This window comes from Actinocatenispora comari (genome assembly GCF_017312725.1).
GTDB classification, from domain to species: Bacteria; Actinomycetota; Actinomycetes; order Mycobacteriales; family Micromonosporaceae; genus Actinocatenispora; species Actinocatenispora comari.
This window is the reverse complement of the sequence record NZ_BOPO01000090.1, coordinates 1-57,259: the sequence shown is the minus strand read 5'-3', so window position 1 is coordinate 57,259 and position 57,259 is coordinate 1. Positions and strand designations below refer to the sequence as shown.

Below are 57,259 nucleotides of genomic sequence, written 5' to 3'. Positions count from 1 at the left end.
TCGGCGCGGTGCGTGGTGACGGCGTGTTCGAGACCATGCACGTACGGTCCGGTCGCCCCTGGCTCTTCGACGAACACCTGGACCGGCTGGCCCGTTCGGCCGCCCGGCTCGATCTCGACCTCCCGCCCCGCGCCGACCTGGTCGGCCTCGCCGAGACCCTCTGCGCGCAGTGGCCGGCCGACACCGAGGGCGCGCTGAAGCTGATCTGCACCCGCGGCCCCGAGGACGGCGACGGCCTCACCTGCTACGGCACCCTGACCGCGGTGCCGGACAGCACCCGCGCGGTGCGCCGCGACGGGCTGCGGCTCGGCACCCTCAACCTCGGTTTCGCGGCCGACGCCCGGTCCGCGGCGCCGTGGCTGCTCGGCGGCGCGAAGACCCTGTCGTACGCGATGAACATGGCCTGCCAGCGCTGGGCCACGGCGGCCGGGCTGGACGACGTGCTGTGGGTGTCGTCCGACGGCTACCTGCTGGAGGCGCCGACCTCGACGCTGGTCTGGCTGGAGCACCGCACGCTCTACACCGTGCCGCAGGCGACCGGCATCCTGTCCGGCACCACCGCACGCTGGCTGCTCGACCACGTCGACGCGCTCGGCTGGCACGCCGGCGAGCGGATGGTCCGGCAGGACGAGCTGGAGCGCGCCACCGGCGTCTGGCTGACCTCCAGCGTCCGCGGCATCGTCGCGGTCCGCGAGCTCGACGGCGTCAAGCTCGCCGACCCCGCGCACACCGACACCCTCCGCGACCTGCTGGGGTTCGAAGCCTGAGGATCAGCCCGCCACGCGTTCCAGCCGGGCGGACAGGTGCGGGCTGGACTCCTGGCCCATCGCCGTCATGTCGTACGCGTAGAGCAGGGCACCCTCGACGATCCCGTACAGCCGGTGGCCGGCCGAGACGTCCTTGGCCGAGCCGGAGCGCAGCACCGCGTCGGTGCCCAGCTCGACCTGGGTGCCGGTCATCCGGCCCAGGTAGAGCTCCATGATGCCGGTCGGGTGGGCCAGTTCGACCTCGATCTCGTCGCCGTCCCGGGCGCCGTTCGGGCCGACCTGCGGTCGCCACCAGCCGACCTCGCGGGCCGCCGGCCGGATCGGCTGGCGCGCAGCGTCCACCAGCCAGGACCGCGACTCGTAGTAGAGGAACGGCCGGCCGTCGTGGCTGAACCGGATCTCCTGGGCGAAGTCGAAGTCCTCGATCGTCGGGTAGCCGCCCTTGCCCCAGCCGCGCCACACCCCGACGTACGGCAGCAGCCCGAGCAACGAGGGATGCAGGTCCGGGCCGACCCGCAGGTCGTGCGTCTCCTCGTACGGGTAGGCCGGCGCGGTCTGGCTCGGGAAGCCCGGCGGCAGCCCCGGCTTGGCGCCGGCCCCGTCACCCTGCGCCGCACCGCCCCGCCCGGCGTCAGCCGGCCCGGCGGCGGCCTGGTCCGCGTTGCCGTCCTCGCTCACCGCGTCCTCCCGATCCGTACCGCGAGATATCCGAACGTGCCGGCGAGCACGCCGAACAGCACCACCAACAGGCTGACGAATCCCAGCTCGACCACGGTGCGTGAGTCTACGGGGCGAGGCAGTCGCCCGCTCGGCCGTGTCGGGTCCGGCCGCCGGCCGCGTCCGCGGGCCGGGCGGCGGGCAGGGTCAGCGGCACGGTGTGGTGGCCGTGACCGTGAGCCGGTCGCCGTCCGCGGTCACCACCAGGCCGCGGCCGTGGTCGAGGTACACGTACCGCGCGTCGTCGTGCGTGATCAGCCGGCCGGGCTGCGGATGGGCGTCCAGGACGCGGCCGGGCGAGGGAAGCGGCGACGATGCGGTGCCGGTCGCCGTGACGGTGCCGGCACCGCAGCCGAGCTCGGTGCGCTGCCAGCTCTTCGGCGTCGCGTCGAACAGCCCGAACACCCGCTTCGCCGGGCCCCGTTCCGGGTCGGACGCGGTGGCCAGGAAGGCCGGGTACGGGTTGCCGGTGGTGGGCCGGCAACCGGTGTCGACGGTGGCGATCAGGTGGCCCGGGTCCTTCTCGGCGGCGCGCACGGTCAGCTTCAGGAACGGCGAAGGGTGCGCGACGGTCATCCGGCCGCCACCGGTGAACGACAGCTCCGACTTCGCCTGGTACCGGGCCGGCAGCCGGTCGGTGAGCCCGGCGAGCCGGGCGGTCGGGCCGTACACGTCGACGACCTGCGACCACTCGACGCCGCGCCGCGCCGCGGTCAGCGAACACGTGCCGACCTGCCGGTACGGGCCGACCGCGGTCACCGTGTCCGGCCCGGCGGCGGACAGCACCGCGGCCAGCGCCGCCTGCACCGACGGGCGGGCCGCGGCCGGGCTCTGCTGCTGCTTGACGGTGGGCCGGCTGGCCGCCACGAACGCGAGTGCGACCAGCACCACGGCCCACACCGCGACCGTCGCCCACAGCCATCGCGCCCGCCTCGTCACGCGACCATGGTGGCAGCCGCCCGCTCGGGCCCGTCGGGCGGGGAACCGCCGGCGATCCGCCCGGGACGGCCGGCCGGAGCCGTTAGGGTCGCTGGCATGACGGGGGACACGACGCCGGCCGGCGGGACTGCGCTGCCCGGCCCGGTGGCCACCCCGGGCGGGGGCGGGCGATGAGCCAGCTCGCGGTCGTGTTCCTGCTGGCCATCGCGACGATCCTGATCACGCCGCTGGCCGAGCGGCTGAAGCTGCCGTACCCGGTGCTGATCACCGTGTTCGGCCTGATCCTCGCGGTCATCCCGAACTCGATCGTGCCGGCGCTGAAGCTCGAACCGGATCTGATCCTGCCGCTGGTGCTGCCGCCGCTGCTGTACGCGGCGACCCAGCGCAGCTCGTGGCGCAGCTTCGTGGCGAACGCGCGGCCGATCCTGCTGCTCGCGGTGGCCCTGGTCTTCGTCAGTACCGCCGCGGTCGCCGCGGTCGCGTCGGCGCTGATGCCCGGACTGCCGCTGGCCGGCGCGATCGCGTTGGGGGCGATCGTCGCGGCGCCGGATGCGGCGGCCGCGACCTCGGTGGCGAACCGGCTCAACCTGCCCCGCCGGCTGGTCGCGCTGATCGAGGGCGAGGGGCTGTTCAACGACGTCACCGCGCTCACCCTGTACCAGGTGGCGGTGGCGGGGGTCGTCACCGGCTCGTTCTCCGCGCTGCGGGTCGGCGGCCTGTTCGTCTACTCCGCGGTCGCCGCCACGGTGATCGGGCTGCTCGTCGGCGTGCTCAGCCGGTACCTGCTGCGGTGGTTGCCGACCGGGACGTTGCAGAGCGGGCTGTCGCTGCTGGTGCCGTTCGTGTCGTACGTGGCGGCCGACCGGCTGGAGGCGTCCGGGGTGCTGGCGGTGCTCGCCACCGGCTTCTACCTGGGGCACTTCGCGGCCGATCCGGACGACGCCGAGGGGCGGCTGCAGAGCCGGTCGTTCTGGGAGGTCGTGGAGCTGCTGGTGACCGGGTTCGCGTTCGGGGTGGTGGGCCTGGAGCTGACCCAGGTGCTGCCGCAGCTGCGGCACCACCTGCTGCATCCGCTGATCGACGCCGGGATCGTGTGCGTGGTCGTGATCGGGGTACGGATCGGCTGGATGCTGTTCGCCGGCCTGCTGTCGCACACCCGGCGGCGGATCCGGACCTACGCCGGCGCCGAGCCGAGCGGGGTGCGCAGCTGGCGGGAGAGTGCCGTACTGGCCTGGGCCGGGATGCGCGGCGTGGTCACCGTGGCGACCGCGCTGGCGTTGCCGCTGGACTTCCCGCAGCGGGCGAACATCCTGCTGATCGCGTTCGCGGTGATCCTGGTGACGCTGGTGCTGCAGGGCTTGACGCTGCCCACGCTGGTCCGGGTGCTGGGCGTGCAGGCCAGCAGCGAGAAGCAGCGCAAGGCGGAGCTGGCGATCACCGGCGCCGCGGCCAAGGCGGCGCTGACCCGGCTGCAGGAACTGACCGACTCCGGCGACGTGCCGCCGGAGCTGTACGACCGGCTGCAGTCCTGGTACCAGGCGGTGTTGAACCGGATGCGCAGCGGCGAGGACCGGGACGACGACCCGGAGCTGGCCCGCCGGCTGGCGATGCGGCACGAGCTGGTCGGGCTGGAGGCGGAGCTGCTGTCCGCGGCCCGCCGCGCGGTGCTGGCGGCCCGCCAGCAGGGCGCCGACCCGGAGGCCGCCGACCACGTTCTGCGCCGCCTCGACCTGCGCGCCATCCAGCGCACCTGACCGCGACGGCCGCCGCGCGCCGGGCCGCCGCGACGACGCACGTGGCCCCGGGGAAGCTGGTTCCCCGGGGCCACGGCCGTGGCTGGAAGGTCAGCGGGTGACGGCGACCTCGACCTCGTTGAGGCCGCGGTCGGCGGTCACCGGCACGTCGCCGTTGCCGGCCCGGGACAGCGCCCGTACGGTCCAGGCGCCGGGCGCGGCGAAGAACCGGAACGCACCGTCGTCGGACGCCACGACCTCCGCGGTGAACTCGCCGGTGCCGTCCAGCAGTCGCACGTACGCGCCGGACACCGTGGCGCCGTCGGCGGTGACGGTGCCGGCGATGACGGTCTCCTTGGTCAGGTCGACGCTCGCCGGCAGCGTTGCCGTCTGGTCGGGTGCACCGCAACTACTGGTCACGGTCACGCCTCCTTGCTGCCCGGCTCGTCGCCGAGGGCGACCGGCACGCCGACGAGCGAGCCGTACTCGGTCCACGAGCCGTCGTAGTTCTTCACGTCGGGCTGGCCGAGCAGCTCGTGCAGCGCGAACCAGGTGTGCGACGAGCGCTCCCCGATCCGGCAGTACGCGATGGTCGGCTTGCTGGTGTCGAGCCCGGCCTCGGTGTAGAGGGCACGCAGCTCGTCGTCGGACTTGAAGGTGCCGTCCTCGTTGGCGGCCTTGCTCCACGGCACGTTCGCCGCGGTCGGTACGTGCCCGGCACGCTGCGACTGCTCCTGCGGCAGGTGCGCGGGCGCGAGCAGCCGGCCGGCGTACTCGTCCGGCGAGCGGACGTCGATCAGGTTCTTGACGCCGATGGAGTCGACGACCTCGTCCCGGAACGCGCGGATCGACAGGTCCTGCGGCTTCGCCCGGTAGTTCGTGGCGGCGCGCTGCGGCAGCTCGGTGGACAGCTGACGGCCGTCCAGCTCCCACTTCTTGCGGCCACCGTCGAGCAGCTTCACGTCACCGTGCCCGTACAGCGCGAAGTACCAGTACGCGTAGGCGGCGAACCAGTTGTTGTTGCCGCCGTACAGCACGACGGTGTCGTCGTTGCCGATGCCCCGGCTGGACAGCAGCTGCTCGAACTGCTGCTGGTTCACGAAGTCGCGGCGTACCGGGTCCTGCAGGTCGGTCTTCCAGTCGAGCTTGATCGCGCCCGGCAGGTGCCCACCGTCGTAGGCGGTGGTGTCCTCGTCGACCTCGACGAAGACGATCCCCGGCTGTCCGAGGTTCTTTTCGGCCCAGTCGGCCGAGACGAGTGCGGTGTCGCGACTCATGATGCGTTCTCCCTAGGTGGTGCGTGCGGCGGTCAGGGTGTCGATGGATGGACACGGGCGGCCAGCGGACGGTGCGTCGCCCGCCGGTACAGCAGGTAGACCTCGCAGCCGAGGCACAACCCGAACGCGGCGTTCAGGAACGCCGCGACCAGCGCCAGGGCGGCGGCGATGACGCCCAGCGCGACGACTCCGGTGCCGAACCCGACGGTGGCGAGCACCCCGAACACCAACCCGACCGCCTGCGCGAACCGCACCGGCGCGACCGGCTCCAGCTCGCTCGGGCGGCCCCGGCGCGGGGCGATCGCGTACCGGTAGACCAGCCCGTACGGCCCGTGCTTCGGCCCGGCGAAGGCACCGATCGCGAACACGACCGTCTGCACGCCGGCCACGATCGCGGCGGCCAGCGGCGAGACGAACGCGAGCACCAGTACGACGACGAACACCACGGTGGTCACCCAGGCGGCGAACCGCGGGCCACGCGGATCGAGCAGTCCGGCGTCCGGGCGTGGCGACGGGGTGGGTGTTGCGGATTCGGAAACGGGTGAAGACGGCACAGCACACCTCCGGCAGACGAGTAAGCGTCTTTGCGGCGACTATGCCGAAATCAGACCCGCGGATCCACTGCGGGTCAACAGATCGGTACCGATGGTTCGCACACCGTGCTCAGGACGGGCGCAACGATCGCCCGGAGGATCTCGGATCGAGCAGCTGCGGGGTGCGCGAAACGGTCGTCGCCGGTCAGGCCGGGCGGCGACAGAGGCAGGTGGCGACGCGGCAGTGGTCGATCGGCCGGCGTCGGGTGAGCAGCATGCTCATGCCGTGACGCTAACACGCCGACCCGTGGTCGCTCACCCTCGAAGTGACCCCGCTCACCGTTCTTCCTCGGTACGGCGCCGATCGGCGGGCAGCGGCAGGACGTACCCGTCCGTACCGGTGACGAGGCTTCCGACCGGTTCGGCCCGGCTCGGTACGCTGCCGGCCATGACCGTCAAACGCACCATCGTGTTCGACGACGAGGCCGACTTCCTGCTCCGCCAGGTGGCCGCCCGGGCCGGCATCTCGGCGTCCGCCTGGCTGTCCGCGGTGACCCGGCGCGAGGCGCTGCGCACCTGCGCCGCACCGCAGCCCGAGGCCGAGCAGCACTGCCGGTACGACGAGCAGGAGTTGCTGGCCGCCGAGGGCGCGGCGTGATGCGCGGCGCCATCTACCGGTACGAGCCGAAGGGGTCACCGCGCCGCCGCGACGTGCTGATCGTGTCCGCCGACGGCATCAACGACTCCACCCGCAGCTGGCTGTACGCGCTGGACGTGCGCGACGGCGACTCCGGCGACCTGCTCACCGTGCGGTTGCCGGACGGCCGCTGGGCGGACGGCTGCTCGCTCACCCGGGTGTACCGGGAGTGGCTGGCCGGGCCGCCGCAGGCACACATCGGCGAGGAGACGCTGCGCGACGTGGAAGCCATGCTCCGCAGCGGCCTGGACCTCTGAGACCGTTGGGGCCGTCGGTCGGGCGAGCCGACCGTGAGGCCCCGAACAGCTCTGCTCAGGAGGACTGGCCGGCGCCGGCGGGCTCGGTGAGCAGCGGGGCGACCGCGGCGATCAGCTGTGGCTTGGTCGGGGCGCCGCTGGCCCGCTGCACGATCTGCCGGCCGGCGCCGATCACGAACAGCGTCGGGGTGCGCAGCACGTTCAGCGCGCGCACCTCGTCGAGGTGGCTCTCCGCGTCGACCTCCAGGTGCACGACGCCGTCGAGCCGCTCGCTCACCTCGGCGCAGATCCGCCGGGTGGCGCGGCACGGCGCGCAGAACGCGGAGGAGAACTGCAGCAGCGTCACCGGCGCGTCGGCCGGCACGCCGAGCCGGGCCAGCACGCCGGCCTCGGCATCCTGTTCCGGCACCGGGCCGCCCCCCTCCACCGCGCGCAACCGACCGTTGCGGCGCTGCCAGAGCAGGCCGACCACCGTCGCGGCGGCCAGCACCACCACCGCGACCACGAGACCCGTCATCCAGCTCGGCACGCTGTCGACCGTATCGCGCGCCGCGCGTACCGGACAGTGCGCCGCCGGCCGGTCGCCGTCTCGCCGGTCACCCGACGAGCGTCGCGTCCCGGCCCGCGGCGGGGCGCCGCTCCCTTCGCGAGCGGGCCCGTTCCGGTGACCCGCTCACTCCACGACCGCCCCGGGCCGCGGCGGCGACCCGGTCACTCCGCGAGCGTGACGTCGTTGGCCGCGGCGGTGACCCGCAGGCCGTCGGACTGCGGGTCGACGTGGGTCAGCTTCAGCCCGTACGGCAGGGTCGGCAGCTTGATCTGCAGGCCGAGCTGCTGGAGCACCCCGTCCAGGACGTTCTTCGCCGCGTCCGGCAGCTTGCTGCCGGTGGTGTGCAGGTCGGCGAAGCTGACCCGCAGGCTCTTGCCGTCGTCGCTGAGCGTCGGCTTGGCGGTACCGGCGAGCTTGAGGTCCTGGCCGAGCACGTTGACGGTCATCCGTACGTCGAGCGTGCCGTTGTCGCCGGACAGCTGCACGTCCTTGACCTGGTCCTGGTCGAGCTGCTCCTTGGCCGCCTGGTTGACGTACCCCCAGCCGACGGTCGCGGTGCCGGAGACGGCGTCGGCGGTGATCGGGCCGTTGCCGTTGAGCACGTCGCTGGTCTTCGCGTGCACGCCGGTGGCGGTGATGTCCAGCTTCGGGATCGCGTAGCTCTGCACCGTCACGTCCCGCATGTGCACCAGGATCTTGTCGTACTTACCCGCCGCGACCTGGGTGAGGAACGGGAAACCGGTGATGTCGGCAGTCGGCGGCACGCCGAGCTTGACGTCCTTGCTCTGCGCCTGGGCGGCGACCTGGTCGGCCAGCTTGTCGTCCGCGACGGAGTGGCCGACGCGGTCGGCGGCGACCAGCAGCAGCACGATCACGATCAGCAGCACGAGCAGGACGATCGGCGCCTTGCGCCGGGTGCGCTTGGGCTTCGCGTACACAACCACGGGCCCAGGTTGCCAGATGACCGCACCACCGCAACGCGCGGCATCCGACAAACCGCGCAGATCGCCTACGAAGTGCCGATAATCTCGTCAGATTTTGCTCTGGCCGGCGGTTCACTCGCCGGCGCTCGACGGCCGGCGGCTCATCCGCCGGCTCTTCACTGCGGTGGCAGCAGCACCAACCAGCCGAGGACGAACGCGACCGGAGCGACGAGCGCCGCGGCCACCGCCGGGCCCAGGACGAACCGGGCCGGCCACCGGTGTGCCGGCTCACCGGACAGCTCCCGGCCGGAGCTGCCGAAGCTGACGCCGACGTCGGCCAGCACCGCGGCCAGCCCCATCAGCAGCCCGGCCACCGCGGCGTGCAGCCCGGGCAGGTCGGCCAGCTGGCCGGCGACGAAACCGACGACGGTACCGGCGACCACCCCGCCGGCGACCACCCCGATCACCCCGCGGGCCACCGGCGCGCTGGCCCGCGGCGCGTGCCAGGCCAGGTCGACCAGCCGGGCCAGGACCACCGCGGCACCGGCGGCGCCCAGCAGCGGTACCACCGCGGACGGCCCCTGGTCGAGCCGCGCCAGCATCACCACCGCCGGCACCGCGACCGTGCAGGTGACCGCGAACATGGTGGACGCCAGCGAGTCGGTGATCCGGGTCCGCCCGCTGCCCCGGGCCAGCTGCCCGGCGGCCGCGGCGAGCAGCCCACCGGCCAGCACGTACCCGAACGGCGCGAGCGAGACGGCCGCGCCGTACTGCGCGAACCAGTCGGCGACGAAGCCGGCGCCGAGCGCGACCACCGCAACCACCACCGGTCCCGGCCGGCGGGTGCCGAACACCCAGCTCAGCACCAGCGCGACCTGCACCAGCGCGCACGCGGCGAGATCCACCGGCGGGCCGAGCCGGCCGGCCGCGATCAATGCCCCGAACACCACCACCGCCAGCACCGCGTTGACCGCCGCGGCGGCCCGGTCCGGCGGTACCGGCTCCGGCGACCCCGGCGCGGCGGCGGCGCCCGCCGGGGTCCGGGCGCCGTACGGGTCGTCGGCCGGTTCCGCTGCCGGCGGCGGGCCGTACGGATCGGCCGCTTGATGTGGGCCGGCTTGGTCCTGGTCGGCTCCGTACCGGTCGGCTCCGTACCGGTCGGCGTCGTACCGGTCGGCGTCGTACGGGTCGGCTCGGTACGGGTCGGTCGGCTGGTACGGATCCGGGCCGGGACGCGGGTCGTACCGGTCCGGCTGCGCACCGGCGCGGTCGGCCGGCACGGCGTACCGGTCGGCGTCGTCAGCGGGCGCGGCAGAGCGGTCGGCCGGATGCGACCCGGCGCCGTACGGCTCGCCCGAGCCGGGCCCGGAGGGCGCCGCGTCGTACCGGTCGGCCGGCGCCTGGTACCGGTCCGGTTCGCCGGACCACCGGTCGTCGTACCGGTCCGCGTCCGGCTCGCCGGCGTAGTGCCCGGGCCCGCCGGCAGCACGGTCCACACCGCCGGCGTAGCGGTCGGATCCGCCGGCGGGGTGGTCGGATCCGCCGGCGTAGCGGTCCGGTCCGGCGGGGTAGCGGTCGGGCTCGTTGGTGTAGCGGGGTGGCGCGGCGCCGGCCGGGTCCGGCTCGTCGCGGTACCGGGGCTGGGCGGCGGTGGCCGGCCCGGCATCGTCGGCGGGTGGGGCGAACCGGTCTCCGCCGGCCGTCGGCCAGCCGTCCCGACCGGACGCCGGCGACTCAGGGTTACCGTCGCGACCCACAGGGTCAGCGTAATGGCCAGGCTGGCGGGGGCCGGGCGGTTCGGGAGCGTACCGGCCGGGCGCCCGCAGGTCGGCGAACGGGTCCGGCTCCGCACCGCGCGGCGAGGCCGGCAGGTCCGGCGGGGTGGCACCGAAGTACGGCACATCCGGGCCGGGCTGGCCGCCGGCGAACCGGCCGGCGCCGGGGTCGGCCGCACCGGGCGCGGCGCCGAACCAGTCGACGGTCGACGTCCCGTCGGCCATCGACGGCGATGGATCCGCCGGCCGGTACCGCGGATCGTCCTCGGCATCCCCGTCGCGAGGGGGGCCGGCGGGCGAGCCGAACCAGTCCGGATCGTACTGGTATCGGCCGGTTCCGTCGCCGGGTGGGCGGGGTGGCGGGTTCGCGGACACGCAGCGATGGTGCCAGAGCACCGCAGCCGGAGGCGAACCTGTGACCGATCACAACCTGCGCCGACCCCGGCCTCCGGTAACCTTTGTCGGCAGAGCAGCCCGTCAGCGCCGTCGGGAGACCCGAGCAGCTCGGCCCACGGGCCGCCGTCCCGGCCAGCGCGCCGGGGCGGACGAGCGGGAGGTGTCCATCCCGTGGAGATCCTCGTCCTGACCGACCCCGCCGATCCGGCCGGCGCGATGCGCGACCGCGCCGACGGCAACCCGGTGCTTCCCGCCCTCGACCTGCTGCCGCACCAGGTGCGCGCCGCCGAGCTCGGGGTGTCCGCGCTGCTGTCCGGCCCGACGCCGGACGCGGTGCTGGTCGACGCCCGGTCCGACCTGGCCGGCGCCCGCGCCACCTGCCGGCTGCTCGCCGCCGCCGGCCAGGGCGTGCCGCTGATCGCCGTCGTCACCGGCGCCGGGCTGATCGCGGTGGCCGCCGACTGGGGCATCGACGACGTGGTGCTGGCCGGCGCCGAGCCGGCCGAGGTGGAGGCGCGGCTGCGGCTCGCCGCCGGCCGGGCCGCGCTCGCCGCGGACGGCGACGCCGAGCTGGTGCGCTCCGGCGACCTGGTGATCGACCCGGCGACGTACTCGGTGCGGCTGCGCGGCGCGCCGCTGGACCTGACGTACAAGGAGTTCGAGCTGCTGAAGTTCCTCGCCCAGCATCCCGGCCGGGTGTTCACCCGCGACCAGCTGCTGCGCGAGGTGTGGGGGTACGACTACTTCGGCGGCACCCGGACGGTCGACGTGCACGTCCGGCGGCTGCGGGCGAAGCTTGGCAGCGAGTACGAGTCGATGATCGGCACGGTGCGGCAGGTGGGCTACAAGTTCATCGCGGCACCGCCACCACGGCAGCTGCCCGACACCGACCCGGCGCCCGCCCCGGTCCGCTGACCCGGCCGACCGGCGACACCGCGCCGGAACGACCGGGCGGCACTCCCGGCACCGGCGGTCCGGCAGGTACGGCCGGCGAGCGCGCCCTACCGTAGGGCCATGAGTATCGGGGCCGCTGACATCGCGGTGACCACGGTCGGTCAGGTGTCCGTCGACGCGCGGGACGAGGTGGCGGAGCTCGCCGACGTCGCCGGGGTCGCCGACGGTGTCGCGCCGCTGGGTGAGTCGGTCCGGCTGCGCCTGGCGCACGGCGGTACCGGCGTGCTGCACCTGCTGGCGCGCGCCGGCACGGTGCTCGTCGGGTACGCGCAGCTCGACGTCGCCGGCGGCGAGGCGGAGCTGGTGGTGCACCCGGCGTACCGGCGGCGCGGGGTCGGCCGGGAGCTGCTGCGGGCGCTGGTCGAGGCGGCCGGCGCCGACGCGCCGCTGTCCATGTGGGCGCACGGCGACCACCCGTCGGCCACCGCGCTGGGCTGGCCGGCCGGCTTCCGGCGGTACCGGGTGCTCTGGCAGCTGCGCCGCGACCTGACCGGGCCGCTGCCGGAGGTGGCGGTACCGGAGGGGATCCGGATCCGCGCGTTCGAGCCCGGCGTGGACGAGGACGCCTGGCTGCACGTCAACGGGCGGGCCTTCGCGGACCACCCGGACCAGGGCCGCTGGACCCGGGAGGACCTGCTGCTGCGGGAGGCGGAGCCGTGGTTCGACCCGGCCGGCTTCCTGCTCGCCGAGGACGCGACCGGCCGGCTCGTCGGGTTCCACTGGACGAAGGTGCACGACGAGGGCGATCACCAGGTCGGCGAGGTGTACGTGCTGGGCATCGACCCGGACGCGCAGGGCGGCGGGCTCGGCGCGGCACTGACCGCGGCCGGGCTGCGCTACCTGCGGGACGCCCGCGGCCTGGCCACCGTGCTGCTCTACGTCGACGAGGACAACCCGCGCGCGGTCGCGCTCTACCGCAAGGCCGGCTTCACCCAGTGGGTCACCGACGTCGCCCTCCACCGCAACGCCGGCGACTGACCGCGACGCCACCGACTCCCAACCTTTCGGGGCGCGGAGCGCGTTCTGGTGGTGGAGGTGGACGTGGGCGACCGGGAGCGGGACCGCGCCGAGTTCAGTGCGTTCGTGCAGCGCCGGCAGCACCGGCTGCTGCGCGCCGCGTACCTGATCGTCGGCGACGAGCGGTTGGCCGAGGATCTGCTGCAGAACGCGCTGATCAAGCTCGCCGACCGCTGGTCGCGGGTGCGGGACGGCAACCCCGAGGCGTACCTGCGGACGATCCTGTACCGCGACGCGGTGTCCTGGTGGCGCCGGCACCGGCGGGAACGGCTGGTCGCCGCGCCGCCGGAGCCGCCGGCAGACGCCGACCCGGCGGACCGGGTCACGCTGCAACTGCTGTTCGCGCGGGCGCTCGCGGCGCTCACCCCCAAGCAACGCGCGGTGCTCGCGTTGCGGTACTTCGAGGACCGTTCCGAACGGGAGGCGGCCGAGATCCTCGGCGTGTCGGTCGGCACCGTGAAGAGCCAGACCAACGCGGCGCTGCGGCGGATCGTCGAGCTCTCCCCCGACCTGGCCGAGGCGGTGGGTCACGCATGACCGCACGAACCCCGGCGGGCTGGCGCCGAAGGAGGACGGCCGATGAGTGAACAGCAGTTGCGGGATCTGTTGCGGGACAAGGCGGAGCCGGTGCAGCCGCCGGCGCTGGCCGAGTCGTCCTGGCGGCTCGCCGCGGTACGCCGACGCCGCCGCCGCGCCACCGCCGGCACCGCCGCCGCGGTCGTCGCCGTCGCCCTCCTCGGCGCCGGCGCGCTCGGCGGCGGCCTGCCCGGCACGACGCGGCACCCGTCCCCGCCGGCGCACCGGTCCACCGGCGACAGCGCGGCGGACGCGCTGCCACTCGCCGCGACCCGGCTGCCGCGCACCATCGACACCGACCCGGCGCACGCCGAACCGCTGTCCACCCATCCGGTCGAGCACGCGCTCGGCCTGTTCGCGGCGTACCCGGCCGGCTGGCCGCAGGTGCTGCCCCGGACCTCGGTCGTGCTGGTACTGGGGGACGACGGCCGGATGCGCCGGATCGACACGGTGCGGGTGCTCGGCAGCCGGGACGGGTACGAGCCGGCGCCGATCGCCCCCGGCGCGCTGAACGCGGCCGGCACCCGGGCGGCGTTCCCGCAGCCGGACGGCACCCTGCTGACCGTCGACCTGACCGGCACCGGACACCGCTCGTACCGGATGGCGACCGGCACGGTGGAGTCACTGTGGTGGAACGGCGATGCCGAGATCGTGGTGAGCACCAGCGAGCTGACCCGGGTACTCGATCTGGCCACCGGGCGCAGCCGGCTGCTGCCGTTCGGGGACGCCCTGATGCCCCGGTACCCGAACCCCGGTACCGGTTTCCTCGCCATGCCGGTGGACCGCCCGGCCGGTGCCCTCGGGCCGTACAACGTCGCGGTCGAGGTGCGCAGCTACGACGAGCGCGGCCACCGAAAGGGGTACGCCGGCTCCTGGAACGGGCTGCACGGCTGGTACGGGCCGGGCGTCACGAACGGCTCGTGGGCGGTCCGGGCATCCAGCGGTACCCGGGTCGATCCGGACGCGCAGAACGACTCCGTGGTCGCGGTGCCGGTGAACGGGAACGCGAGCCCGGACGCGGTGGTGGTCACCTGCCCGGGCGGGAACGGGCCGCACCAGAAGGCGTCCTGCCGGCCGCTCGGCTGGGCCGGGCCCGACCGGCTGCTGGTGGTCGACCACGCGCACAGCCAGCATCAGCTCCTGTCGGTGGACCTGCGTACCGAGAAGGTGTCCGCCGTGGCCCGCCTGACCGGCGACGCCCAGGTCGCCATCCGCCCCGGCGGGTACTGAGGCGGTCGGCGGCGGTAGGACATTTGTCCTGGCGGAGTGGGGACAGGTACGCCTGCCGGTGGGGTCGGCGGATTCGTAGCGTCGTAGCCATGCAGAACACGGATGCGGTGCGGTTTCGCGGAGTGTCCTTCCGCTACGGCCAGGTACGGGCGGTGTCCGGCCTGGACCTGACCATCCCCTGTGGACAGACGGTGGCGCTGCTCGGCCCGAACGGCGCCGGCAAGTCCACCACGATCGCGATGCTGCTCGGCCTGCTCGCGCCGGCCGCCGGCACGGTCGAGCTGTTCGGCGCCGCACCGGCCGCCGCCAGTACGGCCGGGAAGGTGGGCGCGATGCTGCAGGAGACGCAGCTGCTGCCCCGGATCACGGTGGCGGAGCTGCTCGCGTTCATCCGCGGGCTCTACCCGGATCCGCTGCCGACCGACGAGCTGGTCCGGCTGGCCGACCTGGACGAGCTGACCGGCCGGCGGCTGGAGAGGCTGTCCGGTGGTCAGTCGCAGCGGGTCAAGTTCGCCGCCGCGATCGCCGGCCGCCCCGACCTGCTGGTGCTGGACGAGCCGACCGCGGCGATGGACGTCGAGTCCCGGCACGACTTCTGGCGGGCCATGCGGCGCTACGCGCGCGACGGCCACACCGTGCTGTTCTCCACCCACTACGTGGAGGAGGCGGACGAGAGCGCCGACCGGGTGGTGGTGATCGCCGGCGGGCGGCTGATCGCCGACGGCACCCCGGCCGCGATCCGCCGCTCGGTCGGTACCCACACCGTCGGCATCGCCGTACCGGTGGACGGCACCGGCGGGCTGGACCGGCTGCCGGCCGTCACCGCGGTGGAGATCCGCGGCGACCGGGCGTACCTCACCACCGACGACCCGGACGCCACCGTGCTGGCGCTCGCCGGGTCCGGGCTGCTGCACGACCTGGAGGTCCACGGCGCCCGGCTGGAGGACGCGTACCTGGCGCTCACCGCCGCGTCCGACACCGAACCGATTCTCGAAGGAGCAGCCCGATGATCGGGTACCTGAAGCTGGAGATCCGCCGGCTGCTGCGCAGCCCCGGCTACCTGGTCGGCAGCCTGGCGATGCCGCTGGTGATGTACCTGGTGATCAGCAACCTGTACAGCGGGTCCGGCGCGGAACGCGAGCAGACCGCGCTGTACCTGATGGTCAGCATGGCCGGCTTCGGCGCCGTCGGCGCGGCGTTGACGAACGGCATGTCGGTGGTCGCCGACCGGTCCAACGGCTGGCTGCGGCAGCTGCGGATCACCCCGTTGGACGCGCGCCGGGTCGTGGTGGCGCGCGGCCTGACCGGCATGCTCGCCGGGTTGCCCGGCATCCTCGCCGTCTGCGTACTCGGCGGGCTGCTGAACGGCATCCACCTGCCGGTCGGCCGCTGGGTCGCGGTGGTCGGGCTGCTGTGGGTCGGGCTCGCGCCGTTCGCGCTGCTGGGGTTGGCGGTCGGCTACCTGGTGTCGGTCCCGGCGGCGCAGCCGGTCACGATGCTGCTGAACATCTCGATGTCGATCCTCGGCGGGCTCTGGGTGCCGGCGAGCCTGTTCCCGCACACCCTGCGCCGGATCAGCCAGCTCGTCCCGACCTCCGGGTATGCGAACATCTCCCGCCAGATCGCGCTGAACGCGACACCGCACCTGACCGACATCGCGGTCCTGCTGGCCTGGATGGTGGGATTCGCCGGCCTCGCCATCGTCGCGTACCGCCGGGCCGGCCGCCGGATCGCCTGACCAGCGAGGATGGTAGCCATGCACTGGCTGGCAAGGCTGTCGCGGCGGGTCGACGCGATCGAGTCGCGGTCCGTCGAACGGTCCCGGGAGCGGATCCGCAACGGCACCGAGCACACCCCGGACGGCAAGATCGGCCGCGGCGGTATCGCCGTCTGGCTCGCGCTGCTGGTCTTCCCGCTGATCTCGGCGGTGACCAACGGCAAGTGGCTCGGCGCGGTCGGGATCGTCGTGCTCGGCGGGACGATGACCGTCACGATGCGGCTGGCCCCGGTCGGCCTGCGCCAGCTCGCCCGGTACCTGCTGCTGCTCCCGCTGCTGGGGCTGGCGCTGGCGATCGGGCTGGTGGTGCCCAGCTCCAGCGGCCTGCTGGTGGTACTGCCGGCGCAGGCCACGGCGATGGTCCTGCCGATGGTGTTCCCGTCGTTCCTCGGGGTGCTGGTGGTCTCGGTGCTGAGCATCGTGATCCTCGGCGGGCACGGCGGGATGGACTACGCCAGCATCGCGCTGGCCGCCTGGATGTCCGGCCTGGTGATGTTCATGATGCGGCGGTTCTTCACCACGATCGGGCTGCTGCGCGAGGCCCGCGAGGAGCTGGCCCGCGCCGCCGTGGCGGACGAGCGGACCCGGTTCGCCCGGGACCTGCACGACCTGCTCGGCCACACCCTGTCGGTGATCGTGGTCAAGGCGCAGGTGGTGCGGCGGTTGGTCGACCGGGACGCCGCGAAGGCCGCCGAGGCGGCCGCCGACATCGAGACGATCGGCCGGCAGGCACTGGTGGAGGTGCGGGAGGCGGTCACCGGGTACCGGCAGCGCGGTCTCGCCGCCGAGCTCGACGGCGCCCGGGCGGCCCTCGCCGACGCCGGCATCACCGCCACCGTCCGGCGCGCTGCCGGCAACCTGGACGAGGCGGCGGACGCCCTGCTCGGCTGGGCGGTACGGGAGGCCACCACCAACGTGATCCGGCACTCGGCCGCGACGCACTGCACGATCAGCCTGCGCTACGCCGACGACCAGGCGATCCTGCAGGTCGCCGACGACGGCACCGGCGCGGACCCGGCCGGGCTCGCCGGGCTCGGCGGGGGGAACGGGCTGCGCGGGCTGGCCGAACGGTTCGAGGTCGCCGGCGGCACGGTACGCACCGCTGGCGGGCGGCACGGGTTCACGCTGACCGCGACCGTCCCGGCCGCGGTTGGCAGGATGGACGCGTGATCCGGGTACTGCTGGCCGAAGACCAGGGCATGATGCGCGGCGCGCTGGCCACCCTGCTGGAGCTGGAGGACGACATCGACGTGGTCGGGCTGCTCGCCCGCGGCGACGAGGTCGTGGACGCGTGCGTACGGCTGACGCCCGACGTCGCCGTGCTCGACATCGAGATGCCCGGCCGCAGCGGCCTGGACGCGGCCGCCGAACTGGCCACCGCGGTACCGTCCTGCCGGGTGCTGATCGTCACCACCTTCGGCCGCCCCGGCTACCTGCGCCGGGCGATGGACGCCGGCGCGCGTGGCTTCCTGATCAAGGACAGCCCGGTCGAGCAGCTCGCCGACGCGATCCGCCGGGTCGTCGCCGGCGAGACGGTGGTCGACCCGACGCTCGCCGCGGCGGCACTGCGCGCCGGCCCGAACCCGCTGTCGGCCCGGGAATGCGACGTGCTCGCCGCCTCCGCGGACGGCGCCACCATCGCCGACATCGCCGGCTCGCTGCACCTGTCCGAGAGCACCGTGCGCAACTACCTGTCCGCCGCCATCGGCAAGACCAACACCCGCAACCGCATCGAGGCCCTCAACGCCGCCCGCACCAACGGCTGGCTCTGACCCGATGACCGCCAGGGTGTTGGGTACGGCTTCCCGACCCCGACGGCGGCGTGCTGCGGGTGGACGCGGCGCAGTGGTACGCGTTCCTCGCCGCCGTCCGCCACGGCGGCTGACCGGCGGTACGGCCGTGACGTGACCGCCGGCCCGTCCGCGGGCGGGTCAGCGGCCGGGTTCGTGGCGGCGGAGGGCCAGGCGGGTGGCGATCAGCAGCAGGACGGTCTGGCCGACCAGGACACCGGCCGCGACGAGCCACCGGCCGGAGGTGTGGTCCCAGAGCGGGTCGTCCGGCGGGCCGGGCATCACGTTCTTGAGGTCGACGGTGGCCGCGGCCGCCGCGTACGCCCAGCGGGCCGGGGCGAGCCAGGAGAGCTGGCTGACCACCGCCCGGCCGGCCACCGCGAACAGCCCGCCACTGAGCACCAGCTGCGCCATCACCAGGCCGACCAGGACCGGCATGGTCTGCTCCGAGGTCGACACGTACGCGCTGATCAGCAGGCCGAGCACGGTCGAGGCGAGGGTGACCAGCGCGACCGCGGCGATCAGCTCGACGGTCGGTGAGCCGAGCACCAGCGCCGCGGCCGGCCGCTTCGCGCCCCACAGCGCGACCAGCACGAACACCGTCGCCTGCGCCGCGTTCAGCACCGCGAAGACCACCAGCTTGGCGCCCAGGTACGCCCCGGGGGACAGGCCGACCGCGCGTTCTCGCCGGTAGATGGCGCGCTCGGCGACCAGTTCGCGGATGCCGCCGGCGAGACCCATGAACACGCCGCCGATCACCAGGATGGTCAGCAGCTGGCCGGCCTCGGCGGAGCGGTGCAGCGCGTTGGCCGGCTTCGCCAGCCCGTCGTCGCCCGGTACCAGGTGGGCCAGCAGCGCCAGCCCGAGCGGCAGGCCGACCAGCAGCGACGCGTACAGCCGGTCGGCGAGGGTGACCGCGATGGTGCGGCGGGCGACGATCGCCAGCTGCCGCCAGAACCCCTGCCGGGAAGTCGCGGCGCCCGGCCCGTCCGGGTCGTCGACCCGCGGCGGCGGCGCGATCCGGACGGTCGGTTCGACCTGCGGCCGGGGCGTGGCGTGCTGCCGGAACCGGTCGGCCCACGCCTCCGGCTCGGTGGCGACCCGCTCGAACACCTCCGCGTACTCCTGGGCGCCGAAGAAGGCGAGCAGCCGGTCCGGCGGGCCGAAGTAGCAGACCCGGCCGCCGCGGCCGAGCACCAGGATCCGGTCGCACAGGTTGAGGTGCAGCACGCTGTGGGTGACCACGCAGACCGTGCGGCCGCCGTCGGCGAGGTCGCGCAGTGCCAGCATCACGTCCCGGTCCAGCGCCGGGTCGAGGCCGGAGGTCGGCTCGTCCAGGAACAGCAGGGACGGCTCGGTGAGCAGTTCCAGCGCCACCGAGGTGCGCTTGCGCTGGCCGCCGGACAGGGTGCTGATCCGCTGGTCGGCGCGTTCGGTCAGGCCGAGCTTGGCGAGCACCTCGTCGATGCGCTGGTCGCGTTCGCGGGCCGAGACGTCGGCGCCGAACCGCAACGCCGCCGCGTACCGCAGGGCGCGGCGCACGGTCAGCTGCCGGTGCAGGATGTCGTCCTGCGGGACCAGGCCGATCCGGTGCCGCAGGTCGTCGTACTCCGCGTACAGGTCGCGTTCCTGGTAGCGGACGGTGCCGCGGGTGGCCGGCCGGATGCCGGTGAGCGCGCCGAGCAGGGTGGACTTGCCGGCGCCGCTCGGCCCGACCACCGCGAGCAGGCTCGACTCGGGCAGCTCGAACCCGACCTCGGCCAGCAGCGTGTGCGGCCCGGCGGTGACGGTCAGCGACTCGGCCCGCAGCGACACCCGGCCGGTGTCCACGTACTCGTGCAGCATGGCGCCGTCGAACACCAGCTGGTGGTGCCCGGCGCCGACCACGTCGCCCGGCTGCAGCACCGCCCGGCTGATTCGCTGGCCGTTGACGAACGTGCCGTTGCGGGTGCCGAGGTCGACCACCTCGTACCCGTGGCCGAGCCGGCGCAGCTCGGCGTGCCGGCGGGACACCAGCAGGTCGGTGAGCACGATGTCGCTGGCCGCGTCGCGGCCGATCCGCACCACCTCGCCCGCCCGGTACGACCCGGACGGGGTGCGGCCGACCACCGATGCCGGCACCGCCGCCACCGGCAGCGCCGACCCTGCAACCGGCATGGGCACGACGTTCTGCGGTACACCGGCCGGCGGCGCGGCGGGCGGGCCCGGGAGCGGGGTGACGGCGTTCGGGGTACGGGCGGCCGGCGGTGGCATGCCGAGGACGGGGCGCGGCACGGTGGCCGGGGCGGCGGCCGGCTGGCCCGGTATCACGGTCGGCGGGACCACCGACGCGGGCCGTACCTGCACCGGGACACCGGTGGCGGCGTCGCCGAGCAGCAGCGCCACCGGCTGTTCCACCGCGATGCGTTGCACGCGGCGACCGTCCAGGAACGTACCGTTGCTGCTGCCGAGGTCGCGGACCCACCAGCGGCCGTCGGCCCACTCCAGCGCCACGTGTTGCCGCGACACCAGCGGGTCGTCGACGACCACCTGGCAGAGCGGATCCCGGCCCACGATCGCGGCCGGGCCACCGGCGTCGAACCGGCGTTCCGCCCCGCCGACGCCGACGAGCAGCTCGGTCACTTCTCCTCCGGCAGGTACTTCGCCATGGCGGTGGCCAGCTGCTCCGCCTGGACCTGGGCGCCGCCGGACTCGGCGGTGAGCGTCAGCTCGTACACGACCTGGCCGGACCGGACGAGCACCAGCGTCGTCGGGCCGTCCTCGTACTCGCCGAGGTGGCGGGTGTAGCCGACCGACTGCTGGCCGATCTTGCCGATCGCGAAGGTGCTCCAGCCGCAGCGCTGCAGCGACTGCTTCGCGGCGGTGTAGAACTTCTTCGACGCGGTGCCGTAGAAGCCGACCACCGAGGACGACGCGTACCCGGTCTCGTGGCCGTCGTAGTACGAGAAGCCGTTGCTGGTCTGCGAGCCGATCGCGGCACCGTCGACGGTGCCCTCCGCGCACGGTTCGAACTGGTCGAGCCCGCCGAGCAGCCGGTCCTTGTCCTCGCTGGCCTGGATGTCGTCGGACGACGCGCCGGTCGCCTTCTCGATCTGCCCGACCGACACCTGGATCTGTTTGAGCCGGGCGGCGGTCGGCGGCGGATGCTTGTGGTCGACCGAGGCGCTGGCATCGGGGCTGTGGCCGGACTTGCGCTGGTCCTCCTTGTAGCCGAGGATGCCCAGCCCGACGCAGCTGGCGACGACCACCAGGCCGACCGAGCCGGCCACGATCGCGGCGATCTTGCCGCCGGACAGCTTGCGCTTCTTCGGCGGCTGCCACGGCTTCGGCGTGCCCGGGAACGGTGGCGGGGGCGCGCTGCGCGGTGCGGCCGGCCGGTAGCCGGGCGGCGCTCCCCCGGCACCTGGCATCCGGGCCGCGGCCGGCGCACCGAGCGGGGCCCGACCACCGAGCGGAGGTTGGCCGCCCATCGGCGGCTGGCCGACCACCGACGGCGGTACCGGGCCGGCCGGCACCGACGGTGGCGCCGGCGGCACCGAACCGGGCCGCGGTACGGGCGCGCCGGCGATCGAGCCGCCCGGCCCCGGCGAGCCGAAGACCGTCTCGGCGGTGATGCGCGGCGGGGCCGGCGTCGGCGGAGCGGGTGGCGCACCGAGGGTGGTCTCCGCGACCGGGGTACGCAGCGCGTGCAGCCACTGCTGCGCCGACGCCGGCCGGTGCGTCGGGCTGACCGCCATCATGGACAGGATGCCCTGCACCATCCGGTCCTGGCCGGGGCCGAGGGCGGCGGCGAGTCGCTGCTGCATCGCGTCGGTGTCGCCGGGAACCGGCAACTCCCGGGTGAGCATGTAGTAGAGGCTGGCGCCGAGCGAGTACCGGTCGCTGGCCGGGCCGTACTCGCCGCGGTGCAGCGACTCCGGCGCCATGAACGGGACGGTGCCGGACACCTTCGACATGGTGGCCGCGCCGGCGAACCGGACCAGCCCGAAGTCGACGAGGTAGACCCGGCCGTCGTCGGCGCGCAGGATGTTCGCCGGTTTGATGTCGCGGTGCAGCACCGGCTGGCCCTCGGTGTCCCGGCCGCTGTGCAGGTAGTCGATGGCCTCGGCGACCGGCGCCAGCGGATCGAGCGCGGCCGGGCCGGGTAGCTCGCCCGCCTCCAGCAGCTCCTGCAGGCTGCGCCCCTCGATCCACTTCATCACCAGGTACAGCCGGGACTCCGCGGCGGCGTCGGACCCACCGTGCGGGTGCGGCGGCGCGCCGACGAAGACCTCGCGCACCTTCACCAGGGACGGGTGCTCCAGCTGGGTGAGCAGCGCGGACTGCAACCGCAGGTTCTCCAGCCAGCGGCCGGAGTCGTCCTGGTGGTCGGCGTGAATGATCTTCACGGCGTACCGGAAGGAGAAGTTGGCGTGCTGCTCGACGGCGCTCCAGATCTCGCCCTCGCCGCCGCTGGAGCGCCGTTCGCGCAGCAGGTAGCGATCCGGGGCATCCGGTGGTCCGCAGAAGTGATCCGAGAGCTGCTCGGGCATGCGGATATCGTGCCAGACGAGCGCATCCCGGCGACCTCGGCGCGGTGCCCGGCCGAGACCGGTACGCCGGGGCCGCGTCCACGCCCGCGAATCGGCGGTGCCGGCGGTAGCGTGGCGCAGATGAGCGAGGGTGCGATGGGCAAGCCGCCGGCGGCGAAGCGGGTGGCGAGCGAGCGGACGCAGCACGGCGACACGGTGGTGGACGAGTACGCCTGGTTGGCCGAGAAGGACAATCCAGACACGATCGCGTACCTGACCGCGGAGAACGCCTGGACCGAGCAGGCCACCGCCGACGAGGCGAGCCTGCGGGACGAGATCTTCACCGAGATCAAGAGCCGGGTGCAGGAGACCGACCTGTCGGTGCCGGCCCGGCGGCACGGCTGGTGGTACTACACCCGCACGGTGGAGGGTCAGCAGTACCCGATCCGGTGCCGGGTGGCGGCCGGCGACGACCCGGCGCCGCCGGTGATCGTGCCGGGCGTCCCGGTGCCCGGCGAGCAGGTGCTGCTGGACGAGAACGAGCTCGCGGACGGTCACGACTTCTTCGCGCTCGGTACCTTCACCGTCACCGCCGACGGCCGCTACCTGGCCTACGCGGACGACTACGCCGGTGACGAGCGCTTCACCCTGCGGGTCAAGGACCTGCCCAGCGGCGAGCTGCTGGACGACGAGGTGCCGAACACGTCGTACGGCGCGGCCTGGTCGGCCGACTCGACGCACCTGTTCTACCTGACCGTCGACGACGCGTGGCGGCCGGACACCGTGTGGCGGCACCGGATCGGTACCAAGGCAGCCGAGGACGTGGTGGTCTACCAGGAGCCGGACGAGCGGTTCTGGGTCGGCGTCGGGCTGACCCGCTCCGAGCGGTACCTGCTGATCGAGTCGCACAGCAAGGTCACCAGCGAGGTCCGCTACCTCGCCGCGGACGATCCGACCGGTACGCCGACACTGGTGCGGGCCCGCAAGCAGGACGTCGAGTACGAGGTCGACCACCAGATCGTCCACAATGGACAAGACCGGTTCCTGGTGCTGCACAACGACTCCGAGGTGGGCGGCGGGGAGAACTTCGCGCTCGCCGCGGCGCCGGTGGACGCGCCCGCCGACTGGACCCCGCTGATCGAGCACGCGGCCGACACCCGGCTGCTGGACTTCGACGTGTTCGCCGACCACCTCGTCGTGCACCGCCGGCACGACGTGCTCACCGGCCTGCGGGTGTACCCGCTGGGCGCCGACGGCTCGCTCGGCACGCCGCACGACATCGCCTTCACCGAGCCGATCTACACGGTCGAACCGGACGCCAACCTGGAGTACGACACCGGTACGTTCCGGCTCACCTACGCCTCGCTGGTGACGCCGCGCTCGGTGTACGACTACGAGCTGGCGCAGCGGCACCTGGTGCTGCGCAAGCGCCAGCCGGTGCTCGGCGGCTACGACCCGGACCAGTACGAGCAGTTCCGCGAGTGGGCGACCGCGCCGGACGGCACGAAGGTGCCGATCTCGGTGGTGGCGCGCACGGACCTGGTGCGCGACGGCAGCGCGCCGTGCCTGCTGTACGGCTACGGCTCGTACGAGATCTCCATCGACCCCGGCTTCCAGATCGACCGACTGTCCCTTCTGGACAGAGGCTTCGTGTACGCCATCGCGCACATCCGCGGCGGCGGTGAGCTGGGCCGCCGGTGGTACGAAGACGGCAAGATGCTGCACAAGAAGAACACGTTCACCGACTTCGTCGCGTGCGCCCGCCGGATGGTCGAGGCCGGCTGGACCTCGACGCCGCGGCTCGCCGCGCTCGGCGGTTCGGCCGGCGGGCTGCTGATGGGCGCGGTGGTCAACGAGGCGCCCGACGCGTTCGGCGCGATCTACGCGGCGGTGCCGTTCGTCGACGCGCTCAACTCGATCCTCGACCCGTCGCTGCCCTTGACGGTCATCGAGTGGGACGAGTGGGGCGACCCGCTGCACGACGCCGACGTCTACCGCTACATGAAGTCGTACTCGCCGTACGAGAACGTCGCCGCGGACGCGTCGAACTACCCACCGATCTACGTCGAGACCAGCCTCAACGACACCCGGGTGCTCTACCACGAGCCGGCCAAGTGGGTGTCCAGGCTGCGCGCGAACGGGGCGCCGGACGTGTTGCTGTGGACGGAGATGGAAGCGGGGCACGGTGGCCGGTCCGGCCGGTACCAGGCCTGGCACGACCGGGCCCGGTGCTACGCCTGGATCATCTCCACCGTGGCGCGGTGAGTGCCGGGGTGCCGCCGGCGTAGAGCCCTCAGTTCGCCTCGTGCGGGTGGGCCCGCGGGGGCGTCTGATGTGCGTGGGGCTGGCGGGTGAAGGCCACCTCTGTTCGCGGTCTGAGCCCGCGTGGGGGGATGCGAGGAGAGGGCTTCGCCCCCTCCTCGCGCTCCTTCCCCGTCAAGGGGGCCTTCGCCCCCTTGACCATCCCCCGCCGGGGGAGCGGAGACGAGGTCCGGACGCCGCCTGGCCCGCATCGGAACAGCGGGGTCCGGTGCTGCTCGCCTGACGCCGCCTGACTCGCTTCGGGGCCGGGCGTGACGGGTGCCGCCTGGCGGGTTCGGCGGCCCGTCGGGCTGGTCAGGGGGTGACGAGGGTGGCCAGTTGGGTGGGGTCGAGGTTGCCGCCGGAGACGACGGCGACGGTGCGGCCGGCCGGTAGTTCGTCGGCGTGGTGCAGGTAGGCGGCGAGGGTGGTGGCGCCGGAGGGTTCGGCGACCAGGTTCGCCTGGCGGGCGAGGACTCCGACCGCGTCCCGGATCTCGTCCTCGGCGACGGTGACGATGCCGTCCAGGTGCGCGGTCAGGTGGGCGAGGGTCAGCTCGGACAGCCCGGTGCGCATCCCGTCCGCGATCGTCGCGTACCGCTGCTCGTCCGGGTAGGGCACCAGCCGGCCGGCGGCGAGCGAGTCCCGGGCGTCCGGCGCGACGGCCGGCTCGACCCCGTACACCGCGGTGTGCGGTGACAGCGCCTTGATCGCGGTACTCACGCCGGAGGCGAGGCCGCCGCCGCCGACCTGCACGAGTACCACGTCGGCGTCGGTGGCGTCGGCGAGGATCTCCAGGCCGACGGTGCCCTGGCCGGCGATCACGTCCCGGTGGTCGAACGGCGGGATCACGGCCATCCCGCGCTCGGCGGCGATGCGTTCGGTGGCGTCGGCCCGTTCGCTGCCGGGTACCAGGACCACCTCGGCGCCGAGTTCGCGGACCGCCTCGATCTTGATCGGCGGCGCGACGTCCGGGATCACGACGACGGCGGGCACTCCGAACAGCGCGGCGGCGTACGCGACCGCACGGCCGTGGTTGCCGGACGAGTGGGTGACGACGCCGGCCTTGCGCGCCTCGTCGGGCAGCACCGCGATGGCGTGGTACGCGCCGCGCAGCTTGAACGCGCCGACCGGCTGCAGGTTCTCCGGCTTGAGCCACAGTTGCCGGCCGGGCTGGGACCACGGCTGCGGCAACAGCGGCGTGTGCACCACGACCCCGGTGAGGATCTCCGCGGCGGCGCGGATGTCGTCGATGGTCACCAGTTCCATGGCGCAGCCCCCTCTTCGTACGTTCCGCCTGTGATCCTGCCGCCTGGGCGGTGCGGCCGGGCCGGTCCGCGGCAGATCTCACAGCGCGGGCTTGACTCCACTATTCTCTGAGTGAATAGTGGAGTCATGTCCGCGGTACACGTCCTGCTCGGCATCCTGGCCGACGGCACCCCCAGGCACGGTTACGACCTCAAACAGGCGTACGACGCGCTGCTGCCCCGGGCGCGGCCACTCGCCTTCGGCCAGGCGTACGCCACGCTCGGCCGGATGGTGCGCGACGAGCTGATCGCCGAGGCCGGGCACGACTCGGCCGGCGGCCCGGAACGCACCAGCTACCAGATCACCGGGGCCGGCCGCGACTCGCTCGCCGGCTGGCTCGGCACCGTCGAGCGGCCCGCGCCGTTCGTCACCGAGGCGCTGTTCACCAAGGTGGTCGTCGCCCTGCGCACCGGCTCCGACGGCGCCACCGCCCGGGCGTACCTGATCGCGCAGCGGGCCGCGCACACCGACCGGATGCGCGAGCTGACCCGGGCCAAGACCGACCCCGCGGCGAACGTGTCCGACGTCGTCGCGGTCGACTACCTGCTCGGGCACCTCGACGCCGATCTCGCCTGGATGCAGACCACGCTGACCCGCCTCGGCGCACTGCGCGCCGAACTGCACGAGGGAGACCACCGGTGACCGACGACGCACTCCCCTCCGCGGAGGAGGCGGAAACATCCGACGACGCACTCCCCTCCGCGGAGGAGGCGGGAACACCCGACGACGCACTCCGTACCGCCGAGGAGGCCGCATGACCGACCAACCGCTGCTGACCGCCCGCCAGCTCGCCCTGTCGTACGGGCCGACGCCGGCGCTGCGCGGCCTCGACGTCACCGTGCACCGCGGCGAGATCGTCGCGGTCACCGGCCCGAGCGGGTGCGGCAAGTCCAGCCTGCTGCACTGCCTCGCCGGCATCCTGCGCCCCGACTCCGGCGAGGTCCACTACGCCGGCCGCCGGATCGACACGCTCGGCGAGGCCGAACGGTCCCGGCTGCGGCGCACCGAGTTCGGGGTGCTGTTCCAGTTCGGGCAGCTGGTCGCCGAGCTGTCCGCGCTGGAGAACGTCGCGCTGCCGTTGCTGCTCGGCGGCGCGCGCCGCAGCGGGGCGTACGCGGCGGCGCACGAGCGGCTGGACCGCCTCGGCGTCGACGACGTCGCCGGGTTGCTGCCCGGCGAGATGTCCGGCGGCCAGCTGCAGCGGGTGGCGCTGGCCCGCGCTCTGGTCACCGACCCGGCCGTGCTGTTCGCCGACGAGCCGACCGGCGCGCTGGACAGCCTCGCCGGCGAGCGGGTGCTCACCGAGCTGGTCCGCGAGTCGGCCGAGCACGGCACCACGATCGTGCTGGTCACCCACGACGGCAAGGTCGCGGCGTACGCGCACCGGGAGATCGCGCTGCGCGACGGCGCCCTCGACCCGAACGGCCTGGACCTGTCGGCGCTCGCCGGCAAGCAGGGAGACCACCGATGAGCACGGCCACCGCGACGCCACGGGCCGGGTCGTCCGGCAGCATGTCGGCGCACACCGTGCTGCGCCTCGCCCGGGCCGGTACCCGGACCGACACCGTGCGGATCGTGCTGACGGTGCTCGGCTCGGCGGCCGCCACCCTCGGCCTGCTCGCCGTCGGTACCGTGCTGTCGGTCCCCGTCGACCACAACCCGAACGACAGCACCTACCTGACCGCGCACTACACCAGCGAGCTGCTCGCCCAGTACGGGCTGCGCAAGGGTCTGTCCATCGGGCTGCTGCTGGTCACCGTGCCGGTGCTGCTGTTCGTGGTGCAGTGTGCCCGGCTCGGCGCGCCGGCTCGGGAGCGCCGGCTCGCCGCGCTGCGGATGAGTGGCGCCACCCCGGCCGACGTGGTCCGGGTGGTGGCCGCGGAGAGCGGTCTCGCCGCGTGCGCCGGCGCCGCGCTGGGTGCGCTCGGCTACTTCGTCGGCCGGCTCGTCGCCGACGCACCCAACCGGTACGGTCTGCGCCCGCTGCCGACCGATGTGCTGCCGCCGTGGTGGGCGTTGGTCGTGCTGATCGCACTGGTGCCGGTCCTCGTCGTCGCGCTGTCCGTACTGCTCCTGCGCCGGGTCGCGGCGGCCCCGCACGGGCTGACCCGGCGGTCCCGGTCCCGCCGGCCCGCGACCTGGCCGGTGGTCCTGCTCGGGGCGGGCGTCGTGTTGTCGGTCGGTTACGTTCCGCTGGCCCGCCGGGTGATGGCCGGCCCGCTCCGCAGTACCTCGTTCGACCTCGTCTCCGGTCCCTACCTCGGCGTGGTGATCATCGCCGGCGCGTTGCTCGTCGTGACGGGGCTGGCCTTCGGGGCCGCCCGGCTCAGCCACCTCACCGGTGGCGCGGTGCGTCGCCTCGCCCGTCGGCCGGCCGTGCTGCTTGCCGCCGGTCGCGCCGCGAGTGACCCGTGGCTCGGCGGCCGCAGCCTGTCCGTACTGTTCGCCGCGGTTCTGTTCGGCGCCGGTGCCGCCGCCCTGCAGAAGGCGTTCCTGCTGCCCAAGCGGGCGAACGCGACCATGGACGGGCTGATCGCCCGGTACACCGGAGTCCACCAACAGGACTTCACCGACCCGGTCTACGTCCGCGCGTTCGACATCGTGCAGATCGGCGTGCGGGTGGTACTGGTGGTCGCCGCCGCGGCGCTGCTGATCGCGCTGGTGGAGCGGATCGTCGGGCAGCGCCGCCAGCTCGCCGCCGCGACCGCCGCCGGGGTACCGCGGCGCACGCTCGGCGCCGCCCTCGTGCTGCACACCCTGATCACGACGCTGCCCGGCATGATCATCGCGGCGCTGGTCGGCATGTTCACCGGCCGGGCCATCTTCCCGAACTACGACGTCAGTCAGCCGGCCGGTGTCTACTGCGTCGGCTCCGACTACGTCCAGCCGTGCGTGAGCCCGGACGACGACGGGCTCCGGCACGTGTCGCTGCCGGCGCTGCACGTGCACGTGTCGACCCCGGTGCCGTGGGGGGAGACCACGCTGGTGGTGGCGGTCGCGATCGCGGCCGTGCTGGTCACGGCGCTGCTGAGCCTGCCGTTCCTGCGCGCCAGTACCCGGCTGGAGGACCTCCGCGCGGAGTGACCCGCCGCGCCGACCGCCGACCGCCTTCCGCCGAGGCGGCGCGGCGGCCGGGTCAGCGGCGGAGGTCGGTGAGGGCGGCCCAGATGCCGTCGGCGAGCAGGCGTACCTCGTCGTCGGACATCACGAACGCCGGGGACACCTGGATGCCGCCGGCGCCGACCGCGCGGGTGGCCACCGCCTGCTTGCGCAGCGCCTTGACCAGTTGCGGCGCCAGCGCCGGCTCGGTCAGCTGGACGGCGGCGACCGCGCCGACGCCGGCCCGTACCTCGGCGACGAGCTTGTGCTCGGTCAGCCGGCCGAGCTGCTTGGCCAGAGTGGACTCCAGCCGCTTCGCCTCGGACAGCAGCTGCTCGCGCTCCAGCAGGTCGAGGTTGCGCAGCGCCACCGCGCACGCCGCCGGATGCCCCGAGTACGTGTAGCCGTGGCGCCACCACACCCCGGCGCCGGGCCGGAAGAACGGCTCGGCGACGTGCTCGGCGGCGATCACCGCGCCGAGCGGCAGGTACCCGGAGGTGATGCCCTTGGCGCAGGTGATCAGGTCGGGTTCGAGGTGGAACCGGGTGCTCGCGAACCAGTCGCCGCCGATCCGGCCGAACCCGGTGACCACCTCGTCGGCGACGAACAGCACGCCGTACTCCCGGCACACCTGCCGGGCGGCGGCCAGGTAGCCCTCGGCCGGTGGGTACACGCCGCCGGCGCCGATGACCGGCTCGCAGAAGAAGGCGGCGACCCGGCCGGGGCCGATCCGTTCGATGGTGGCGCGCAGGTCGTCCACCGAGTCGCGGTCGACCACCGCGGTGTCGGCCATCAGCTCGCCGTAGTCGGCCCGGTTGCCCGGGATCCCGGCGAGCGCGGTACCGGCCACGTGCATCCCGTGGTACGCGTTGGTCCGGGAGATGAGCACCGTGCGTTCCGGTGCCCCGAGCTCGTGCCAGTACCGGCGGGCGAGCTTCGCCGCGCTGTCCACCGAGTCGGAGCCGCCGGAGGTGAAGAAGACCTTCGCGTTCGGCATCGGGGCGAGCGACGCCACCCGTTCGGCCGCCTCGATCGTGGTGCGCACCGCCATGTCGCCGAACGACGAGTAGGCGGCGAGGGTGCGCAGCTGGTCGGCGGCGGCCTCGGCCAGCTCGCGCCGGCCGTGGCCGACGTTGGCGAACCACAGCCCGGCGGTCGCGTCCAGGTAGCGGCGGTCGTTCTCGTCGAACACCCAGACGCCCTCGCCGCGGGAGAGCACGAACTCCCCCGCCGACTCGACGTCGCCCATGTCCGCGAACGGATGCCAGAACGCGCCCATCCTCAACCCCCTCGTACCCGGCTTGCGGCGACCGTACCGCGCGGCCGGGGCCGCGGTCGGAGACGGGCCCGGGGCGCCGTCAGGAGGGCTCGGCGAGCAGGTCGCCGCGGGGCTGGTCCGCCGCGACCGGGAGCGTCCCGTCCGCCGGCTCCGGGCGTACCGGCGTCGGCTCGGCCAGGGCCGGCCCCGGCGAGGTCGGCGCGACGGCGGACGACGGCGGGTCGGCCGGTGGCCGGGTCGGGCCGGTACCGGCGCCGGAGCGTTCGATCGCCTCGGCGATCTCGTCCAGGTCGTCGTCGTCGAGCGGCTCGGTGGCCGCCGACAGCCAGTCCCGTACCTGGTCGGGCCGGCGGGCGCCAACGATCGCGCCGGTCACACCGGGCCACGCCAGTGTCCAGGCGACCGCGACGGAGGCGAGGGTACGGCCGCGGCGGTGCGCCACGTGGCCCATCCGGCGGGCCAGGTCGAGGTTGCGGTCCAGCGCGGCGCCGACGAAGTCGCCGTCGCCGCGGCGCCAGTCGTCGGTGGGCAGCGCGGCCACCCGGTCCCGGGTGAACGCGCCGGTCAGCAGGCCGCACTGCATCGGGCTGGCGGCGAGCACGCCGACCTCGTTCGCCGCGCACCAGCCGAGCAGCCCCTCGGCCGCCTCCCGGTCGATCGCGGAGAACGGCGGTTGCGCCGCGTCCGGCGGGCCGAGCGTGGCGGCGGCTTTCAGCCCGGCGGTGTTCTGGCTGCACAGCCCGACCGCCCGGACCTTGCCTTCCCGGCGCAGGTCGAGCAGCGTCTGCCAGGTCTCCGCGAGCGGCACGCCGGCGGCCCGCGGCCAGTGCAGCTGGAAGAGGTCGATGCGCTCGACGCCGAGCCGGCGCAGCGAGCCCTCCAGGCCGCGGCGCAGCTGGTGCGGTGCGCCGACCGCGCGCGGCGGCCGGCTCCGGTCGGTGTCGTCCCAGGTCAGACCGCACTTGGTGAACAGGTACGGCCGATCCGCCGCGGCGTACGGGGCGAGCGCGGCGCGCACCACCTGCTCGGAGTGGCCCAGCCCGTACACCGGTGCGGTGTCGATCCAGTTGACCCCGTGCTCCACCGCGTACCGGATCGCCGCCGCCGAGTCGCCGTCGTCCTGCCGCCCCCAGCCGTACGCGTAGCCCGCGCCGCCGATCGCCCAGGCACCGAAGCCCACCCGGGTGATGCGCAGGTCGGTACGACCCAGGCGGCGGGTCGGCAGATCGCCACCGGGCATCGACGCCACCCCCTCGCCGGTACGCCGGCGCGTGCCCAGCGCCGCCGTCACCCCTCCACTCTCGTGCACCGGACCGGGCCGCGTACCGGGATTCTGTGGATCGGCAAACGGTTGGTGTCGCGTCCATCGCGGAGCGCAGCATCGCCCGGAATGCTGTGGCCATTCCCACATGGCGGACCGCGGGTCGCTCCCACCGGGCGGCGATTTACCTGGTGGTGGCCCTCTTCTGGGCACCTTCTCGGCCAGCCACTCGTAACGGCACGATAACGAGTTCGTTACCCCAGGTGTCCGCACACGGGAGCGCGGTCCACCGCTGACCAGCCGGCGAAGCCAAACAGATCACGCAGGGTTGAACGGCACTCGGCGGTATCCGTACTCTTGGGCGGTCCGGTCGGGAGTCTGCCATCAAACCGGTGGCGCCGAACGGGCACCGCCGAGTCGTCGCTCGGCGAGCCGGGGATCCAACGGGTGCCGCTCGCGGCGTCCATCCGGGGTGAATCCGCCAGCTCTCCCCGAGAGCCGGTGGTAGGGCGAACTCACTTCTTCCCGCCCGAACCCGTCAGCTAACCCGGTAGGCGGTTGCGGGAGAAGGAGTGAGCTACTGGTGTCAGTAGCGGGGACCATTGCGCGCCCGACCCGGCGCGCGCTTGCTTTGCTCGCCGCCGCCGTCTGCGCCACCGTCGGCGTCGGCCTGATCGGGCCGACCGCCGCGCACGCGGATCCGTCCGCCTCGCAGTTGGAACACGGCATGGACTCGACCTGGTCCAAGATGGAAGCCAACGGCGAGAAGCTGAAGCAGAACGAGGACGCGCTCGCGAAGAACGAGAAGAAGTCCAAGGACCTGGCCAAGCAGATCGCGCCGCTGAAGAAGAAGGTCGACGCGATGTACAAGCAGGTCGGCACCTACGCGGCGGCCGCGTACCGGGGCGGGAACCTGTCCGCCTTCAACTCGATGCTGAAGTACGGCTCGCCGACCACCATGCTCGACCAGATGGCGACGCTGGACCGGATGGCCGCCGACCAGCACGCCAAGGTCGCCAAGTACGCGGACGCCAAGAAGAAGCTGGACGCGTCGAAGGCCAAGTACGACAAGCTCGTCGCGGGCAACAAGGCGCAGGCCAAGAAGCTCTCGGCGGAGAAGAAGAAGCTCAAGTCCGACATGGACACCATGCAGAAGCAGTGGATGAAGACGGCGGCGGCCCGGAAGAACACCGGGACGGCGTTGCCGCAGATGCCCTACATCCCGGGGCCGGGCGGGGTCGCGGTGCGCTACGCGATCGCGCACCTCGGCGACCCGTACGTGTGGGCGACCGCGGGGCCGAACACCTTCGACTGCTCCGGGCTGACCTCGGCCTCCTGGGCCGCCGCCGGCGTGCACATGCGGGCCTACACCTACAGCCAGTACGCGGCGTTCCCGCACGTCACCCGGGACGAGCTGCAGCCCGGTGACCTGGTGTTCTACAACGGCGGCGAGCACGTCGCCATCTACATCGGCAGGTACGACGGCACCAGCTACGTGATCCACGCACCGCAGCCCGGCGAGTACGTCAAGGTGTCCCCGCTCGACTATCCCGGTTCCTGGTACGGAGCGGTTCGCCCCTGACGCCAGGACACACGACTCGGTAGCCACCGAGGAGGGCCGGCCCCGCCACCACGTGGAGGCCGGCCCTCACCCTGTCCGGGCCCGCCGGTCCGGTGTCGCGGCGCCGGTCAGTGGTGGTTGTTGCGTTCGGCGAGGAGTCGGGCGGTGATCGCGTCCGGCGCGCTGGGCCGGGCGAAGTGCCAGCCCTGGCCGACGTCGCAGCCGAACTCGCGGAGCCGGCTGGCCTGCCCGACCGTCTCGACGCCCTCGGCGATCACCGTCAGGTCGAGCGCGTGCGCCAGCTCCACCAGCGTCTCGACGATGCGCTCGTCCACCGGGTCCGGGCCGCCGACACCGTTGTCGGTCGCGTCGGCCATCCCGGACACGAACGAGCCGGCGATCTTGAGCGCGTGCACCGGCAGCCGGCGCAGGTATGCGAGGTTGGAGTAGCCGGTACCGAAGTCGTCGATGGCGAGCCGCACGCCCATGTCGGTGAGCGCGTGCAGGGCCCGCAGCGGTTCGGCGGCCGGCCCCATGATCGCGCTCTCGGTCAGCTCCAGCACGAGCCGGTCGGCCGGCAGCCCGGTACTCGACAGCACCTCGGAGACCTCGTCGGTGAGGTGCTTCTCGTGCGCCTGCCGGACCGCCAGGTTGACGCTGACGAAGAAGTCGTCCGCGGCGATGTCCTGCCACCGCTGCGCCTGCTCGCAGGCCGACCGCAGCACCCAGCGGCCGAGCGGGACGATCGCCCCGGTCTCCTCCGCCAGGTTGATGAACTTGTCCGGCGGCAGCCAGCCGAGTTCCGGGTGCCGCCAGCGGACCAGCGCCTCCACCCCGCGCAGCCGGTCGTCCGCGAGCCCGACGAGCGGCTGGTACTCGACCACGAACTCACCGTGCTCGACGGCGGCGGGCATCGCCGCGGCGAGCGAGTAGCGGGCCACCTCGCGGGCGTGCCGGTCCGGGTCGAACACCGCGAGCCGGCCGGCTCCCTCCGACTTCGCCCAGTACAGCGTGGTGTCGGCGGCCTGCATCAGCTCGGCGGCGGTGAACCGGTCGACCACCCGGTCGACCACGCCCACGCAGGCCGACACCGACAGCTCGTGCCCGCCGACCCGCAGCGGGTCGTGCAGCGCGGCCAGCGCCCGCTCACCGCACTGCACCGGCTCACCGTCCGGGTCGTCGATGAGGATCACGAACTCGTCCCCGCCGGTACGGGCGACCAGGCACCCGGTGCGCCGCAGCGCCAGGTCGAGCCGCTGCGCGACCGCGACGAGCACCCCGTCACCGGTCTCGTGCCCGTACGAGTCGTTGACCGCCTTGAAGCCGTCCAGGTCGAGGTAGCAGAGGCCGACCGCACCGGTCTTGCCGGCGAGCGTCTCGTCCAGCCGCTTGAGCAGCAGCTCCCGGTTCGCCAGCCCGGTCAGCGGGTCGTGCCAGGCCTGGTACTCCAGCCGCGCCTCCAGCAGCCGGCGCTCGGTGGAGTCCTCGATCATGGCCACCGCGTACTGGTGGCCGGCGGGCGCCTCGATCGTGGTCAGCGTCATCCGGCCCCAGACCAGCGCGCCGTCCCGGCCGGTGAACCGCCGCTCCAGCTGCACCGGCGTCGGCGCGCCGGCGAACAGGCCGGCCACCGCCGACCGGACCGCCTCGGCGTCCTGCGGGTGCGCGTACTCGTCGAGACCGTGGCCGGCGAGCCCGTCCGGAGCGCGGCCGAGCAGGTCACCGAGCGCCTGGTTGGCGTCCGCGATGTGCTGCTGATCGTCGATCAGTGCGATGCCGATCGCCGCCTCGCTGAACACGGCCTGGAACCGGGCCTGGCTGACCGACAGCGCCTGCTCGGCCTGCCGGCGCGCGTCGACCAGGGCGAGCCGGATCGACTCCTGCTCGGCGAGGGTACGTTCGCGCAGCGCGGCGGCGAACCCGTCGGCGAGCGCGGCGCGGATCTCCCGCCGCCGCTTCGGCGTACCGGCGGTCGCGGTGAGCGGGTCGGCGGTGAGCAGCGTGAGGGTCAGGCCGAGCGCGCCGGAGTCGGTGACGTCCGCGGCGACCAGCGCGGCACCGATCTCGCGGGCCTGGTCCGGGTCGAACTTCGCGGCGGTGTGCAGCGCGACGATCCGATCGGACAGATCGGTGAGATAGCCGACCAGTTCATCGGACGACATCGGAACGAACGCGCGGTCGACGATGCCCCGGGCCCAACGCTTGGTGAACCGGGTTCGCCGCGCGTCGACCTCCCTCGTCACGCCGAGCACCCCCCTACGACCCGGCTCGGTGCGGGTCGCGTGTGAATGAGAATACGACCGGAAACGAACCATGGAATGTCACAAGGGTTTACCGATCGATCCGATCGCCGAGCGGGCGTCACGCGCAGAAGCGGTACGCGCGCACACCGGCACGACCCTCACCGTGCGCGGGTTTTCGGCCCCGCACGGCACCCACCGGTCGGCGACCCGGCATCGGCCGTACGGCGGGGCACCGGGGCCGGCTTGGTAACGCTCCGGATACGAACAGGGGAAATATTCTCCTCGGACGGTGATTCGCTTGAAGCTTCCGTACCCGCGGAGCAGACTTGACCTGACCGGGGATGGCTCCCATCCCACCACGACCGCAATGGAGGAGCTATGTGCCTCCATACGCCGGAATGCCCCTCGGCACAGGCCCTCGACCGGGAGGCGGCACACGTCGTCTCGGCTCATCCGGAGCAGGGCTGGAGCCTGCTGTGCAACGGCGTCATCCTGTTCGAGGACGACGGGGAGATCCTCCCCGACGGCCACGCCCTCGCCCCGCCCGATACACGCTCCGTGATCGCTGGAGCCGGCGCGAAGCACTGACCACCGTGCGCCGGCACCGGCCATGGCAGCATGATCCGCATCGAATGTCCCGGGGCCCCGCCCCGGGATTCGTCGTTTCGGCGAAAAACCGGCCACCGCGCTTTGGGTAGCCTTCAATGCCATGGGTGACCACGCGGTACACGCGACGTTTCTGCCGGGCGATCCGGCGCGACGTGGCACCTTCGCATTCTGGCGGTCGGACGGTCGGATATCCGACACGAATTCGGAGTTCGTTGTCGCTCAATCGGCGTACGGACGGATTCGGCGGCACCGGACCCCCGCCCGCATCCTGCCGATCGACGCGGCCGTCCGCCGGCTGCTCGACGGCGACGACGACACCGACTCGGCCCGCGCCTGGCGCGCCGTCGTCCTGTCCGGGCTCGGCCAGCTCGCGGCCGGCCGGCTCGCCCCCGGCCGCAGCGCCACCGGCACCGCCGCCTGGCGGGTACTGCCGGATCCCGCCGCCACCGACTGGCTGCACCGGTGCGCGGCGGCGATGCCGCCGGAGGCGTACGCGGCACCGACGACGGGCGCCGGCCGGGCGCTGCTGCGTACCCCGGCGTCGCTGATCACCGCCTGCTGGGACGCCCTGGCCGACACCCTCGCCCGCACCGCTGCCGACGGCTCACCCGTCGCGGCGTATGCCGGGGACGAACCGCTGCCGGCGGAGCCGTACCGGCGGTTGCTCACCGCGATCGACACCGAACTGGCCGGCTCGGTCCGGCTGGTGCTGCGGCTGTGCCTGCCCACGCCCGCGGAACAGGGCGTGCGGGAGCAGGGCGTACCGGCCCGGGACGTGCCGGCGCCGGACGTGGCGGCGGCAGCGGACGGTGCTTCCGCGCCGGACGGCGCCGCCGGGAACGGGTTCTCGGTGGCGTTGGCGATGCGCAGCGCCGGTGACCCGAGCCTGGTGGTGGAGTTGGCGCGGCTGTGGTCGGCGCCGAGCGAGGTGCTGGACCGGTTCGGCGCGGACGCGGAGACCGACGTACTGCTGGCGCTGCGGCGGGCGGCCAGGGTGTGGCCGCCGCTGTCGGCCGCGCTGGCCGAGCACGCGCCGAGCGCGCTGCCGCTGGCGGACGAGGACGTGGACGGGCTGTTCGAGGCGGCGGAGGCGCTGGGTACGGCCGGCGCCGACGTGCTGTGGCCGGCCGAGCTGACCGACCATTCGCCCCGGCTGGCCGCGACCACGAAGCGGCCGGCGGCGACCGGCCCGGCCGCGTTCGGGCTGACCGACCTGCTCGACTTCCAGTGGCAGGCCACGCTGGACGGCACCGCGCTGACCGAGGACGAGCTGACCGCGCTGGCCGAGGCGAAGCGGCCGCTGATCCGGCTGCGCGGCCGCTGGGTACGGGTGGACCGGTCGCTGGTCGCCCGGCTGCGGCGGCGCCGGCAGCGGGTCGGGGGCGCGCAGGCGCTGGCCGCCGCGCTCACCGGCACGCTGTCCACCGCGGACGGCGAGGTGCCGTTCACCCCGGACCGGCCGCTGGCCGAGCTGGTCGAACGGCTGGCCGGTGCGGGCTCCGAGGTGCCGCCGCCGGACGGCCTGGACGCCACGCTCCGCCCGTACCAGCGGCGTGGGCTCGGCTGGCTGGCCGCGATGACCGGCACCGGGCTGGGCGGCTGCCTCGCCGACGACATGGGGCTGGGCAAGACGTTGCAGATCATCGCGCTGCACCTGCACCGCCATACCCTCCACTGTGGACCGACACTGGTCTGCTGCCCGGCCTCGCTGCTGGGCAACTGGGAGCGCGAGGTGCACCGGTTCGCGCCCGGCGTCGCGGTGCGCCGGTTCCACGGCAGCGACCGGGATCTCGGCGCGCTGGCCGGCGACGAGATCGTGCTGGCGAGCTACGGCGTACTGCGCGCCGACACCGCCACGCTCGCCGGCGCGCGGTGGGGGCTGGTGGTCGCGGACGAGGCGCAGGCGGCGAAGAACCCGCTGTCGCGCACCGCGAAGGCGCTGCGCGCCGTGCCGGCCGCGGCGCGGATCGCGCTGACGGGTACGCCGGTGGAGAACCGGCTCACCGACCTGTGGTCCATCGTGGACTGGACCACGCCGGGCCTGCTCGGCCCGCTGGCCGACTTCCGGCGGCGGATCGCGAACCCGGTCGAGCGGTACGCGGACGCCGACGCCACCCGCCGCCTCGCCACCCTGACCCGGCCGTTCCTGTTGCGCCGCCGCAAGAGCGACCCCGGCATCGCGCCCGAACTGCCGCCGAAGACCGAGACCGACGTGCTGGTGCCGCTCACCGCCGAGCAGACCACGCTGTACGAGGCGGTGGTGCGCGACACGATGGCCGAGATCGAGGCGGCCGAGGGGGTCGCCCGGCGCGGCCTGGTGCTCAAGCTGCTGACCGCGCTGAAGCAGATCTGCAACCATCCGGCGCAGTACCTGGGCGAACCGGGGCCGCTCGCCGGTAGGTCCGGCAAGCTGACCGCGCTGGACGAGCTGCTCGACGTGATCCTCGCCGAGGGCGAGTCGGTGCTGGTGTTCAGCCAGTACGTGCAGCTGTGCCGGCTGCTGGAGCGGCACCTGGCCGACCGCGGCGTGGACACCCTGTTGCTGCACGGCGGCGTCGGGGTGCGGCAACGGGAGGAGCGGGTACGCCGGTTCGACGAGGGCGGCGCGCCGGTGTTCCTGCTGTCGCTCAAGGCCGCCGGCGTCGGCCTCAACCTGACCCGGGCCAGCCACGTGATCCACGTCGACCGGTGGTGGAACCCGGCGGTGGAGGACCAGGCGACCGACCGGGCGTACCGGATCGGGCAGGACCGCCCGGTGCAGGTGCACCGGCTCGTCACCGAGCACACGGTGGAGGACAGGGTGGCGAAGCTGATCGCGGACAAGCGGGCACTCGCCGACGCGGTCGTCGGCAGCGGCGAGACCTGGCTGACCGAGCTGTCCGACACCGAACTCGCCGACCTGGTGGCCCTGTCATGACCGACCGAGCACACCGAACCGGCGGGGCCGGCCCGGCGCCGGACGAGGAGATCGCGATCGGGGACGTGCCGCCGGCAGCCCGACGCCGGTTCGGCGCGACCTGGTGGTCCCGGGCCTGGCTGGATGCGTTGCAGCAGCAGGCACTGATCGACCCGAACCGGCTGCCGCGCGGCCGCACGTACGCCCGGTCCGGCGCGGTGCGCGACGCGGTGGTGGCCGCCGGTACCGCGTCGGCGCGGGTGCGCGGCAGCCGGCCCACGCCGTACCAGGTGGAGGTGCGGGTGGCGACCTTCGACGACGCCGGGTGGGGCCGGGTACTGGACGCGATCGGCGGCCAGCTCGCGCACACCGCGGCGCTGCTGGACGGCGAGCTGCCACCGTCCATCGTGGACGATGTGGCGGCGGCCGGGCTGCCGCTGCTGCCCGGGCCGCGCGAGCTGACCGTCTCCTGCAACTGCCCGGACCGGGCCGTCCCGTGCAAGCACGCGGCGGCGCTGTGCTACGTGCTCGCCGACCTGCTCGACACCGATCCGTTCGCGCTGCTGCTGTTGCGCGGCCGGCCCCGCACCGCCGTACTCGACGCCCTGCGCGACCGGCGCGGCGGCACCGCACCGGCCCCGGCACCGTCCATGGTGGACACCGTTGCGGCGGCCGAGGCGTACGCGCGGCTGCCCGCACCGCTGCCCACGCCGCTGCCGCCGCCGGCCGGGCCCGGCACCCCGGTATCGCTGCCCGCGACCGACGGCGTCGACCTCGGTGCGCTGACCGCGCTCGCCGCCCGCGCCGCCCGCCGCGCCCACGACCTGCTGTCCTGACCGAACCGCGACCTGCCGCTCCGGCGACCTGCTGGCCCGACCGAACCGCCACCCGCCACGCCCACGACCTGCTGGCCCGACCGAACCGCCGCCTGTCGCTCCCCCGACCTGCTGCGCTGGCCGGACCGGCGCCCGCGCCGGCGACCGGGCGGTCACATGCCGGGCATGGTGTGGCCGGCCGGCATCGCGAGCTGCATCGCGACCAGCAGGTACGCCATGGCCAGGGCCATCACGGCGAGCGACACCCGGACCGCCACCACGTGCACGGCGGCACCGGATCCGGCCACCGCGCCGCCGCCGGCGGGCAGCCGGCCGGTCGCCCAGCCCAGCGCGGTCAGCCCGGAGCAGAGCGCCAGCACCCAGACGAGCAGCTCGAAGCCGGGCCGGGGCAGCGCGAACATGCACACCATCCCGGCGTGCCCGGCCGCGGCAGCGAACCAGGGCAGGCTGGGCCGGTACCGGCGGAGCCGCGCCACGCCGATCGCGGCCGAGCCGGCGGCGCAGATCGCGAACACCACCTCGCCGAGCAGCGCCGGCGGAGCCCCGGCGCCGCGCGGCAGCAGCATGCCGATCATGCCGAGCGCCATCACCAGGTGACCGCCGTGCCAGACCCGGTCCGACCGGGCGCCCCGGCGCAGATGGCCCAGGTGGAGCACCGTGATCGCGGCCAGCGCGACGATCGCCACCAGCCGCAGCCACAGCGGCAGCAACGGTTCCGACATCGCGGCCTCCCCGGTACGGACGATGCGGTGCTACCGGGACAGACGACGCGGCGGCACGGGACTCATCGCCGTACCGGAACCGGACCGGCGGGCGGGAACGGCCAGGACCGGCGAGGGTCAGCCGGTGTGCGAGTCGGTGGCGGGGTGGTCGGCGCGGGCGGCGACCAGGTCGGCGCGGGCCCGGGCCACCCGGGACCGGATGGTGCCGACCGGGCAGCCGCACACGGCCGCCGCCTCGGCGTAGTCCAGGCCGAGGATCTGCGTCAGAACCAGCGACTCCCGCCGGTCCGGGTCGAGCCCGGCGAGCAGTTGCACGGTCTCCACCAGGTCGACGAACCCGGCGGCCCCCTGGTACGCGCGCAGCTGTCGGTGCTCGGCCGCCCGGACCCAGTCGGCGTCGACGGTGCGCGGCCGCCGGTACCGGGTGCGGATGTGGTCGGTGACGACGTGCCGCGCGATCGACAGCAGCCAGGTACGGGCGGTGGACCGGCCGGCGAAGCGACCCAGCGCGCCGAAGGCACGCAGGTACGTCTCCTGGGCGAGGTCGTCGGCCCGCTGCGGGTCGGTCAGGTGCGCAACGAGCTGCCAGACGTCGCGCTGGGTGGCCCGGATGAACGCGTCCGCGGCGTCCCGGTCGCCGGCACCCGCGGCCAGCGCCCACGCGGTGAGCTGCGCATCGTCACGCGCCGGGTGTCCCACGCCGCTCCCTTCGCGACCGGTCCGGGCCGGACCGTCGGCGCCGTCCCGTTCGCCCCGGGACAGCAGTTCGACGAAACGTAGAACAGGGTACGGGTCGGCCCCCGGCCGGCCGCAGCCGGGCGCCGGGAACTCGACGGCCACCGCCGACGACTGTCACAGCATGGAGTGTGAGCAGTGTCGTACGGCGCTGTCGGCGCGGCTGGACGGCGAGACCGAGCCGGTACCGGCCGAGTCGACCGATCGGCACCTGGCGGGGTGTGCGGCGTGCCGGACCTGGCAGCGGCAGGCGACCGCGCTGACCCGGCGGCTGCGGGTGCGGCCGGCGGTGGCGGAGCCGGACCTGACCGACCGGGTACTGGCGACGGCCTGGCCACCGCGCGCCGGCACCGGCGGCCGCTGGCGGATCGCGCTCGCCGTGGTGGCCGCGGCGCAGCTGGCGCTCGGGCTGGCGCAGCTGCTCGGCTGGCACGCCGGAATGCCGGCGGCCGGCGGGCACGACATGGGCGCGCACCTGTTCGACGAGAGTACGGCGTGGAACGTGGCGCTCGGGTTGGGCATGGCGTGGGTGGCCTGGCGGTCCCGCGCCGCGGCCGGGCTGATCCCGGTGGTCGGCGGCTTCCTGGTGCTGTTGACCGCGTTCTGCATCCGGGACCTGGCCGCCGGCACGGTGACCGCGATGCGGGTCTCGGAGCACGGCCTGCTGCTGATCGGCTTCACCCTGATGCTGATGGTCCGCCGCGCCGCCGACGGTACGCACGGCCCGGCCACGCGCTCGGCTGCGACGGCGGACGACGCGCCGACCGGGCCGACCGACCTCGACGCACCGACCCCGCTGGTACCGCCGGAGCACCCGGGCCGCCGGCTCCGCCCGGTCAACCGCCGGCACGCCGCCTGACCGACCCGGGAACGACGCCGCAAACGGAGCAGACTCCCGCAGTTGCGGACGACTGAGACACTCTGCTGCATTGCCGTCGCCTCGATTCCCGGAGCCCGCCGCATGGACGATCCGATCCCCGCCGCACGATCGCGCCGGGCCCGGTGGTGGCTCGGCGGGGCGGCCGCCGTCCTGGCCGTCGCGGCCGCCGTCGGCGCGGTCCGGTGGAGCGCCGCCGGGCGGTACGACCCGGTGCGCCGGCCGTGCGACCTGGTCGACGTGTCGCCGCTGCGGACCGCCGACCCGTTCGCGACCGACCGGTCCCGCTCGGTGCCGACGCACGACGACGGGACCGGTGGGGAGACCGGGCTCCGGGTCGACTACTGCACCGGCGGGTACGACCTGCACGCGGCCGCCGGTGGCCCGACCAGCCTGGTGCGGGTCGCGTTCGCGGTCTACCCGTCCCGGCGCCAGGCGGCCCGGGCGTACCTGCACAGCAGGGCGGGCGACCTTCGCGGCGACACCGGCGACGTTTCGCTGCCGACGCCGCAGTCGGTCGGCCGGGAGCCGGTCCGGTTCACCGACGCGACCGGCCTCGGCGTGCCCACCGCGTTCTGCACCGCGAAGGCCACCGGCGCCGACGCGTTCGCACTCGGCGGCGGCTACCTGATCGCCGTGCGCGAGGAGAACCTGCTGCTGGAGGTGTACGTCGAGCTGACCGGCGAGCGGATGACCCAGGACCGGCACCGCTGGGCGGCCACCGCGATCACCCGCGCCACCGTCGCCAGGCTGCGCTCGCACACCGGGAACGGCTCGTGAGTACCCCGCCCGATCCCACGCCGCCCGACCCCGAAGCCCACCCCGACCCCGCCCCCGTCGAGCCGGCCGAGGCGGCCGAACCCGAAGCTGGCGGGCCCGGGCCGGACGGGCCGGACGTCGATGGGTCGGCCGTCGAGCCCGGGGGTGCGCCGGTGGCCGCGGTCGCCGACGCGCCGGAGGCCGACGCGGCGCGGCCGGGGCGGCGGCGGCGGGCGGTACTGGCCGGGCTGGCCGGTGTCGTGCTGCTGGCGGTCGTGGCGGGGTTGGTGGTCGGCGTGCACCGGTGGAACGATCCGACGATCGCGCCCACCGCGACGCGGCAGGATCTCGGCTCGCTGCCCGCGCCCGGCCGGATCTGCGAGGTACAGGTGGCCGATCAGGGCTGGTCGGTGGCCCGGAAGGAGGGCAGGATCCGGTACGCCGCGGTGCTCCGCAACCCGTGCCCGGACGGCGCCTACGCGATCTCCGTACGGGTGCGGCTGCGGCCGGCGCCCGGCCGGTCGGCCGGCGTCTTCGGCGACGGCACCGACATCACGCAGGTTCAGGCGCTCGCGCCGGGCGCCGAGACCGCGATCACCGGCCAGTTCGTCAGCCAGGAACACGCCGACGACGGCTGGCTCGGCTCGGTCACCGGCATCAGCGTGCAGGTGGTCGCCGCCGGGTGGATCCCGGTGGACCGGATCGCCGCCGCGGGCGAGGCGTACGCCGACCTCGACGCACCGCTGCACACCAGAGCGACCATCGGGCACCTGCGTGTCTTCGGCACGACGACCGACGCCCGCGGCTACCAGGCGACCGCCCGGATCGGGTTCGAGCTCCATCTCGACCACCGGTCCCGGCAGCACGTGCAGTACGTCGTCGTGGTGCTCCGGGATCGGCACGGCCGCATCCTGGCCGGCGATCTCGACCCCCTGGTCGTGGTGGACGAACCGATGTGCGACCGGTACGACGAGGCGTCCACGGCCGCGTTGTCCGCCGGCAGGTGCCAGGAGAGCGACACGGTGCCGCTGCCCGCCGGCACCGACCTGTCCCGGCTGGAGCTGTACTGGCAGCCCCGGATCGACCGGGCCGCCGGCTGACGCGTACCCGGTTGCCCGCGGCGGGTTCGACGCGGGCCGTCGCCCCGGCAGGCCCGGTCTCGGCGGCCAGCTCGACCACCGCTGTGGCGCCGGCCGGGTCTGGGCGGCCGGTTCGGGCTCAGGTGAGCAGGTGCGGGTTGTCGGTGGTGACGGCGGCGACCCCGAACGTGCGGGCCCGGTCCAGGGTCTCCGGATCCGGTACCGGCCAGGCGTCGATGGCGATGCCTGCGTCGTGCACCGCGGCGACCAGCTCGGCGGTGAGGTTGCGGATGCCCAGCGCGAGCCAGGACGCGCCGACGGCCCGGGCCTGCTCGACCGCGTCCGCCGGCGCGGACGGCAGGATCAGCGCCCGTGCCACCTCCGGTACCGCGTCGCGCACCGCGGCGAGGATCTCGGCGTGGAACGACCCGACGTACACCCGGTCGGCGAGGTGTCGTTCGCGCACCAGCGCGGCGAACGCCGGTACCGCCTCGATCGCCTTGATCTCCGTCTGTACCGGGAGGTCGATGGCGTCGAGCACCTCGGCGTAGGTGGGGATGCGTTCGCCGGCGCCGGCGTCCAGCGCCTGCAGCTGGGCCAGGGTGAGTTCGGCGACGGTACCGGTGCCGTCGGTGGTGCGGTCCACGGTGGCATCGTGCACGACGACGAGCGCCCCGTCGGCGGAGAGCCGGATGTCGAGCTCGACCTCGTCGGCGCCGACCTGCTGGGCCCGGCGGAACGAGCGGAGCGTGTTCTCCGGCTCCAGCCCGAGCGCGCCGCGGTGGCCGATGATCCGGATCCGGTCAGACATGCTGCGTCCCCACGTTCCTCGTCGTCGTTACGGACCGGCGCGACGGTCGGGGGACCGCCGCGCCGCTTCGTCCACAGTGGACTGTCAGATGTGCTTCTCGATGTTCTTGCGCACCTTGTCGGTGGCCTTCTTGAGCTGCCCGGCCACGTCGGTGAAGACCTGCTTGGCCGGCGTGTTGTTGGCCCAGATCTTCTGCAGCCCGGTGTAGATGAGGATGTTGGCGTTGGGCACCATCAGCCGCACCTCGTCCTCCTTGCGGACGATGTCGAGCTGCTTGACCGCGGTGGAGAAGTTCGGGTCGTCGGCGAGCCGCTTCTTCAGGTCGGGCTCGTCCACCGCCGCGTCGATGACCGGCAGGTAGCCGGTGGTCAGCGTCCAGTAGGCGGAGTTCTCCGCCTTGCCGCAGAACTCGATGAACTTCCACGCAGCCTGCTTGCGGTCCTTCGGCGAGTACGCGAGCATCCCGAAGCCGCCGCCGCCGGTCGGCACGACCTGCTGCTCCTTCTTCGGTACGAACGCGGTGCCGACCTCCCACTTGCCCTTCTCGGCGGCCTCGGTCATGCCCTGCAGCCCGCCGGTGGAGGTGACCAGGGTGGCGATCAGCTGGTTCTGGAAGTCGACGCTGGGACTGTCGGCCATGTAGGCCATCTTGTCCTTGAAGATCAGCTCCCGCTGCCACTCGCCGGCGGCCACCGCCGGGTCCTGGTCGATCGCGACGTTCAGCCCGTTGGAGTACGCGCCGCCCCACTGCCAGACGGAACCCTGGAACTGCCAGTCCCCGTCGACCTTCTGGTACGCCTCCATCTTGACCTGCTTGCCCTTGACCTTCAGGCCCTTGATCTGCTTGGACCAGTCGCGCCACTCGTCCCAGGTCGCCGGCCCACGGTCGGGCAGCCCCGCCTTGTGGAACAGCGTCTTGTTGTAGTAGAAGATCGGCGTCGACCGGGCCAGCGGCAGCCACCACAGCTTGTCCTTGAGCACGCCCTCGGACAGCAGCTTCTGGTTGTAGGCGGAGCGCTTCAGCCCCGAGCCGAAGTAGCCGTCCAGCGGCTCCAGCAGGTCGTTGAGGTAGAAGTTGTGCCAGTTGACCTCGGAGAAGGTGACCAGGTCCGGGATCTTCTTGGCCTGCACCGCGGCGGTGACCTTCTGCGCCGTCTCGTCGTAGGTGCCCTGGAACTGGGCCTCCACGTACACGTCGGACTGCGACTCGTTGAACCGCTTCGCCAGCTCGGTGATCGCCGTACCGGGGTTCCCCGAGTACGCGTGCCAGACCACGACGCGGGTGCGCTTGGCGTACTTGTCCGGGACCTTGTCGCCGGACGCCTGGGCGAAGCCGTTGCCGCCGCCGCTGCCACCGCCGCACCCGGCGGCGGTGAGGGCGAGTGCCGCACCGCCGGACGCGGCCAGCAGCGAGCGTCGGCTCAGCCGGGCAGGAGCAACCATGCTGTTCTCCGTTTCCGTACCCACGTCGAGTACGTGGGATGTCCAATGTGGTGGGTGAGGCGGGCTCAGCCCTTGGTGGCGCCTTGGGTGAGGCCGGCGACGATCTGTCGTTGGGCGAAGAAGAAGACGACCAGCACGGGCACGATGACCAGAACGGTGGCGGCCATGATCGCGCCCCAGTTGTTGTAGCCCTCCTGGGTCTTGAGGAACAGCAACCCGATGGGGACGGTGCGCATGTTGGTCGAGTTGGTGACGATCAGCGGCCAGATGAAGTCGTTCCACTTGGCCACCAGGGTGATCACGCCGGCGGTGATCAGCATCGGCCGCGACAGCGGCAGCACCACCCGGAACATGGTGCGCAGGTGGCCGGCGCCGTCCACCTTCGCCGCGTCCAGCACCTCGCCCGGCAGCGTCATCATGTGCTGCCGCAACAGGAACGTGGCGAACACCGACCCGAGGCCCGGGAAGATCAGCCCCTGGTACGTGTTGATCCAGCCGAGGTCGGAGATGGTGAGGTAGTTCGGCAGCAGCGTCACGTGGCCGGGCACCATCATCGCGCCCAGCAGCACCCCGAACAGCACCTTCTTGAACGGGAACCGCAGGAACGCGAACGCGTACGCGCAGAGCGTGGCGCAGAGCATCTCGCCGACGGTGCCGATCGCGGTGACGATCAGCGAGTTGAGGAAGAACCGGCCGAACGGTGCGGCGTGCCAGGCGTCCGCGAAGTTCGACCAGCGCAGGTGCAGCGGGTTCGGGATCCAGGTCGGCGGGTACGTGTAGATGTCCGCGGTCGGCTTGAGGGCCGAGGTGACGAGCCAGTAGATCGGGCCCAGCACCACGCAGGCCACCACCACGAGCAGCACGTACCGCAGCACCCGGCCACCGCGGCTGGACCGCCGGGCCGGACTGTCCACAGTGGAGGTCGTCACCGGTAGTGCACCTTCCGCTCGAGGAACCGGGCCTGCAGCGCGGTGATGATGATCAGTACGACGAACATCAACATCGCGGCGGCCGCGGCGTGACCGGCGTCGAACGCCTTGAACGCCTGCTGGTAGATGAACCAGCTGAGGATCGTGGTGGAGTTGCCCGGCCCACCGCCGGTCATCAGCGCGATGATGTCGAACGCCTGGAAGGTGCCGATCGTCGTCGTGATCACCAGGAAGAACGTGACCGGCGACAGCATCGGGAAGGTGATCTTCCGGAACGTGTGCCACGGGCCGGAGCCGTCGATCGCCGCCGCCTCGTACAGGTCGCGCGGCACGTTCTGCAGACCGGCGAGGTACACGGTGGCGATGAAGCCCATGTTCTTCCACAGGTAGACGATGATCAGCCCGGGCAGGGCCCACTTCGAGCTGGTCATCCAGTTCGGCGAGGCGAGCCCGACGACGCCGAAGATCGGCCGCAGCAGGCCGTAGTTCGGGTCGAAGATGAACAGCCAGATGGTGCCGATCGCGGCGCCGGACAGGATGTGCGGCGCGAACGCCATGGTCCGGACGAACCCGCGGCCGATCAGCTTCTCGTTCAGCAGCACCGCGATCGCGAGGCCCAGCACCATGCTGCCGAGCACGATGCCGAGTACGAAGATCACGGTGATCCGCAGCGTGCCCAGGAAGTCGCCGTCGGTGAGCAGGTCGGTGTAGTTGGTCAGCCCGACGAACTCCTTCACCGGCGCCAGCATGTTCCAGCTGGTCAGGCTCAGGTACGCGTTGTAGATGACCGGCCAGTACGCGAACACGATGACGAAGAAGAAGTTCGGCACGATGAACGCGAGGAACAGCAGGTACTCGCGCAGGTGCCGGGGCCGCCGCCGGCGTGGCGGTGGCCGGTCACCGGCGCCCACCGTGTCGGCGGATCGGGCACCGGCCCGGGCATCGACCGCTGACATGCGAGCCCTCCGTCGTTTCTGGTCCGGCCGCCAGAGCCGAGACGACCGGCCCCAGGACGCCCGACAGGTGCTCCGTCGTACGCCTGATGACCAGCGTGGTTGAGACTTCTAACACGAGAATCCGTTTGGATCACGCAAAGTTAACATCGCCGATTCCACCGAGCAAGACCCTTGCGAGCACCACTTCGGTGAACGCCGCCCGGCCCGCGGATGACCGCCGCCCGGCGACGGCACCAGCAAAGACAGCAGCGCCGTACCTGCTTCGATGCGAAGCGGGCACGGCGCTGCTGGCGGCGACACGCCGCCGGCTCAACCGACGATGAGCTCCAACGGTGGGGACACCGGCTCCACGCTGCCCCGCAGCCGGGCCCGCTCCGCCGCGAACACGGTCAGATGGCTGGTCAGCGAGTCGCGCGGCCCGGATGCGATCCGGGACGCGTCGCCGGTCTCCAGCGCCGACACGAACCCGTCCATCAGCCCGGCGTCGCCGCCACCGTGCCCGCCGGCCGCGCTGGCGTCACCGACGGTGGTGGTGTCGATGATGCGGTGCGTGTCGGTGAGGAAGTCGAACACGTCCAGCTTCTCGCCGTCGCCGGTCAGCTCGCCCCGGGTACCGAACAGCTTCGTCTCCCGGTGCCCCTGCCGGCTGAACCCGGTCATGGTGAACACCGCGGTCGCACCCGACGGGTACTCCATGTTCACCACCTGGTGGTCCACCACGTCGTTGTCGCAGTCGTACACGCACCGCCCGTACGGGCCGTGCCGCAGCGCGTCGCCGAGCGCGTCGGCGGTGAACTCGTCGACCAGCACGTCGATCGGCCAGCCCCGGTCGCCCTGCACCAGCCGGTCGAAGTAGAACCGCTTCGCCGAGAACGGGCAGTCCGGCTCGACCGAGCAGTCCAGGCACCGGTCGGCGGCGCCGGCCGGCTTGTGCTCCCGGGTGAAGTGCGACAGCCGGCCGAAGCTGGACACCCGGGTCGGCGCCTCGCCCAGCACGTACTGCAGCCAGTCGAGGTCGTGGCAGGACTTGGCGAGCAGCATGAACGTCGACTCGTCGGCCCGCCGCCAGTTGCCCCGCACGTACGAGTGGGCCTGGTGCCAGTACCCGACCGGCTCCAGGTGCTGCACGCTCATGATGTCGCCCAGCACCCCGTCGTCGACGACCTGCTTGAGGGCCTGGGTGTACGGGGTGTAGCGCATCACGTGACCGACCGCGAACAGCACGCCGGCCGCCTCGGCCGCGCCGACCAGCTGCCGGCACTCGGTCTCGGTCGGCGCGAGCGGCTTCTCCACCAGCACGTGCAGGCCGTGCTTCAGGAACTCCAGTACCGGCTCGGTGTGCATCCGGTCCTGGGTGCAGACGAGCACCGCGTCGACGAGCGGTGGGCCGGCGGCGAGCCGGCGGGCGAGGGACTGCCAGTCGGGGTACGCGTGCTCGGCCGGGATCTGGTGTTCGGCGGCGAACCGATCCCGGCGCACGTCGCGGGGCTCGGCCACGGCGACCACGCGGGCCCGGTCGGGGTGCTCCAGCGCCCAGCGGGCGTACGCGTTGCCGCGGCTTCCGGCGCCGACGACGGCGAGGGTGACAGGTGAGGACACCCGGCCGACGCTACTGGCGGCCCGCCCGGCCAGGGAAGGGGCCCGCGCCACGTTCACGCTCCGTACCCCGGTGATCTCCACGACTGCCGCCGCCCCGGGCGCCCCCCGGGGGACCACCCGAGCGGGCCGGGCCGTCGGTGCCCCGACGTAGGCTCGGCGGGTGATCCGAGAGACGAACGCCGAGGCGGAGAGCCCACTGTCGCTCACCCGGCGAGCCCGGCGCATGGGGCGCATCCTCGCCGAGACGCACCCGGATGCGCACTGCGAGCTCGACTTCACCAACCCGCTGCAGCTCGCGGTGGCCACCATCCTGTCCGCGCAGTCCACCGACAAGAAGATCAACGAGGTCACGCCGAAGCTGTTCGCGCGGTACCCGACCGCCGCCGCGTACGCCGGCGCCGACCGGGCCGAGCTGGAGGAGCTGATCCGACCGACCGGCTTCTACCGGAACAAGACGACCTCGCTGATCAAGCTCGGCGCCGCGCTGGTGGAGAAGTACGACGGCGAGGTGCCGGGGCGGATGGCCGACCTGGTGGCGCTGCCCGGGATGGGCCGCAAGACGGCGAACGTGATCCTCGGCAACGCCTTCGACGTCCCGGGCATCACCGTCGACACCCACTTCGCCCGGCTGGTCGGCCGCTGGCGGTGGACCGCGGAGACCGACCCGGTCAAGATCGAGTTCGCGGTCGGCGACCTGTTCCCCCGGCGCGACTGGACGATGCTGTCGCACCGGGTGATCTTCCACGGCCGGCGGGTCTGCCACGCCCGCAAGCCGGCCTGCGGCGCGTGCACCCTCGCCAAGCTCTGCCCGTCGTACGGCACCGGGCCGACCGACCCGGTGGCGGCCGCGAAGCTGTTGAAGGGCCCGCGGGTCGCCGAACTCGCGGCCGCCGCCGGCGTTCCGGCACCATGACCGCCGCCGGGCCGACCGACCCTCGGCGGGTACGCCGGTCGCCGGCGGGGCGCGGTCTGCTGCTGTCCGGCGCGGTGTTCGTGCTGCTCGCGGCGCTCGCGGGCTGCAGCGGCGACCGGGGCGGGTCGAGCGGGCACCCGGCGCGACCGTCCGCCGGCGCGAGCGGTACGGCGGCCGACTGGTTCGCCGCCTGCCCGACCCCGCGCGGCCCGGCCACCGGCACACCGACGCCGCCGGCGGTGACGCTGACCTGCGCGCACGATGGCCGCCCGGTGCCGCTCGCCCGGGCGTACGGGAAGCCCACGGTGATCAACCTGTGGGCGTCCTGGTGCGACCCGTGCCGGCAGGAGCTGCCGCAGATCCAGGCGTACGCGAAAAAGCACCCCGAGGTCGTCGTGCTCACCGTGGACACCCGGGACACCGAGACCGCCGGGCTGTCGTTCGCGCAGGCGGCCGGCGTGCGGCTGCCCACCCTGTACGACCCGAAGCGGGAACTGCTCGTCGGCGTGCACCGCACCGCGCTGCCGACCACGCTGCTGCTGCGGGCCGACGGCAGCCTCGCCTACACGTACAACTCGACCGCGCTGACCGCCGACTCGCTGGCCACGCTGGTGCAGAAGGAGCTGGGATGACGCGCCCGGACCACCGGATCGACCCGACCGGCCGGGGGCGGCGGTGAGTGCGATCGCGGACGATCCCGCCACCGGGCTGCCCGGCTGGTGGCAGCCGCTGCTGACCCGGGTCGGCGCGCTGCGGCCGGAGGCGTTCGGCGAGCCGACACCGTCCGCGCGCCGCAGCGCGGTGCTGATCCTGCTCGCCGACGGCCCGGCCGGGCCGGACGTGGTGATCCTGCAGCGGGCCAGCACGCTGCGCGACCATCCCGGCCAGTGCGCGTTCCCGGGCGGCGGCGTCGAACCCACCGACGGCGGCCCCGCCGGTACCGCGCTGCGCGAGGCCGGCGAGGAGGTCGGGGTCCGCGCGGACACCGTGCAGGTCGTCGGCACCCTGCCCGAGCTGTACCTGAACGTCTCGGACTTCCGGGTCACCCCGGTGCTGGCCTGGTGGCGGTCCCCGCACCGGTTCGGCGACCTGGATCCGGGTGAGGTGGCGCGGGTGGCGCGGCTGCCGCTGGCCGGCCTGGCCGACCCGGCCAACCGGCTGCGGGTGCGCCACCCGAGCGGGTACGTGGGTGCCGCGTTCCGGCTGGACGGGATGCTGGTGTGGGGGTTCACCGGCGGCATCCTGGCCCGGCTGCTCGATCTCGGCGGCTGGGCCCGGGCCTGGGACACCACCCGGGTCGAACCGCTGCCGCCCGGGTTCTGAACCGCTTCGGACCGCCGCGACCCGGCCCGCCGACCCGCGGTGGGGTGCCGCTGCCCGGCTTCTACGCTGAGGTCATGCGAATGATGGCCAGGTCGACCGCTGGAGCATCGGCAGCACCACGGCACCGCGCCGGCCGGCGCGCACGGTTCGTCCTTCCGGTGGCGTTGCTCGGGGTGGCGCTCGCCGCCGGCGGGTGCGGCTTCGCGGGCGCGCACGGCAGCGGCGTGCACGGCGCGTCGTCGGCCGGCGACCGGGTCGGCACGGCGACCACCGGTTCGAACGGCGTACAGCACATCACGGTCAAGGGTGACGAGAACATGCAGTTCACCCCGAACGTGATCAAGGCGCACCCCGGGAAGTTGACGATCACGCTGGTCACGACCGGTGCCACCCCGCACGATCTGCAAGTCACGAGACTGCACGCGAACACCGGAATGGTAAAAAAGGGCAAGCCGGGCGAGGTCGAGGTGGATCTTTCGTCGGCCGGACGGTATGACTTCGTGTGCACCTATCACGTGAGGCAGCACATGACCGGGGTCATCGAGGTCTCCTAGCGAACCTCGCCCGGCCGGCACCTGGTCGGCCTGGCACCCCACGACCGGGACGCCGAGGCGAGGGGGACGCAGGGTGTACGGCAGCGTCGTCGACATCGTGGTCGTGGTGTTGGCGATCCTGTTCGCCATCAACGGCTACCGGCAGGGCTTCGTGGTGGGCATCCTGTCGTTCGTCGGCTTCATCGGCGGCGCGCTGATCGGGCTGCAGCTGACGCCGATCACCGCCGACCACTTCCACACCCCGACGATGCGGGTGATCGTCTCGCTGGCCACCGTGCTGATCCTGGCCGTCCTGCTGCAGGCGCTCGCCGCGATGCTCGGCACCCGGATCCGCCGCTCCATCCTCAGCCGCGGGGTACAGGTGGTCGACGACCTCGGCGGCGCCGCGGTGTCGATCGTGGCGGTCCTGGTCGTCTCCTGGATGATCGCGGTACCGCTCGGCTCGTCGTCGGTGCCGTGGCTGGCGAAGAGCGTGCGTACCTCCGCGGTGCTGCACGGCGTCGACTCGGCGATGCCGTCCGGCGCCCGGGTGCTGTACAACCGGCTCCGGGACGCGGTCAACACCAGCGACTTCCCGGACGTGTTCAGCGGCCTGACCCCCACCCAGGTGCGGTCGGTACCGCCGCCGGACTCCGCGCTGGCGTCCTCGGCGGTGGTGCAGCGGCTGCACAAGTCGGTGGTGAAGGTGATCGGCGACGCGCCGAGCTGCTCCCGCCGGATCGAGGGCTCCGGATTCGTCTACTCGCCGCAGCACGTGCTGACCAACGCGCACGTGGTGGCCGGTACCAGGACGCTGGTGGTGGAGAACGAGAACGGCGACCGGCTCGGCGCCACCGTCGTCGCGTACGACTCGCAGCGCGACCTGGCCGTGCTGTACGTGCCGGACCTGACCGCGCCGCCGTTGGCCTTCGCCGGCACCCCGGCCAGCGAGGGCAAGGACGCGATCGTGCTCGGCTACCCGCTGGACGGGCCGTACACGGCGGAGCCGGCCCGGGTGCGCGACCGCCACGACATCCGCGGCCCCAACATCTACGACTCCGGCACGGTGGTACGCGAGGTGTACACGATCCGGTCCGAGGTGCGCAGCGGCAACTCCGGCGGGCCGCTCGTCACCCCCGCCGGCACCGTGTACGGGGTGATCTTCGCGGCGGCCGCCGACGACCCGCAGACCGGGTTCGCGCTCACCGCGGCCGAGGCCGCGCCGGTGGCCAGCAAGGGCCGTACCGCCACCGGCAGCGTCGACACCGGCTCCTGCACCTGACCAATCGGCCCCGGAGGCTGTTGGCGGACCTCATGATCGGTTGCGCCGGGCCCGTTCGTCGCCCGCTCGATCGAGGGTCCCCCGCCAGTCTCTCCGGTCAGCTGGGGAGGTTCCAGCGCTGGTTGTCGGCACCGGTGCAGTCCCAGATCTGCAGCCGGGTGCCGTCGGCGGCGCTCGGGCCGGTGGCGTCCAGGCAGCGGCCCGACTTGACGTTCACGAGCTGGCCGTCGGCACCGACCTGCCACTGCTGCGCCGGCGTGCCGTTGCAGCCGTACAGCTGGATCGGGGTGCCGTTGTCGGTCGCGCCGCCGGTGACGTCCATGCACTTGCCGAACGCCTGCACGGTGCCGTCGGTACCGATCGTCCACTGCTGTGCCTGGGTGCCGTTGCAGCTGTGCAGCTGGATCGCGGTGCCGTCGTCGGTGGCGCCACCGGCCACGTCGACGCAGGCCCCGCCGTACCCGTCGATCTCGCCGGTGACCGGGACGGGGGCGGTCGGGCTCGGGCTCGGGGTCGGGCTCTCGCTCGGTGACGGCGAGGCGGGCGTCGGGCGATGGCTGTGGGCCGCACCGGGCGGCGTCGACCGGTCCGGCCGGAACCACGAGGTCGCGAACCCGACCCCGACGACGAGCGCGACGAGCAGCACCGCCGCGGCCGCGACGAGCACGACGGTACGGGTGCGCCGGGAGCCACGCTCCGGCCGCGGCGCCGGGAGCACCGGCCGGCGGTCGATCCGGGTCGGTGGCGGCGGTACCGGCGCCGACCCCCGCCCGGGCTGCGTCCCGGCGAGCTCCGGCACCGCCACGGTCGCACCCGCGCCAGCGGGTCCCGCCCCACCGACCGGCCCTGCGCCGCCGGCCGACCACGCACCGCTGACCGGGCCCGCGCCACTGGTCGGCCCCGCGCCGCTGACCGGGCCGGCACCGCTGACCGGGCCAGCGCCGCTGGCGGGACCCGCACCGCTGGCGGGACCCGCGCCGCTGGTGGGGCCGGCGCCGCTGGTGGGGCCGGCGCCGCTGGTGGGGCCGGCACCGCCCGTCGGGCCGGCAGCGCGGAGCGACCCCGCGCCGCTGGACGGGGGTGGGACGGGGGAGCCGGGCGGGACGGAGGCGGCCTGGCTGGCGAGCCGGGACAGCTCGGCCTGCTCCGCGTCGATCCGCCGGTGCACCTCGGCCGGCCAGGGCCGCGCGGTGTGCGGTTGCGCGCCGATCGCGGTCAGCAGCTGCTGCGCGGTGGGCCGCGCGGCCGGGTCCTTGGCCAGGCAGTGCGCGGCGACCGACCGTACCGGCTCGGGCAGCGCGGACAGCTCGGGCTCGGCGTAGACGACGTTGTACAGGGTCTGCGGCGCCGACGGGCCGTCGAACGGGGTGCCGCCGGTGGCCGCGGCGACCAGCACGACGCCGAGGCTGAACACGTCGCTCGCGGCGGTCACCGGCTGGCCGAGCGCCTGCTCCGGGGACATGAAGCCGGGCGAACCGACCAGCCAGCCGGCCCGGGTGAGTTCGGCGCCGGCCGGGCGGTCGGCGGTCTGGGCCACGCCGAAGTCGATCACCCGCGGCCCGTCCGCGGCGAGCAGCACGTTGGACGGCTTCAGGTCCCGGTGCACCAGCCCGGCCTGGTGGATCTCGACCAGCGCGGCGGCCAGCCCGGACGCCAGCCGTACGGTCGAGTCGACCGGCAGCGGGCCACCGTCGGCGAGCACGTCGTGCAGGGACGGCCCGCACACGAACACCGAGGCGAGCCACGGCGTCGGCGCGTCCGGGTCGGCGTCGACGACCGCGGCGGTACGCACCCCGGGAACCCGCCGGGAGGCGTCGACCTCGCGGCGGAACCGGCTCCGGAAGCCGTCGTCGGCGACCAGGTCCGGGCGGACCAGCTTCACCGCGACGAGCCGCCCGTCCGGCGCGCTGCCCAGCAGCACCTGCCCCATGCCGCCCCGACCCAGCTCCGCGAACAGCGGGTACGGGCCGAGCCGGCGCGGGTCGGTCGGCGTCAGCGGCCGCATGCCGGGCCCGGCACCGACCGTCGGCCGTCACTCTCGGCAGCCGCGCCAACACCAAACCGGGACGAAGGGCTCATGCGGTCAGTCTAGAAGCGGCCCGCTCGGCAGCTCTCCGTGGCCGCCGGCGATCCCGGGCCCAATCCCGGCACGGCCGTTCCGGACCGCTCGCGGGCACGGCGGTTAGGTGTTGTCGCGGCGGGTGCGGGCCAGCGCGAGGGCGAGGAAGCCGGCCACCGCCACCATCAGCACCGCGCCGATGCCCACCAGTACCGCGGTCTGCGTGTTGCCGGAACGCTCGGCCCGGGGCGAGCGGGACACGCTCGGCGACGCGGTCGGGGCCGCACCGGCGCCGCCGGCCGACGACGCGCTCGGTGCCTCGGTGTCCAGCGGGTTGGCGGCCACCTGGCCCACCGAGGCGGTCAGCGCCGCCTCCGGGTCGACCATGCCGTACCCGTACCGGTCGTCCCGGCCGCGCGGCCCCTTGTCGTCGGCGGTGGCGATCAGCCGGTTCACCACGTTCGCCGCGGACATGGTGGGCCACTTCGACCGGATCAGCGCCGCGGTCGCGGACACCAGCGGCGCGGCGAAACTGGTGCCCTGCACGTGCCAGTACCCGCCCGGCCGGGCGCCGATCAGCCCGTCCGCCGGCGCCGACAGCGCCACCTGCGGGCCGGACACCGACCCGGACCAGAACGTCTCGTCCGGGTTCAGGCCGGACACCGCGACCACGCCGGACGCCCGCGCCGGGTACCAGACGCCCTTGCCGGCCCGGTCCGCCGTGTTGCCGGCGCACGCGACCACCACCACGTCGTGATCCAGCGCGTACCGGAGGGCCGAGTGCAGCGCGTCCGACGACGCGGCACCGCCCAGCGACAGGTTGATCACCCGGGCGCCGTGGTCAACCGCCCACCGCACGCCGGACGCGACGGTCGCGGCGTCGCCGTACCGGTTCTGCGCGTCGAGCACCCGCACCGGCAGGATCTTCGCGTCGTACGCGAGGCCGACCACGCCGGGACCGTCCCGCCGGCCGGCGATCAGGTCGGCCACCGACGTGCCGTGGCCGACGAAGTCCTTGCGCCCGTCGGTACTGCCGTCGACCAGGTCGATGCCCTTCTCGACCCGGCCGGCGAGGTCGGGATGGCCGGCGTCCACGCCGGAGTCGAGGACCGCGACGGTCACCCCGGAGCCGGTGGACAGCTGCCAGGCGTCGGCGGCGTGCAGTTGCGGCAGCTGCCACTCGTCCGCCCGGACGTCCGGGGCGGCATGCGCCGCGGCGCCGGGGACCGCGCCGGACAGCGCCGCGAGCAGCACCACCGCCAGCACGACCAGCATCCGCCGGGCCGCACCGGCCAGCGGCATGACCCGGGCCGCGCCCGGCGCCGCCAGGACGCGGGCCGTGCCGGGCCCAGCCGTACCGCGGGCCGCGCCGGACGGCGTCGCACGGGCCGCGCCGGGCGCCGCCGAACCACGGGCCGCGCCCGGCG

Annotated in this window: 51 protein-coding genes, 1 pseudogene and 1 riboswitch (1 of these 53 cut by a window edge); of the genes and pseudogenes, 28 read left to right on the top strand and 24 right to left on the bottom strand. The window is 73.8% G+C overall.

The annotated features are described in order from the left end of the window. On the top strand, positions 1–767 hold the 3' portion of the coding sequence (locus tag NUM_RS23235; RefSeq protein ID WP_207127032.1) for an aminotransferase class IV. Its footprint begins 73 nt before the window's first position; 767 of the gene's 840 nt are visible here — the last part of the coding sequence; the start codon falls outside the window, past its left edge; the stop codon is at positions 765–767. Positions 768–770: 3 nt separating this feature from the next. On the opposite strand, the gene NUM_RS23230 is transcribed toward NUM_RS23235, so the two are convergent. From NUM_RS23230 to NUM_RS23225, 3 genes are all read right to left on the bottom strand, one after another. After that, a complete protein-coding gene (locus NUM_RS23230; protein ID WP_207127057.1) occupies positions 771–1,346 on the bottom strand; it encodes a heme-binding beta-barrel domain-containing protein in 576 nt (191 codons plus the stop codon). A 95-nt stretch (positions 1,347–1,441) separates the two neighbouring features. Further along, complete coding sequence (mtfM, locus tag NUM_RS37840; protein ID WP_308440586.1) at positions 1,442–1,540, bottom strand: small membrane protein MtfM; 99 nt, start codon at positions 1,538–1,540, stop codon at positions 1,442–1,444. Between the two features lie 91 nt (positions 1,541–1,631). Then, positions 1,632–2,423 (bottom strand): hypothetical protein, encoded by a 792-nt coding sequence (locus NUM_RS23225; RefSeq protein WP_207127031.1) that lies wholly within the window; start codon positions 2,421–2,423, stop codon positions 1,632–1,634. A gap of 170 nt (positions 2,424–2,593) precedes the next feature. Between NUM_RS23225 and NUM_RS23220 the strand changes: the two genes are divergently transcribed. Beyond that, entirely contained in the window at positions 2,594–4,177 is a 1,584-nt protein-coding gene (locus NUM_RS23220) for a Na+/H+ antiporter (protein ID WP_207127030.1), read from the top strand. A gap of 90 nt (positions 4,178–4,267) precedes the next feature. Here the strand turns inward: NUM_RS23220 and NUM_RS23215 are convergent, their stop codons facing one another. The 3 genes from NUM_RS23215 to NUM_RS23205 are packed head-to-tail and all read right to left on the bottom strand — an operon-like array spanning position 4,268 to position 5,924. Further along, positions 4,268–4,576, bottom strand: a complete 309-nt coding sequence (locus NUM_RS23215) for a DUF1416 domain-containing protein (RefSeq protein ID WP_225918789.1) — start codon at positions 4,574–4,576, stop codon at positions 4,268–4,270. Between the two features lie 2 nt (positions 4,577–4,578). Continuing rightward, complete coding sequence (locus NUM_RS23210; protein WP_207127028.1) at positions 4,579–5,433, bottom strand: sulfurtransferase; 855 nt, start codon at positions 5,431–5,433, stop codon at positions 4,579–4,581. Positions 5,434–5,465: 32 nt separating this feature from the next. Then, complete coding sequence (locus tag NUM_RS23205) at positions 5,466–5,924, bottom strand: DUF4395 domain-containing protein (RefSeq protein ID WP_207127056.1); 459 nt, start codon at positions 5,922–5,924, stop codon at positions 5,466–5,468. A gap of 490 nt (positions 5,925–6,414) precedes the next feature. On the opposite strand from NUM_RS23205, the gene NUM_RS23200 reads away from it, so the two are divergent. Together NUM_RS23200 and NUM_RS23195 are read left to right on the top strand one after the other, a co-directional pair. Then, the gene (locus NUM_RS23200; protein ID WP_207127027.1) at positions 6,415–6,624 is read left to right on the top strand and encodes a hypothetical protein; all 210 of its coding nucleotides are present in this window, start codon (positions 6,415–6,417) and stop codon (positions 6,622–6,624) included. Continuing rightward, complete coding sequence (locus NUM_RS23195; protein ID WP_207127026.1) at positions 6,624–6,920, top strand: hypothetical protein; 297 nt, start codon at positions 6,624–6,626, stop codon at positions 6,918–6,920. Before NUM_RS23200 ends, NUM_RS23195 begins: the two co-directional genes overlap by 1 nt. Before the next feature lie 55 nt (positions 6,921–6,975). Here NUM_RS23195 and NUM_RS23190 read toward each other — a convergent pair whose 3' ends face one another. From NUM_RS23190 to NUM_RS23180, 3 genes are all read right to left on the bottom strand, one after another. Further along, positions 6,976–7,449 (bottom strand): TlpA family protein disulfide reductase, encoded by a 474-nt coding sequence (locus tag NUM_RS23190; protein WP_225918788.1) that lies wholly within the window; start codon positions 7,447–7,449, stop codon positions 6,976–6,978. A gap of 182 nt (positions 7,450–7,631) precedes the next feature. Further along, positions 7,632–8,414 carry an LmeA family phospholipid-binding protein gene (locus NUM_RS23185; protein WP_207127025.1) on the bottom strand — a complete coding sequence of 261 codons (783 nt, stop codon included), beginning with the start codon at positions 8,412–8,414 and terminating at the stop codon, positions 7,632–7,634. Between the two features lie 155 nt (positions 8,415–8,569). Then, on the bottom strand, positions 8,570–10,393 hold the full coding sequence (locus NUM_RS23180; RefSeq protein WP_207127024.1) for a hypothetical protein: 1,824 nt from the start codon (positions 10,391–10,393) through the stop codon (positions 8,570–8,572). 387 nt (positions 10,394–10,780) lie between these two features. On the opposite strand from NUM_RS23180, the gene NUM_RS23175 reads away from it, so the two are divergent. The 8 genes from NUM_RS23175 to NUM_RS23140 all read left to right on the top strand — a co-directional run bounded on the left by NUM_RS23175 (position 10,781) and on the right by NUM_RS23140 (position 17,890). Then, positions 10,781–11,479: a winged helix-turn-helix transcriptional regulator gene (locus NUM_RS23175; protein WP_207127054.1), complete on the top strand. Its 699-nt coding sequence runs from the start codon at positions 10,781–10,783 to the stop codon at positions 11,477–11,479. A 99-nt stretch (positions 11,480–11,578) separates the two neighbouring features. Then, positions 11,579–12,496, top strand: a complete 918-nt coding sequence (gene mshD / locus NUM_RS23170; protein WP_207127023.1) for a mycothiol synthase — start codon at positions 11,579–11,581, stop codon at positions 12,494–12,496. A gap of 48 nt (positions 12,497–12,544) precedes the next feature. Next, complete coding sequence (locus tag NUM_RS23165; RefSeq protein WP_225918787.1) at positions 12,545–13,072, top strand: SigE family RNA polymerase sigma factor; 528 nt, start codon at positions 12,545–12,547, stop codon at positions 13,070–13,072. A 42-nt stretch (positions 13,073–13,114) separates the two neighbouring features. Continuing rightward, on the top strand, positions 13,115–14,341 hold the full coding sequence (locus NUM_RS23160) for a hypothetical protein (RefSeq protein WP_207127022.1): 1,227 nt from the start codon (positions 13,115–13,117) through the stop codon (positions 14,339–14,341). Positions 14,342–14,430: 89 nt separating this feature from the next. Next, complete coding sequence (locus NUM_RS23155; protein ID WP_207127021.1) at positions 14,431–15,351, top strand: ABC transporter ATP-binding protein; 921 nt, start codon at positions 14,431–14,433, stop codon at positions 15,349–15,351. Then, positions 15,348–16,079, top strand: a complete 732-nt coding sequence (locus NUM_RS23150) for an ABC transporter permease (protein WP_207127020.1) — start codon at positions 15,348–15,350, stop codon at positions 16,077–16,079. The genes NUM_RS23155 and NUM_RS23150 overlap by 4 nt, the downstream gene beginning before the upstream one ends. An 18-nt stretch (positions 16,080–16,097) precedes the next feature. Further along, positions 16,098–17,288, top strand: a complete 1,191-nt coding sequence (locus NUM_RS23145) for a sensor histidine kinase (RefSeq protein WP_207127019.1) — start codon at positions 16,098–16,100, stop codon at positions 17,286–17,288. Further along, positions 17,285–17,890, top strand: coding sequence for a response regulator transcription factor (locus NUM_RS23140; RefSeq protein WP_207127018.1), 606 nt, complete (start codon positions 17,285–17,287; stop codon positions 17,888–17,890). The genes NUM_RS23145 and NUM_RS23140 overlap by 4 nt, the downstream gene beginning before the upstream one ends. A gap of 159 nt (positions 17,891–18,049) precedes the next feature. Here NUM_RS23140 and NUM_RS23130 read toward each other — a convergent pair whose 3' ends face one another. Together NUM_RS23130 and NUM_RS23125 are read right to left on the bottom strand one after the other, a co-directional pair. Further along, positions 18,050–20,530: an FHA domain-containing protein gene (locus NUM_RS23130; RefSeq protein WP_207127017.1), complete on the bottom strand. Its 2,481-nt coding sequence runs from the start codon at positions 20,528–20,530 to the stop codon at positions 18,050–18,052. Next, positions 20,527–22,440 carry a serine/threonine protein kinase gene (locus tag NUM_RS23125; RefSeq protein ID WP_207127016.1) on the bottom strand — a complete coding sequence of 638 codons (1,914 nt, stop codon included), beginning with the start codon at positions 22,438–22,440 and terminating at the stop codon, positions 20,527–20,529. Before NUM_RS23125 ends, NUM_RS23130 begins: the two co-directional genes overlap by 4 nt. A gap of 120 nt (positions 22,441–22,560) precedes the next feature. Here NUM_RS23125 and NUM_RS23120 point away from each other — a divergent pair, with 120 nt between their 5' ends. Then, entirely contained in the window at positions 22,561–24,684 is a 2,124-nt protein-coding gene (locus NUM_RS23120; RefSeq protein WP_207127015.1) for a S9 family peptidase, read from the top strand. Positions 24,685–25,035: 351 nt separating this feature from the next. Here NUM_RS23120 and NUM_RS23115 read toward each other — a convergent pair whose 3' ends face one another. Continuing rightward, the gene (locus tag NUM_RS23115) at positions 25,036–25,989 is read right to left on the bottom strand and encodes a threonine ammonia-lyase (RefSeq protein WP_207127014.1); all 954 of its coding nucleotides are present in this window, start codon (positions 25,987–25,989) and stop codon (positions 25,036–25,038) included. Positions 25,990–26,115: 126 nt separating this feature from the next. Between NUM_RS23115 and NUM_RS23110 the strand changes: the two genes are divergently transcribed. From NUM_RS23110 to NUM_RS23100, 3 genes are all read left to right on the top strand, one after another. Continuing rightward, positions 26,116–26,670 (top strand): PadR family transcriptional regulator, encoded by a 555-nt coding sequence (locus NUM_RS23110; protein WP_207127013.1) that lies wholly within the window; start codon positions 26,116–26,118, stop codon positions 26,668–26,670. Positions 26,671–26,782: 112 nt separating this feature from the next. After that, positions 26,783–27,499, top strand: a complete 717-nt coding sequence (locus NUM_RS23105; RefSeq protein WP_207127012.1) for an ABC transporter ATP-binding protein — start codon at positions 26,783–26,785, stop codon at positions 27,497–27,499. After that, the gene (locus tag NUM_RS23100; protein WP_207127011.1) at positions 27,496–29,112 is read left to right on the top strand and encodes an FtsX-like permease family protein; all 1,617 of its coding nucleotides are present in this window, start codon (positions 27,496–27,498) and stop codon (positions 29,110–29,112) included. Before NUM_RS23105 ends, NUM_RS23100 begins: the two co-directional genes overlap by 4 nt. A gap of 52 nt (positions 29,113–29,164) precedes the next feature. On the opposite strand, the gene NUM_RS23095 is transcribed toward NUM_RS23100, so the two are convergent. Further along, positions 29,165–30,406, bottom strand: a complete 1,242-nt coding sequence (locus NUM_RS23095) for an aminotransferase family protein (RefSeq protein WP_207127010.1) — start codon at positions 30,404–30,406, stop codon at positions 29,165–29,167. 79 nt (positions 30,407–30,485) lie between these two features. Further along, positions 30,486–31,697 (bottom strand): aldo/keto reductase, encoded by a 1,212-nt coding sequence (locus NUM_RS23090; protein WP_225918786.1) that lies wholly within the window; start codon positions 31,695–31,697, stop codon positions 30,486–30,488. A 370-nt stretch (positions 31,698–32,067) separates the two neighbouring features. Then, positions 32,068–32,239: riboswitch (cyclic di-AMP (ydaO/yuaA leader) on the top strand. A gap of 11 nt (positions 32,240–32,250) precedes the next feature. On the opposite strand from NUM_RS23090, the gene NUM_RS23085 reads away from it, so the two are divergent. Then, positions 32,251–33,249: an NlpC/P60 family protein gene (locus NUM_RS23085; protein WP_207127009.1), complete on the top strand. Its 999-nt coding sequence runs from the start codon at positions 32,251–32,253 to the stop codon at positions 33,247–33,249. A 107-nt stretch (positions 33,250–33,356) separates the two neighbouring features. Here NUM_RS23085 and NUM_RS23080 read toward each other — a convergent pair whose 3' ends face one another. Next, positions 33,357–35,471, bottom strand: a complete 2,115-nt coding sequence (locus NUM_RS23080) for a putative bifunctional diguanylate cyclase/phosphodiesterase (protein ID WP_207127008.1) — start codon at positions 35,469–35,471, stop codon at positions 33,357–33,359. Positions 35,472–35,849: 378 nt separating this feature from the next. Between NUM_RS23080 and NUM_RS23075 the strand changes: the two genes are divergently transcribed. From NUM_RS23075 to NUM_RS23065, 3 genes are all read left to right on the top strand, one after another. Further along, the gene (locus NUM_RS23075) at positions 35,850–36,059 is read left to right on the top strand and encodes a DUF5999 family protein (protein WP_207127007.1); all 210 of its coding nucleotides are present in this window, start codon (positions 35,850–35,852) and stop codon (positions 36,057–36,059) included. A gap of 121 nt (positions 36,060–36,180) precedes the next feature. After that, positions 36,181–38,997, top strand: coding sequence for a DEAD/DEAH box helicase (locus tag NUM_RS23070; RefSeq protein ID WP_207127006.1), 2,817 nt, complete (start codon positions 36,181–36,183; stop codon positions 38,995–38,997). Further along, entirely contained in the window at positions 38,994–39,812 is an 819-nt protein-coding gene (locus NUM_RS23065) for an SWIM zinc finger family protein (RefSeq protein ID WP_207127005.1), read from the top strand. Before NUM_RS23070 ends, NUM_RS23065 begins: the two co-directional genes overlap by 4 nt. A 152-nt stretch (positions 39,813–39,964) precedes the next feature. On the opposite strand, the gene NUM_RS23060 is transcribed toward NUM_RS23065, so the two are convergent. Both NUM_RS23060 and NUM_RS23055 read right to left on the bottom strand, forming a co-directional pair. After that, positions 39,965–40,534, bottom strand: a complete 570-nt coding sequence (locus tag NUM_RS23060) for a DUF5134 domain-containing protein (RefSeq protein ID WP_207127004.1) — start codon at positions 40,532–40,534, stop codon at positions 39,965–39,967. A gap of 117 nt (positions 40,535–40,651) precedes the next feature. Continuing rightward, on the bottom strand, positions 40,652–41,233 hold the full coding sequence (locus NUM_RS23055; RefSeq protein WP_207127003.1) for a sigma-70 family RNA polymerase sigma factor: 582 nt from the start codon (positions 41,231–41,233) through the stop codon (positions 40,652–40,654). 160 nt (positions 41,234–41,393) lie between these two features. Here NUM_RS23055 and NUM_RS23050 point away from each other — a divergent pair, with 160 nt between their 5' ends. The 3 genes from NUM_RS23050 (at position 41,394) to NUM_RS23040 (ending at position 44,005) form a co-directional block, all read left to right on the top strand. Next, positions 41,394–42,128: a zf-HC2 domain-containing protein gene (locus NUM_RS23050; RefSeq protein WP_207127002.1), complete on the top strand. Its 735-nt coding sequence runs from the start codon at positions 41,394–41,396 to the stop codon at positions 42,126–42,128. Positions 42,129–42,230: 102 nt separating this feature from the next. Continuing rightward, positions 42,231–42,926 (top strand): hypothetical protein, encoded by a 696-nt coding sequence (locus NUM_RS23045; protein WP_207127001.1) that lies wholly within the window; start codon positions 42,231–42,233, stop codon positions 42,924–42,926. Then, positions 42,923–44,005, top strand: a complete 1,083-nt coding sequence (locus tag NUM_RS23040) for a hypothetical protein (protein WP_207127000.1) — start codon at positions 42,923–42,925, stop codon at positions 44,003–44,005. Before NUM_RS23045 ends, NUM_RS23040 begins: the two co-directional genes overlap by 4 nt. Positions 44,006–44,123: 118 nt before the next feature. On the opposite strand, the gene NUM_RS23035 is transcribed toward NUM_RS23040, so the two are convergent. From NUM_RS23035 to NUM_RS23015, 5 genes are all read right to left on the bottom strand, one after another. Continuing rightward, a complete protein-coding gene (locus tag NUM_RS23035) occupies positions 44,124–44,795 on the bottom strand; it encodes a glycerophosphodiester phosphodiesterase (RefSeq protein WP_207126999.1) in 672 nt (223 codons plus the stop codon). Between the two features lie 84 nt (positions 44,796–44,879). Further along, entirely contained in the window at positions 44,880–46,238 is a 1,359-nt protein-coding gene (locus tag NUM_RS23030; protein WP_207126998.1) for an ABC transporter substrate-binding protein, read from the bottom strand. A gap of 65 nt (positions 46,239–46,303) precedes the next feature. After that, on the bottom strand, positions 46,304–47,167 hold the full coding sequence (locus tag NUM_RS23025) for a carbohydrate ABC transporter permease (protein ID WP_207126997.1): 864 nt from the start codon (positions 47,165–47,167) through the stop codon (positions 46,304–46,306). After that, entirely contained in the window at positions 47,164–48,123 is a 960-nt protein-coding gene (locus tag NUM_RS23020) for a carbohydrate ABC transporter permease (protein WP_207126996.1), read from the bottom strand. Before NUM_RS23020 ends, NUM_RS23025 begins: the two co-directional genes overlap by 4 nt. A gap of 309 nt (positions 48,124–48,432) precedes the next feature. Further along, positions 48,433–49,722 carry a Gfo/Idh/MocA family protein gene (locus NUM_RS23015; RefSeq protein ID WP_225918785.1) on the bottom strand — a complete coding sequence of 430 codons (1,290 nt, stop codon included), beginning with the start codon at positions 49,720–49,722 and terminating at the stop codon, positions 48,433–48,435. A gap of 223 nt (positions 49,723–49,945) precedes the next feature. On the opposite strand from NUM_RS23015, the gene nth reads away from it, so the two are divergent. The 5 genes and pseudogenes from nth (at position 49,946) to NUM_RS22990 (ending at position 53,773) form a co-directional block, all read left to right on the top strand. After that, complete coding sequence (nth, locus tag NUM_RS23010) at positions 49,946–50,635, top strand: endonuclease III (protein WP_207126994.1); 690 nt, start codon at positions 49,946–49,948, stop codon at positions 50,633–50,635. After that, positions 50,632–51,267, top strand: a complete 636-nt coding sequence (locus tag NUM_RS23005) for a TlpA family protein disulfide reductase (RefSeq protein WP_207126993.1) — start codon at positions 50,632–50,634, stop codon at positions 51,265–51,267. The genes nth and NUM_RS23005 overlap by 4 nt, the downstream gene beginning before the upstream one ends. 76 nt (positions 51,268–51,343) lie before the next feature. Further along, a pseudogene (locus NUM_RS23000) lies at positions 51,344–52,028 on the top strand (NUDIX hydrolase). Between the two features lie 4 nt (positions 52,029–52,032). After that, complete coding sequence (locus NUM_RS22995) at positions 52,033–52,512, top strand: cupredoxin domain-containing protein (protein WP_207126992.1); 480 nt, start codon at positions 52,033–52,035, stop codon at positions 52,510–52,512. A 73-nt stretch (positions 52,513–52,585) separates the two neighbouring features. Then, positions 52,586–53,773, top strand: a complete 1,188-nt coding sequence (locus NUM_RS22990) for a MarP family serine protease (RefSeq protein ID WP_207126991.1) — start codon at positions 52,586–52,588, stop codon at positions 53,771–53,773. A gap of 97 nt (positions 53,774–53,870) precedes the next feature. Here NUM_RS22990 and NUM_RS22985 read toward each other — a convergent pair whose 3' ends face one another. Beyond that, positions 53,871–55,778, bottom strand: coding sequence for a serine/threonine-protein kinase (locus tag NUM_RS22985; protein WP_207126990.1), 1,908 nt, complete (start codon positions 55,776–55,778; stop codon positions 53,871–53,873). Positions 55,779–55,955: 177 nt separating this feature from the next. Further along, on the bottom strand, positions 55,956–57,259 hold a 1,304-nt coding region (mycP, locus tag NUM_RS22980; RefSeq protein ID WP_440588074.1), incomplete at its 5' end, for a type VII secretion-associated serine protease mycosin.

Bases quoted from the DNA above. Each gene is read 5' to 3' on its own strand.
- NUM_RS23075 (WP_207127007.1), top strand. From the start codon at position 35,850: ATGTGCCTCCATACGCCGGAATGCCCCTCGGCACAGGCCCTCGACCGG.
- NUM_RS23125 (WP_207127016.1), bottom strand. From the start codon at position 22,440: ATGCCCGAGCAGCTCTCGGATCACTTCTGCGGACCACCGGATGCCCCG.
- NUM_RS23045 (WP_207127001.1), top strand. From the start codon at position 42,231: ATGGACGATCCGATCCCCGCCGCACGATCGCGCCGGGCCCGGTGGTGG.
- NUM_RS23005 (WP_207126993.1), top strand. From the start codon at position 50,632: ATGACCGCCGCCGGGCCGACCGACCCTCGGCGGGTACGCCGGTCGCCG.
- NUM_RS23065 (WP_207127005.1), top strand. From the start codon at position 38,994: ATGACCGACCGAGCACACCGAACCGGCGGGGCCGGCCCGGCGCCGGAC.
- NUM_RS23035 (WP_207126999.1), bottom strand. From the start codon at position 44,795: ATGTCTGACCGGATCCGGATCATCGGCCACCGCGGCGCGCTCGGGCTG.
- NUM_RS23060 (WP_207127004.1), bottom strand. From the start codon at position 40,534: ATGTCGGAACCGTTGCTGCCGCTGTGGCTGCGGCTGGTGGCGATCGTC.
- NUM_RS23105 (WP_207127012.1), top strand. From the start codon at position 26,783: ATGACCGACCAACCGCTGCTGACCGCCCGCCAGCTCGCCCTGTCGTAC.
- NUM_RS23070 (WP_207127006.1), top strand. From the start codon at position 36,181: ATGGGTGACCACGCGGTACACGCGACGTTTCTGCCGGGCGATCCGGCG.
- NUM_RS23145 (WP_207127019.1), top strand. From the start codon at position 16,098: ATGCACTGGCTGGCAAGGCTGTCGCGGCGGGTCGACGCGATCGAGTCG.
- NUM_RS23160 (WP_207127022.1), top strand. From the start codon at position 13,115: ATGAGTGAACAGCAGTTGCGGGATCTGTTGCGGGACAAGGCGGAGCCG.
- NUM_RS23050 (WP_207127002.1), top strand. From the start codon at position 41,394: ATGGAGTGTGAGCAGTGTCGTACGGCGCTGTCGGCGCGGCTGGACGGC.
- NUM_RS23110 (WP_207127013.1), top strand. From the start codon at position 26,116: ATGTCCGCGGTACACGTCCTGCTCGGCATCCTGGCCGACGGCACCCCC.
- NUM_RS23180 (WP_207127024.1), bottom strand. From the start codon at position 10,393: ATGGCCGACGGGACGTCGACCGTCGACTGGTTCGGCGCCGCGCCCGGT.
- NUM_RS23100 (WP_207127011.1), top strand. From the start codon at position 27,496: ATGAGCACGGCCACCGCGACGCCACGGGCCGGGTCGTCCGGCAGCATG.
- NUM_RS23175 (WP_207127054.1), top strand. From the start codon at position 10,781: ATGCGCGACCGCGCCGACGGCAACCCGGTGCTTCCCGCCCTCGACCTG.
- NUM_RS23220 (WP_207127030.1), top strand. From the start codon at position 2,594: ATGAGCCAGCTCGCGGTCGTGTTCCTGCTGGCCATCGCGACGATCCTG.
- NUM_RS23030 (WP_207126998.1), bottom strand. From the start codon at position 46,238: ATGGTTGCTCCTGCCCGGCTGAGCCGACGCTCGCTGCTGGCCGCGTCC.
- NUM_RS23020 (WP_207126996.1), bottom strand. From the start codon at position 48,123: ATGTCAGCGGTCGATGCCCGGGCCGGTGCCCGATCCGCCGACACGGTG.
- NUM_RS23150 (WP_207127020.1), top strand. From the start codon at position 15,348: ATGATCGGGTACCTGAAGCTGGAGATCCGCCGGCTGCTGCGCAGCCCC.
- NUM_RS23210 (WP_207127028.1), bottom strand. From the start codon at position 5,433: ATGAGTCGCGACACCGCACTCGTCTCGGCCGACTGGGCCGAAAAGAAC.
- NUM_RS23120 (WP_207127015.1), top strand. From the start codon at position 22,561: ATGAGCGAGGGTGCGATGGGCAAGCCGCCGGCGGCGAAGCGGGTGGCG.
- mshD (WP_207127023.1), top strand. From the start codon at position 11,579: ATGAGTATCGGGGCCGCTGACATCGCGGTGACCACGGTCGGTCAGGTG.
- NUM_RS23195 (WP_207127026.1), top strand. From the start codon at position 6,624: ATGCGCGGCGCCATCTACCGGTACGAGCCGAAGGGGTCACCGCGCCGC.
- NUM_RS23200 (WP_207127027.1), top strand. From the start codon at position 6,415: ATGACCGTCAAACGCACCATCGTGTTCGACGACGAGGCCGACTTCCTG.
- NUM_RS23095 (WP_207127010.1), bottom strand. From the start codon at position 30,406: ATGGGCGCGTTCTGGCATCCGTTCGCGGACATGGGCGACGTCGAGTCG.
- NUM_RS22985 (WP_207126990.1), bottom strand. From the start codon at position 55,778: ATGCGGCCGCTGACGCCGACCGACCCGCGCCGGCTCGGCCCGTACCCG.
- NUM_RS23155 (WP_207127021.1), top strand. From the start codon at position 14,431: ATGCAGAACACGGATGCGGTGCGGTTTCGCGGAGTGTCCTTCCGCTAC.
- nth (WP_207126994.1), top strand. From the start codon at position 49,946: ATGGGGCGCATCCTCGCCGAGACGCACCCGGATGCGCACTGCGAGCTC.
- NUM_RS22995 (WP_207126992.1), top strand. From the start codon at position 52,033: ATGCGAATGATGGCCAGGTCGACCGCTGGAGCATCGGCAGCACCACGG.
- NUM_RS23115 (WP_207127014.1), bottom strand. From the start codon at position 25,989: ATGGAACTGGTGACCATCGACGACATCCGCGCCGCCGCGGAGATCCTC.